This window comes from Nocardia sp. bgisy118 (assembly GCF_057708605.1).
The window spans coordinates 1-57671 of sequence record NZ_JBYISM010000015.1 but is presented as its reverse complement, the minus strand read 5'-3'; the positions used below and the strand labels follow the sequence as shown (position 1 = coordinate 57671).

46 protein-coding genes, 3 tRNA genes and 1 pseudogene (1 of these 50 running past the window's edge) are annotated in these 57671 nt (G+C 66.8%); 24 read left to right on the top strand and 26 right to left on the bottom strand.

The genetic code is table 11. From position 1 onward, the window contains the following. On the top strand, window positions 1–967 hold the 3' portion of the coding sequence (locus AC3EO7_RS19575; protein WP_435591997.1) for an MFS transporter. The gene continues 290 nt to the left of window position 1, outside the view; only the last 967 of its 1257 coding nucleotides appear in the window; its start codon lies off the left edge, out of view; its stop codon occupies window positions 965–967. Window positions 968–1002: 35 nt separating this feature from the next. Here AC3EO7_RS19575 and AC3EO7_RS19570 read toward each other — a convergent pair whose 3' ends face one another. Further along, window positions 1003–1281: a hypothetical protein gene (locus tag AC3EO7_RS19570; RefSeq protein WP_431962549.1), complete on the bottom strand. Its 279-nt coding sequence runs from the start codon at window positions 1279–1281 to the stop codon at window positions 1003–1005. Between the two features lie 437 nt (window positions 1282–1718). On the opposite strand from AC3EO7_RS19570, the gene AC3EO7_RS19565 reads away from it, so the two are divergent. After that, the gene (locus tag AC3EO7_RS19565; RefSeq protein ID WP_431962547.1) at window positions 1719–2249 is read left to right on the top strand and encodes a DUF4254 domain-containing protein; all 531 of its coding nucleotides are present in this window, start codon (window positions 1719–1721) and stop codon (window positions 2247–2249) included. On the opposite strand, the gene AC3EO7_RS19560 is transcribed toward AC3EO7_RS19565, so the two are convergent. The 3 genes from AC3EO7_RS19560 to AC3EO7_RS19550 are packed head-to-tail and all read right to left on the bottom strand — an operon-like array spanning window position 2250 to window position 4786. Continuing rightward, on the bottom strand, window positions 2250–2558 hold the full coding sequence (locus AC3EO7_RS19560; protein ID WP_435591996.1) for a hypothetical protein: 309 nt from the start codon (window positions 2556–2558) through the stop codon (window positions 2250–2252). Further along, complete coding sequence (locus AC3EO7_RS19555) at window positions 2559–3707, bottom strand: fatty acid desaturase family protein (RefSeq protein ID WP_435591995.1); 1149 nt, start codon at window positions 3705–3707, stop codon at window positions 2559–2561. It lies immediately after the preceding gene. 20 nt (window positions 3708–3727) lie between these two features. Then, the gene (locus AC3EO7_RS19550; RefSeq protein WP_435591994.1) at window positions 3728–4786 is read right to left on the bottom strand and encodes a ferredoxin reductase; all 1059 of its coding nucleotides are present in this window, start codon (window positions 4784–4786) and stop codon (window positions 3728–3730) included. A 195-nt stretch (window positions 4787–4981) separates the two neighbouring features. Between AC3EO7_RS19550 and AC3EO7_RS19545 the strand changes: the two genes are divergently transcribed. Further along, window positions 4982–5602: a TetR family transcriptional regulator gene (locus tag AC3EO7_RS19545; protein WP_435591993.1), complete on the top strand. Its 621-nt coding sequence runs from the start codon at window positions 4982–4984 to the stop codon at window positions 5600–5602. Between the two features lie 102 nt (window positions 5603–5704). Further along, window positions 5705–6643, top strand: coding sequence for a hypothetical protein (locus tag AC3EO7_RS19540; RefSeq protein WP_431962537.1), 939 nt, complete (start codon window positions 5705–5707; stop codon window positions 6641–6643). On the opposite strand, the gene AC3EO7_RS19535 is transcribed toward AC3EO7_RS19540, so the two are convergent. Beyond that, entirely contained in the window at window positions 6640–7962 is a 1323-nt protein-coding gene (locus AC3EO7_RS19535) for an MFS transporter (protein WP_431962535.1), read from the bottom strand. The genes AC3EO7_RS19540 and AC3EO7_RS19535 overlap by 4 nt on opposite strands. 121 nt (window positions 7963–8083) lie before the next feature. Here AC3EO7_RS19535 and AC3EO7_RS19530 point away from each other — a divergent pair, with 121 nt between their 5' ends. The 4 genes from AC3EO7_RS19530 (at window position 8084) to lysA (ending at window position 13216) form a co-directional block, all read left to right on the top strand. Beyond that, a complete protein-coding gene (locus tag AC3EO7_RS19530; protein WP_431962533.1) occupies window positions 8084–8641 on the top strand; it encodes a PadR family transcriptional regulator in 558 nt (185 codons plus the stop codon). Between the two features lie 22 nt (window positions 8642–8663). Beyond that, the gene (locus AC3EO7_RS19525) at window positions 8664–10694 is read left to right on the top strand and encodes an FAD-dependent oxidoreductase (RefSeq protein ID WP_435591992.1); all 2031 of its coding nucleotides are present in this window, start codon (window positions 8664–8666) and stop codon (window positions 10692–10694) included. A 22-nt stretch (window positions 10695–10716) separates the two neighbouring features. Continuing rightward, on the top strand, window positions 10717–11520 hold the full coding sequence (cmrA, locus tag AC3EO7_RS19520) for a mycolate reductase (protein WP_435591991.1): 804 nt from the start codon (window positions 10717–10719) through the stop codon (window positions 11518–11520). Window positions 11521–11872: 352 nt separating this feature from the next. Next, complete coding sequence (gene lysA / locus AC3EO7_RS19515) at window positions 11873–13216, top strand: diaminopimelate decarboxylase (protein ID WP_435591990.1); 1344 nt, start codon at window positions 11873–11875, stop codon at window positions 13214–13216. 99 nt (window positions 13217–13315) lie between these two features. Here the strand turns inward: lysA and AC3EO7_RS19510 are convergent, their stop codons facing one another. Further along, window positions 13316–15034: a helicase HerA-like domain-containing protein gene (locus tag AC3EO7_RS19510; RefSeq protein WP_435591989.1), complete on the bottom strand. Its 1719-nt coding sequence runs from the start codon at window positions 15032–15034 to the stop codon at window positions 13316–13318. Window positions 15035–15441: 407 nt separating this feature from the next. Here AC3EO7_RS19510 and orn point away from each other — a divergent pair, with 407 nt between their 5' ends. The 3 genes from orn to AC3EO7_RS19495 all read left to right on the top strand — a co-directional run bounded on the left by orn (window position 15442) and on the right by AC3EO7_RS19495 (window position 16739). Further along, window positions 15442–16092, top strand: a complete 651-nt coding sequence (orn, locus tag AC3EO7_RS19505; protein ID WP_431962523.1) for an oligoribonuclease — start codon at window positions 15442–15444, stop codon at window positions 16090–16092. Window positions 16093–16147: 55 nt separating this feature from the next. After that, window positions 16148–16220: transfer RNA gene (locus AC3EO7_RS19500), tRNA-His, on the top strand. 129 nt (window positions 16221–16349) lie between these two features. Continuing rightward, a complete protein-coding gene (locus AC3EO7_RS19495) occupies window positions 16350–16739 on the top strand; it encodes a hypothetical protein (RefSeq protein ID WP_431962521.1) in 390 nt (129 codons plus the stop codon). Between the two features lie 71 nt (window positions 16740–16810). Here AC3EO7_RS19495 and AC3EO7_RS19490 read toward each other — a convergent pair whose 3' ends face one another. Continuing rightward, window positions 16811–18025, bottom strand: a complete 1215-nt coding sequence (locus AC3EO7_RS19490; RefSeq protein WP_431962519.1) for a L,D-transpeptidase — start codon at window positions 18023–18025, stop codon at window positions 16811–16813. A 315-nt stretch (window positions 18026–18340) separates the two neighbouring features. Between AC3EO7_RS19490 and AC3EO7_RS19485 the strand changes: the two genes are divergently transcribed. The 3 genes from AC3EO7_RS19485 to AC3EO7_RS19475 all read left to right on the top strand — a co-directional run bounded on the left by AC3EO7_RS19485 (window position 18341) and on the right by AC3EO7_RS19475 (window position 20176). Further along, window positions 18341–18413 (top strand) — tRNA-Lys (locus AC3EO7_RS19485). A 708-nt stretch (window positions 18414–19121) separates the two neighbouring features. Further along, window positions 19122–19781 (top strand): transglycosylase SLT domain-containing protein, encoded by a 660-nt coding sequence (locus AC3EO7_RS19480; protein ID WP_431962517.1) that lies wholly within the window; start codon window positions 19122–19124, stop codon window positions 19779–19781. A gap of 80 nt (window positions 19782–19861) precedes the next feature. Then, window positions 19862–20176 carry a hypothetical protein gene (locus AC3EO7_RS19475; RefSeq protein WP_431962515.1) on the top strand — a complete coding sequence of 105 codons (315 nt, stop codon included), beginning with the start codon at window positions 19862–19864 and terminating at the stop codon, window positions 20174–20176. A 3-nt stretch (window positions 20177–20179) separates the two neighbouring features. Here AC3EO7_RS19475 and AC3EO7_RS19470 read toward each other — a convergent pair whose 3' ends face one another. Next, window positions 20180–20644 (bottom strand): MarR family winged helix-turn-helix transcriptional regulator, encoded by a 465-nt coding sequence (locus tag AC3EO7_RS19470; RefSeq protein WP_431962513.1) that lies wholly within the window; start codon window positions 20642–20644, stop codon window positions 20180–20182. Between the two features lie 79 nt (window positions 20645–20723). On the opposite strand from AC3EO7_RS19470, the gene AC3EO7_RS19465 reads away from it, so the two are divergent. Then, window positions 20724–21701 (top strand): pirin family protein, encoded by a 978-nt coding sequence (locus AC3EO7_RS19465; RefSeq protein ID WP_435591988.1) that lies wholly within the window; start codon window positions 20724–20726, stop codon window positions 21699–21701. A 133-nt stretch (window positions 21702–21834) separates the two neighbouring features. Next, entirely contained in the window at window positions 21835–22128 is a 294-nt protein-coding gene (locus tag AC3EO7_RS19460) for an excalibur calcium-binding domain-containing protein (protein WP_357403068.1), read from the top strand. A gap of 67 nt (window positions 22129–22195) precedes the next feature. On the opposite strand, the gene AC3EO7_RS19455 is transcribed toward AC3EO7_RS19460, so the two are convergent. Beyond that, the gene (locus AC3EO7_RS19455; protein ID WP_357403066.1) at window positions 22196–22417 is read right to left on the bottom strand and encodes a DUF3618 domain-containing protein; all 222 of its coding nucleotides are present in this window, start codon (window positions 22415–22417) and stop codon (window positions 22196–22198) included. 140 nt (window positions 22418–22557) lie between these two features. On the opposite strand from AC3EO7_RS19455, the gene bcp reads away from it, so the two are divergent. Next, entirely contained in the window at window positions 22558–23028 is a 471-nt protein-coding gene (bcp, locus tag AC3EO7_RS19450; protein ID WP_435591987.1) for a thioredoxin-dependent thiol peroxidase, read from the top strand. Between the two features lie 216 nt (window positions 23029–23244). Here bcp and AC3EO7_RS19445 read toward each other — a convergent pair whose 3' ends face one another. Next, window positions 23245–23976 carry a TetR/AcrR family transcriptional regulator gene (locus tag AC3EO7_RS19445; RefSeq protein WP_431962506.1) on the bottom strand — a complete coding sequence of 244 codons (732 nt, stop codon included), beginning with the start codon at window positions 23974–23976 and terminating at the stop codon, window positions 23245–23247. A gap of 174 nt (window positions 23977–24150) precedes the next feature. Here AC3EO7_RS19445 and AC3EO7_RS19440 point away from each other — a divergent pair, with 174 nt between their 5' ends. Together AC3EO7_RS19440 and AC3EO7_RS19435 are read left to right on the top strand one after the other, a co-directional pair. After that, the gene (locus AC3EO7_RS19440) at window positions 24151–25122 is read left to right on the top strand and encodes an ATP-binding cassette domain-containing protein (protein WP_435591986.1); all 972 of its coding nucleotides are present in this window, start codon (window positions 24151–24153) and stop codon (window positions 25120–25122) included. A gap of 17 nt (window positions 25123–25139) precedes the next feature. After that, window positions 25140–25928, top strand: a complete 789-nt coding sequence (locus AC3EO7_RS19435; protein ID WP_435592053.1) for an ABC transporter permease — start codon at window positions 25140–25142, stop codon at window positions 25926–25928. Window positions 25929–25989: 61 nt separating this feature from the next. Here AC3EO7_RS19435 and AC3EO7_RS19430 read toward each other — a convergent pair whose 3' ends face one another. Beyond that, window positions 25990–27195 carry a hypothetical protein gene (locus tag AC3EO7_RS19430; protein WP_435591985.1) on the bottom strand — a complete coding sequence of 402 codons (1206 nt, stop codon included), beginning with the start codon at window positions 27193–27195 and terminating at the stop codon, window positions 25990–25992. A 411-nt stretch (window positions 27196–27606) separates the two neighbouring features. On the opposite strand from AC3EO7_RS19430, the gene AC3EO7_RS19425 reads away from it, so the two are divergent. Then, a complete protein-coding gene (locus AC3EO7_RS19425) occupies window positions 27607–28227 on the top strand; it encodes a TetR/AcrR family transcriptional regulator (protein WP_357455373.1) in 621 nt (206 codons plus the stop codon). A gap of 16 nt (window positions 28228–28243) precedes the next feature. Here AC3EO7_RS19425 and acpS read toward each other — a convergent pair whose 3' ends face one another. Together acpS and AC3EO7_RS19415 are read right to left on the bottom strand one after the other, a co-directional pair. Next, window positions 28244–28681: a holo-ACP synthase AcpS gene (gene acpS, locus AC3EO7_RS19420; protein WP_431962500.1), complete on the bottom strand. Its 438-nt coding sequence runs from the start codon at window positions 28679–28681 to the stop codon at window positions 28244–28246. 131 nt (window positions 28682–28812) lie between these two features. Further along, window positions 28813–38169, bottom strand: coding sequence for a fatty acid synthase subunit beta domain-containing protein (locus AC3EO7_RS19415; RefSeq protein ID WP_435591984.1), 9357 nt, complete (start codon window positions 38167–38169; stop codon window positions 28813–28815). Window positions 38170–38557: 388 nt separating this feature from the next. Between AC3EO7_RS19415 and AC3EO7_RS19410 the strand changes: the two genes are divergently transcribed. Continuing rightward, window positions 38558–38639 (top strand) — tRNA-Leu (locus AC3EO7_RS19410). 501 nt (window positions 38640–39140) lie between these two features. On the opposite strand, the gene AC3EO7_RS19405 is transcribed toward AC3EO7_RS19410, so the two are convergent. After that, window positions 39141–39716, bottom strand: a complete 576-nt coding sequence (locus AC3EO7_RS19405) for a dihydrofolate reductase family protein (protein ID WP_435591983.1) — start codon at window positions 39714–39716, stop codon at window positions 39141–39143. 44 nt (window positions 39717–39760) lie between these two features. After that, window positions 39761–40165, bottom strand: a complete 405-nt coding sequence (locus AC3EO7_RS19400; protein ID WP_435591982.1) for a hypothetical protein — start codon at window positions 40163–40165, stop codon at window positions 39761–39763. Window positions 40166–40469: 304 nt separating this feature from the next. Here AC3EO7_RS19400 and AC3EO7_RS19395 point away from each other — a divergent pair, with 304 nt between their 5' ends. Together AC3EO7_RS19395 and AC3EO7_RS19390 are read left to right on the top strand one after the other, a co-directional pair. After that, entirely contained in the window at window positions 40470–40799 is a 330-nt protein-coding gene (locus AC3EO7_RS19395; protein ID WP_435591981.1) for a hypothetical protein, read from the top strand. 105 nt (window positions 40800–40904) lie between these two features. Further along, window positions 40905–42158: an FAD-dependent monooxygenase gene (locus AC3EO7_RS19390; RefSeq protein WP_435591980.1), complete on the top strand. Its 1254-nt coding sequence runs from the start codon at window positions 40905–40907 to the stop codon at window positions 42156–42158. A gap of 102 nt (window positions 42159–42260) precedes the next feature. Here the strand turns inward: AC3EO7_RS19390 and AC3EO7_RS19385 are convergent, their stop codons facing one another. From AC3EO7_RS19385 to AC3EO7_RS19340, 10 genes are all read right to left on the bottom strand, one after another. Then, on the bottom strand, window positions 42261–43724 hold the full coding sequence (locus tag AC3EO7_RS19385) for an MFS transporter (RefSeq protein WP_488186278.1): 1464 nt from the start codon (window positions 43722–43724) through the stop codon (window positions 42261–42263). Window positions 43725–43819: 95 nt separating this feature from the next. Next, on the bottom strand, window positions 43820–44542 hold the full coding sequence (locus tag AC3EO7_RS19380; RefSeq protein WP_431963550.1) for an ABC transporter permease: 723 nt from the start codon (window positions 44540–44542) through the stop codon (window positions 43820–43822). Window positions 44543–44625: 83 nt separating this feature from the next. After that, a complete protein-coding gene (locus AC3EO7_RS19375) occupies window positions 44626–45792 on the bottom strand; it encodes an ABC transporter substrate-binding protein (RefSeq protein WP_435591978.1) in 1167 nt (388 codons plus the stop codon). Next, entirely contained in the window at window positions 45789–46511 is a 723-nt protein-coding gene (locus AC3EO7_RS19370; protein ID WP_435591977.1) for an ABC transporter ATP-binding protein, read from the bottom strand. The genes AC3EO7_RS19375 and AC3EO7_RS19370 overlap by 4 nt, the downstream gene beginning before the upstream one ends. 59 nt (window positions 46512–46570) lie before the next feature. Further along, on the bottom strand, window positions 46571–47203 hold the full coding sequence (locus AC3EO7_RS19365; protein WP_431962482.1) for a methyltransferase domain-containing protein: 633 nt from the start codon (window positions 47201–47203) through the stop codon (window positions 46571–46573). Window positions 47204–47238: 35 nt separating this feature from the next. Further along, on the bottom strand, window positions 47239–48579 hold the full coding sequence (locus AC3EO7_RS19360; RefSeq protein ID WP_435592052.1) for a cytochrome P450: 1341 nt from the start codon (window positions 48577–48579) through the stop codon (window positions 47239–47241). Window positions 48580–48737: 158 nt separating this feature from the next. After that, window positions 48738–49427 carry a class I SAM-dependent methyltransferase gene (locus AC3EO7_RS19355; RefSeq protein ID WP_431962478.1) on the bottom strand — a complete coding sequence of 230 codons (690 nt, stop codon included), beginning with the start codon at window positions 49425–49427 and terminating at the stop codon, window positions 48738–48740. A gap of 65 nt (window positions 49428–49492) precedes the next feature. Then, window positions 49493–52741 (bottom strand): thiamine pyrophosphate-binding protein, encoded by a 3249-nt coding sequence (locus AC3EO7_RS19350; RefSeq protein ID WP_435591976.1) that lies wholly within the window; start codon window positions 52739–52741, stop codon window positions 49493–49495. Continuing rightward, on the bottom strand, window positions 52732–53826 hold the full coding sequence (locus AC3EO7_RS19345) for an aminotransferase class I/II-fold pyridoxal phosphate-dependent enzyme (RefSeq protein WP_431962474.1): 1095 nt from the start codon (window positions 53824–53826) through the stop codon (window positions 52732–52734). The genes AC3EO7_RS19350 and AC3EO7_RS19345 overlap by 10 nt, the downstream gene beginning before the upstream one ends. Beyond that, a complete protein-coding gene (locus AC3EO7_RS19340) occupies window positions 53826–54893 on the bottom strand; it encodes a UbiA family prenyltransferase (RefSeq protein WP_431962472.1) in 1068 nt (355 codons plus the stop codon). Before AC3EO7_RS19340 ends, AC3EO7_RS19345 begins: the two co-directional genes overlap by 1 nt. 690 nt (window positions 54894–55583) lie before the next feature. Here AC3EO7_RS19340 and AC3EO7_RS19335 point away from each other — a divergent pair. Continuing rightward, complete coding sequence (locus tag AC3EO7_RS19335) at window positions 55584–56444, top strand: haloalkane dehalogenase (protein WP_431962470.1); 861 nt, start codon at window positions 55584–55586, stop codon at window positions 56442–56444. A gap of 960 nt (window positions 56445–57404) precedes the next feature. Here AC3EO7_RS19335 and AC3EO7_RS19330 read toward each other — a convergent pair. After that, a pseudogene (locus AC3EO7_RS19330) lies at window positions 57405–57671 on the bottom strand (hypothetical protein); the annotation flags it as partial.

The window sequence follows — 57671 nt, the reverse complement described above, 5'->3', positions numbered from 1 at the left end:
CTTCGCCGACACGCTGCCCGCGCTACTGATCGCCTCGGCCGCAACCGGTTTCGCGGGAGCGCTGTTCAATCCGGCGGTGCGCGCGTACCTCGCCGTCGACTCCGGCGAGCGACGGGTCGAGGCGTTCGCGGTGTTCAACATCTTCTATCAGGCGGGCATCCTGTTCGGCCCGATCCTCGGACTGGCGTTGATGGCCTTCGATTTCCGCGCCACCGCCGCGGGCGCGGCCGCGGTGTTCGGCCTGCTCACCATCGCCCAGCTGCGCGCGCTGCCGCAGCACCGGGCCGAACCGAAAACCGCCTCGGTGCTGGACGATTGGCGAGTGGTGCTGGCCAACCGCCCCTTCCTGCTGTTCTCCGCGGCGATGATCGGCTGCTACGTGCTCTCGTTCCAGGTGTACCTCGCGCTGCCCATGCAGGCCGCCCGCATCGTCGGCAACGGGTCGGCCACTGCCCTCATGACGGCGGTGTTCGTGGTCTCGGGCGTGATCGCCATCGCGGGGCAACTGCGCATCACCCGCTGGTTCTCCGCCCGCTGGGGCCGCTCGCGCAGCCTGGTGTTCGGCATGGCGATCCTGGCGGCGGCGTTCGTCCCGCTGCTGCTGGTCCCCGGCGTCGCACTGGGCGTCCCCGCCGCGGTGGGCGCGCTGCTGCTCACGGCCGCGGTGCTGGGTGTCGGTGCGGCGGCGGTCTTTCCGTTCGAGATGGACACCGTCGTCGCGCTCTGCGGCGACCGCCTGGTCGCCACGCACTACGGCCTGTACAACACCGTCGTCGGCACCGGCATCCTGCTGGGCAATCTGGGCACCGGCACGGTTCTGGACGCGGCCCGCTCGGCGGGACTGAGCTCGCTGGCCTGGGCCGCGCTGATCGCCATCGGCGCGGCCTCCGCCGCGGGACTGTACGGACTCGCCCGCTCCGGCCGGCTGAACGCGCCGACCCCGGCGACTCTCGCGGCCACGACGTAGCGGTTTCGGCTCCCCCGGGAAGTGGAGGTCCGCCCTCAGCTGGGCGCCTCCCCCTGGGCGGAGTACAGGCTGACCTCGCCTTCTTCGCCGAGGAACGCGTTGACCAGCATGATCCGGTTGATCCGCAGCTCCTCGGGATCGGGCGCGCTGGTGGTGATGGAGATCTGCGGGATCACGGCCCAGTTCACCACGTAGCGCTCCGGTGGACCGTCGTCGTCGGACAGCCGTGCGAGCCGGAACACCGAGACCGTCTTGCGGACGATGAGGTTGCGCACGACTTCAGCAATTCGCTCGGGATCTTCCAGCGCGAACATGAAGCCGAATGTGAGCTCCGGCGATGACACATAGGCGGGCACGAACATCGAGGCTAGTCCATCGCACCGGGGCGCGCAGCCGCCGCGCCGCAACGATAACTGGAGATGCGCCAATGGATCAGTTCACTTTGGGCAAAGGTGGATTTCGGGTGACCGCACCGTAACGGACGGTAACGATTTCCAACTGGCGCATGGATTTTTACACCATACTGTTGCGCCGATTCGACTATCGCGCTTTCCTGAAAGTGTCCCGATTCGTCGGGCCGTCTTCCTCATCGCATCGTCGCGGATTTCCCGGTTACTTTGCCGTGCTGGTGGACTGTGTGGGGGGCGTCTCGGGCTCGGGGCTGCGCCGGAGCCGAGGGGTGCCCCTCCCCGAAATCCCCCTCGGCCCTGGCGTATCCACGATCGGATCGTTACAAGCAGGGGCGTGCATCATGCCTACCGAATACGCCGGGAACCGTATCGGAGCCGGCGAGCTGCCACCGCGATCGGCGCTGTTACGCGCGTTTCGCGAACCCGACGACCCGAATCGAAAGAAACACCGAGTCCTCGCCGCGGCACGCGAGCTGGTCGAATGCCATGAGCGCAGGCATCGGGCGCTCGCCGCGGCGCACGCACCGGACGTCACCAACGGCAGGGTCGCGGCGTGCAGTCAGCTGGTGGACGACATCGACGAGCGCCGCGCCGAGCTGGTCGGCCGCATCAACGACTGGGTGGCGACCAACGTCGCGCACCGCTCCGGCGCCTCGCTGCACACCGAGACGCTCGGCGCCGTCATCGACCGTATGGCGGCGAAATGGACTGCGGCGCAACTAGCTTTGGGCAAGACCGGCCCGGCGACGCAGCCACCGCAGGTGGACGGGGAAGCCCACCTGCTGTGGACGCGGCTCGCCGAGCTGGCCGATGGCTATCAGGACCTGATCACCGATGTCACCGAGCACCGGCGCAGGCTGCCGGTGTGGTGATCAGCGACGGTCGTCGAGGTCGGTCTCGACGACCTCGGCCTCGACGAAGGCGGAGCCCGCGGCAGGCGGCTCGGGCTGGGTCTCGTCGGGGACCTCGTCCGGCAGCGTCTCCCGATGGGCGGCGGCATCCTTGCGAGCCGCCGCTGCCGCCTCGTTCATCTCGATCGCGTCGGTGATCCACTCACCGATCTCCCGAGTGACCTCCTGGACGGTTCCGGTGATGATCGTCGCAATATTTCCGACATGCTTGGCACCGGAGGCCGTCAATTCCTGAATCAAATCCTTGTTGCTTTCGAATTTCCCGATCATTCACACGCCCACTTCGGTCGCCTTCCGCTGACGCATCACGATAACACCGGGAGATGACGGGTTCTTCGTGAAGCGCGGCGGCAGCGCGAGCTCGAGAATCTTCAGCCACACATCGCCGATCTGCTTGCTCAACGGCCCGGTGTGGTACGGCAATCCATACTTCTCGCACAGCGCCCGCACTTCCGGCGCGATCTCCGGATAACGGTTGGCGGGGATGTCGGGGAACAGGTGGTGTTCGATCTGATGCGACAGGTTACCGCTCATGATGTGGAACAGCTTGCCGCCGGAGATGTTCGCCGAACCCAGCATCTGCCGGACGTACCACTCGCCGCGGGTCTCCTCGGCGGTCTCCTCCTCGGTGAACGTCTGTACGCCGGAAGGGAAGTGGCCGCAGAAGATGATCGAGTAGGCCCAGACGTTGCGCACCAGGTTGGCGGCGGCGTTCCCAGCCAGCGTGCTGAGGAACAGCGGACCGGTCAGCGCGGGGAACGCCACGTAGTCCTTCAGCGCCTGCTTGCCCGCCTTGCGCCACCAGCCCTTGACCAGCGGCTTGAGGTCGGACCACTTGCGCTTGCCCTGAATGATGTTCTCGGCCTCGGCGTCGTGCAGCATCACACCCCACTCGAAGAACACCATCAGCAGGAACGCCCACAGCGGGTTGCCCAGGTAGTAAGGGTTCCATTTCTGGCCCTCGTCGATGCGCAGGATGCCGTAACCGATGTCGCGGTCCATGCCGTGGATGTTGGTGTAGGTGTGGTGCATGTAGTTGTGCGAGTGCTTCCACTGGTCCGCCGGGCAGACCGTATCCCACTCGAACTCACGGGAATTCAGGCCGGGCTCACGCATCCAGTCGTACTGGCCGTGCATGACGTTGTGGCCGATCTCCATGTTGTCCAGGATCTTCGACACGCTCAGCGCCGCCACCGCGGCCAGCCACACCGGTGGCAGGAAGCCCAGGTACATCAGTCCGCGGCCGGCGATCTCGAAACCGCGCTGTGCCTTGATGATCGAGTAGATGTATGCACGGTCGCGGTCGCCGAGATCGGCGACGACGCGGTCGCGCAGTTCGTCGAGCGCCTTGCCGAGTTCCTCGACCTGATCCGGCGTCAGGATCAGCGGTCCGTTCTCGGTTTCGGTCAATATGGTCATCGTCGGTCCCCTTCGTCTGGCTAGATTTCGATGTCGACGTCACCCACCGCGGCGCTGACGCACAGCTGGATGGGCTGATCGGGATCGCCGTCGGTCTCGCCGGTGCGCAGGTTGCGGGTGCAGCCGGAGCGGCGAACGGCGGTGCAGGAGAAGCAGATACCCATGCGGCAGCCGTACTCCGGGGTCAGGCCCGCGGCCTCGGCCTGTTCCAGCAGGCTGGCTCCGGTGTTCTCGGCGCTCACCCCGCTGGCCGAGAAGGTGGTCGCGCCGTACGCCTCGTCCGCGTCGACGGGGACGACCGAGAGCGTGAACTCCTCGGAGTGCAGCCGGTCGGCCAGTTCCTCGGCCTCGTATACCTTGCGCACCGCATCCATCAGCGGCGGCGGGCCGCACACGTAGGTCTGCGCGTCGGCGAACCACGGCGCGACGCGCTCGAGCTCGTCGTAGTCGAACGGGCCGCCGCCCTGTTCCGGATAGCGCATCTCGATGCGGAAATGCGGGTTCCGCTCCGCTATGGTTTCCAGCTCGGCCCGGTGCGGCACCGCCTCCGGTGAACGGGCGTAGTGCAGGAAGGTCAGCTCGCCGGGATAACCCTCGTCGGCGAGGGTTCGCATCATCGACAGCACCGGCGTGATGCCGCTGCCGCCGCTGATCAGCAGCACCCGGTCGGGACGGACCTCGGGCAACCGGAAGACACCGGCCGCGGGACTCAGGTCCACCACCATGCCCGGCACGGCCTTGTCGTGCAGGTACTGCGAGACCAGGCCGCCCGGATGCGCCTTGACGGTGAGCTGAATGTGCCGGTCGCGTCTGCGCTCCGGATTCACCGGCGAATAGCACCTGGTGTGCCGTACGCCGTCGATCACCACGCCGATCTGGACGTACTGGCCCGCGGCGTGGCCGCGCCAATGCCGGGTCGGGCGCAGCGTGAGCGTCACCGAGCCGGGCACCGAGCGGCGAACGTGGGTGATCTCGGCCCGCATCTGCCGGACGGTCAGCGTGGGGCGCACGAGTTCCAGGTACCGGTCGAGCGGATGGGGCGTGGTCAGGGTCTGCACCAGGTCGATGAGATCCACCATTCGGTTCTCCGTGCCTCTGCTTGTCGGTCGATCAGGGCTGTGGCGTGCCGACTGTCACTCGGTCAAATTTCAGTGCACGCCTGTACACTCATCCAGTGTGACGGATAGGCAGGGCCCAGTGTCAACCGGCAATTCGTGTGACACGAACAACACCTACTGGATGAGTGAATGGTGAACGGATGTATGCTCACCGTGATGAGCGAGCAGGCAGCGACCCGAATCGAGCGCAAGGAGCGCACGCGGCAGGCCTTGGTCGACGGCACCCTCGAACTCGCCGCCGACCGTGGTTTCGCCGCGCTGAGCCTGCGTGAGATCGCGCGCTCGGCCGGGATCGTGCCGACCGCCTTCTACCGCCATTTCGCCTCGCTCGACGACCTCGGCGCCACCCTCGTCGACCAGGGCGTGACCGCGCTGCGGCTGGCGCTGCGCGAGGTGAGGCGCAACCCCGAGGCCAGCGTGGCCGACACGGTGCGGTTCGTCTTCGATCAGGTGGCGGCCAAACGCGCGCTGTTCGGCTTCCTCACCCGCGAGCGCCACGGCGGCTCGGCGGCGTTGCGCAAGGCCATCGCGCTGGAACTCCAGCTGATCGTGCGCGAGCTGGTCGCCGATCTGTCCCGGGTCCGCGCGCTGGACGACTGGAGCCCGCGCGATCTGGAGATCGCCGCCGACCTGCTGGTCGGCACCGTCGCCGACGGGATCGCCGCCTACGTCGCGGCCACCGAGCGCGATCAGCGGACCATCATCGACCACACGGTCCAGAAGATCCGCCTGATCGCCCTCGGCATGGACAACTGGTGGCCGCCCAAGGATCGGTGAGCGGCGACCGTCCGATTCCCACGGGGCGGACTTCCGCATTCGCCGCGGTCGTGCGCGAGCCGACGAGGGACTTCGCCCGGTCGCGCCAGTAGGGTGCCGAACATGGGTTACGACACCAGCTTTCACGCCTTGGATATGCGACTCGTCGAGGAGCGGATCCTGCCGTACCTGGCCGGGCTAGGCGGCGACGGCGATCTGGACGACCTGATCGCCACCGCGGTCGAGCAGGCCCGCGTGCGTTTCCGGGCCAAGGCGTGGGCGCTCGGCGCGCTGAAGGTCGCCGACGACGAGTTCGACGACTCGCTCTACGTGTGGGGCAGGCCGTACCTGATCACGGCCGAGACGCCCGCCGAGGTCGCGGAAACCGCTGTGCGGTACCGGGATTGCACCGTCGGCACGGTGGACGAGCTGGCGCGCGCCCAGCTCGGCCTGCTCGATCCCGCGCTGGCCGCCCGCACCGAACCCGACATGAGCGGCACGCTGCCCGGCGCCGACGATCTGGCCATCGACATCGCGTGGAAGATTCGCCTGCTGCGCCAGGCCGCCCTCGCGCTGCGCTCCGGACAGCCGACGGTCGACGACCCGCACAGCGCCGAAACACACGACGCCGCCGACCTCTTGCGCAACAACCTCCAGTTCTGCCTGGTCGAATTCACCGCGCGACTGCTGCCCGGCTGGATGGACCGCGGCGTCGTCTGGCCGACCGCGCTGGCCGAGGAAGCCGGAATCGGCTGGCCCACCGGCTTCGGCGGCAACGGTCCGCTGCTCGGCGACGTGCCGACCCTGTTCCCCGAGATCGCCTGGCGCACCGAGGACACCATCACCGCGAACTACTCGGTGGGCGGATTCGTCGGCCCGGGTGACGCGTCCGCGACGCGCGACTGGCTCGCCGCCAACGCCGAGGCGCTGTCCGGCGGCGACGACCGGACGCGCCTGTCGCTGCGCAAGTGCGACGAGGCGCTGGCACTGGCGGATCTGATCGGCGGCGGCTTCGCCGAGGCCACCGAGATCTACAGCGGCATGGAAGGCCGGATCAACTAGCGCGCCTCGGGCGCGCGCACCGGGAGCAGCACCGCCAACCCCGCGGCGAGGACGACGGCCAGTCCGACCATCCCGGCGCGGTCGGCATCGAACACCCAGACGAACAAGCCGAAAAGCGAGGGGGCGAGGAAGGATACGGCCCGGCCGGTCGTGGTGTAGAGGCCGAACAGCTGTCCTTCCCGCCCCGGCGGGGCCACCCTGACGAGGAACGACCGGGCCGAGGCCTGGGCGGGCCCGACGAAAATCGTCAGCAGCAGTCCGAACACCCAGAACATGAGTGGGCCCGACACCACGAGCAGCGCCAGCCCGCAGACCAGCATGGCGGCCAGCGACGCCACGATCACCGCCTTCGGCCCCACCCTGTCGTCGAATCGGCCCGCGACGATCGCCCCGAGCGCGGCGACCACATTCGCGGCGACGCCGAACAGCAGCACATCGGAATCATCGATGCCGTAGACGCGCACCGCGAGCACCGCACCGAAGGTGAACACACCTGCCAGTCCGTCCCGGAAGATCGCGCTGGCCAACAGGAACCAGACGGTGTGCCGGTCCGTCTCCCACAGCTCGCGCAGATCTCGCCACAGCACCCGATAGGAACCGAAGAACCCCGCGCTCGCCGCGCCGGGATCGGCGGCGGTGCGCGGCAGTTCCGGCACCGCGAACAGCACCGGCAGCGCGAATCCGGCGAACCACACCGCGGCGAGCACGGCGACGAGCCGGATGTTGAGCCCGTCGTCGGTCGGTATGCCGAACAGTCCCCGGTTGTCCCCCTTCCCGGAGATGAAGCCGAAGTAGCAGATCAGCAGCAGGAAGATGCCGCCGAAATAGCCCATCGCCCAGCCGAATCCGGAGACCCGGCCGACCGTCTCCGGCGTGGAGACCTGGCGCAGCATCGCGTTGTACGGCACGTTGGCCAGTTCGAAGGCGGCCGAGCCGAAGGCGAGTAGCGTCAGCCCGAGCCACAGATCGTGGTAGTCGTCGTGCACGAAGAACATCCCGGCCATGGCAAGGACGGTCAGTGCGCTCAACACGCCAAGGGAGCGTTTACGTTTCGCGGCCGCGTCGAACCACTGCCCGCTGATCGGCGCCGTGAGCGCGACGACCAGTCCGGCGATCCCGAGCGACCAGCCGAGCCAGGCGCTGGCCGAGATGCCGCCGGGCAGATCGTCGCCCACCGTATCGGTGAGATACACCGAGAACACGAACGTGAGGATCACGGCGTGGAACGCCGAGGAGCCCCAATCCCACAACCCCCATGCCGCTATCTGCCCGCGCCCGGCGGCGTCCCCGATCGTGCCGCGCGCGTCCACCTCGGTCATGCGCGCAGCGTAACCCGACCGGCCGGACGAAGTCCGGCGAAAGCCGACGCGTGCCGATCGAAGGCGACGCGTCCTATGCACCCAGTTGCATAGTACCGGCTGTACCGAGTACCGTGACCGCATGGCTCTCGAGCACGCGTTGCTGGTATCGCTGACCGAGCGGGCCGGTTCGGGCTACGAGCTGGCGCGCCGGTTCGACAAGTCCATCGGCTTCTTCTGGAGCGCGACCCACCAGCAGATCTACCGCGTGCTCAAGCGCATGGAGGAATCCGGTTGGCTGGACGGCGAATCGGTGGCGCAAGAGGGCAAGCCGGACAAGAAGGTCTACTCGGTGAACGAGGCGGGCCGCGCCGAGCTGGCCCGCTGGATCGCCGAGCCCTCCAACACCGACCTGCCCCGCAGCGAACTCGGGGTCAAGATCCGCGGCGCGGCCTACGGCGACCTGGACGCGCTGTGCGCGGAGGTCGTCCGGCACCGCGACCAGCACGCCCAGCGGCTCGAGGTCTACCGGCTCATCGAGAAGAAGGACTTCGCCGCGCCGGATCAGCTCTCCGGCACGGCGCTGCACCAGTACCTGGTCCTGCGCGGCGGCATCCGCGTCGAGTCCGGGTTCGTCGAATGGTGCGACGAAGTACTGCAAGCACTGCGACCGGATGCGTCAGCCCCGCATCCGGCCTGATGGAGAAAGGCGAGACTCGGCAATGAGCTCCTTCCCCCACCTTTTCGAGCCGCTGGACCTCGGCTTCACCACCCTGCGCAACCGCGTGGTCATGGGGTCGATGCACACCGGCCTGGAAGACCGCGCCTGGGACACCAACAAGCTGGCCGCCTACTTCGCCGAGCGCGCCCGCGGCGGTGTCGGGCTGATCATCACCGGCGGCTACGCGCCCAACCGCACCGGCTGGCTGCTGCCTTTCGGCGCCAAGTTGACCAACAGGACCGAGGCCTACCGGCACCGCAGGATCACCAAGGCGGTGCACGACGAGGGCGGCAAGATCGCCCTCCAGATCCTGCACGCGGGCCGGTACTCCTACTGGCCTGCCAGCGTCTCCGCGTCCTCGATCAAGGCGCCCATCAACCCTTTCCGGCCCCGTGCCCTCTCCGCCCGCGGCATCGAACAGACCATCTCGGACTACGCGCGCTGCGCGAAGCTGGCCCAGTTCGCCGGGTACGACGGCTGCGAGATCATGGGCGGTGAGGGCTATTTCATCAACCAGTTCCTCGCGCCGCGCACCAACAAGCGCACCGACAAGTGGGGTGGCTCGGCCGAGAACCGGCGCAGGCTGCCGCTCGAGATCGTGCGCCGGGTCCGCGCCGCGGTCGGGCCGAACTTCATCATCGTGTTCCGGCTGTCCATGGCCGAGCTGGTGGAGAAGGGCCAGACCTTCGACGAGATCGTCGCGCTCGCCAAGGAATTGGAGCAGGCGGGCGCCACGATCATCAACACCGATATCGGCTGGCACGAGGCGCGGGTGCCGACCATCGTCACCTCGGTCCCCAGGGCGGCGTTCGTCGAGTTCACCGCGAAGATCACCGAGCAGGTCGGTATCCCGGTCTGCGCCTCCAACCGCATCAACATGCCGGAGATCGCCGAGGAGATCCTGACCCGCGGTGACGCGCAACTGGTTTCGCTGGCGCGCCCGTTCCTCACCGATCCGGAATGGGTGAACAAGGCCGAGCAGAACCGCGTCGACGAGATCAACACCTGCATCGCCTGCAACCAGGCCTGCCTCGACCACGCGTTCCAGCACAAGACGGTGTCCTGCCTGCTCAACCCGCGCGCGGGCCACGAGACCGAGCTGAAGCTGCTGCCGACGCGGCGCGCCAAGCGCATCGCGGTCGTCGGCGCGGGCCCGGCCGGGCTCTCCGCGGCGGTGAGCCTCGCCGAACGCGGCCACCGCGTAGACCTTTTCGAGTCCGACGACAAGATCGGCGGCCAGTTCGACATCGCTCGCCGGATTCCTGGCAAGGAGGAATTCGACGAATCCATCCGGTACTACCGCCGGATGATCGAGCTGCGCCGGGTGAATCTGCACCTGAACAAGCGCGTCACCGCCGACGAGCTCATCGCGGGCCGCTACGACGAGGTGGTGCTGGCCACCGGCGTGCGGCCACGCATTCCCAACATCCCCGGCATCGACCACCCGATGGTGCTCTCCTACGCCGAACTGGTGCGCGAGGAGAAGCCGGTGGGCAAGCGCGTCGCGGTGATCGGCGCGGGCGGCATCGGCTACGACGTGAGCGAGTTCCTCACCGTAGAGGGCCATCCCGCGCTCAAACTGGACGAGTGGAAAGAGGAGTGGGGCGTCGACGCCGACGACGAGCAGGCGCCGGGCCAGCTCACCACCCCCAGGCCCTCCCCCGCGGCCCGCGATGTCGTTCTGCTGCAACGCAAGACGTCGTCGTTCGGCAAGGACCTCGGCAAGACCTCAGGCTGGGTGCACCGCGCCGCGCTGAAGGCCAAGGGTGTCGAGCAGATCGGCGGTGTCAACTACGAGCGCATCGACGACAGCGGCCTGCACATCAGCTTCGGCGAGAAACGCGAACGCCCGCAATTGATTCCGGTGGACAACGTGGTGGTCTGCGCGGGTCAGGAGTCGGTGCGCGAGCTGGCCGAGCCGCTGCGGGCGGCGGGCATCACCCCGCACCTGATCGGCGGCGCTGAGCTGGCCGCCGAACTCGACGCCAAGCGCGCGATCGATCAGGGCACCCGGCTGGCCGCCCGCCTCTGAGCCCCTCGCTAGCATCGCTCAGGTGAGCCTGCCCTCCCCCACCTCCGAGAACCGTGCCGTCGTCACCGGAGCCTCCTCCGGCATCGGCGCCGCGCTGGCCGCCGAACTGGCCGGACGCGGCTATTCGCTGATCCTGGTCGCCCGCCGCGGCGACCTGCTCGACGAGCTCGCGCAGCGCCTCACCCTGGCGCACGGCATCACCGCCGAGGTGCGCGCTGTCGACCTGTCCGACCGCGCGCAGCGAGGCCCGCTGGTCGAGGAGTTGTCGGCGCGCAACATCTCGATCCTGTGCAACAACGCGGGAATCGCGACGTTCGGGCCGGTCGCGGAACTGGACATGGCATACGAGCGCGCCCAGATGGAGCTCAACGCCGTCACCGTGCACGATCTCACCCTGGCGGTGCTGCCGGGCATGATCGCGCGCGGCGCGGGCGGCATCCTGATCAGCGGCTCGGCCGCGGGTAACATGCCGATCCCGAACAACGCGACCTACGCCGCCAGCAAGGCGTTCGCCAACACTTTCTGCGAATCGCTGCGCGGGGAGCTGAAGGATTCGGGCGTACACGTCACGCTGCTGGCACCCGGCCCGGTCCGCACCGAACTGCCCGACCCGTCCGAGGCCTCGATCGTGGACCGCATGGTGCCGGACTTCATGTGGGTCTCCTCGGAGTACACCGCGAAGGTCTCCATCGACGCCCTCGCCCGCAACAAGATGCGCGTCGTCCCCGGCCTCATCTCCAAGGGCATGAGCGTCGCGGGCCAATACGGCCCCCGCGCCCTCACCGCCCCCATCGCAGGCGCCTTCTACCGGAAACTCGGCGGCTGACCCGCCCCACACACCGTGCCGACGCCTCACAAGCGCACCACCTGTGCGAGGCGTACGAAGCTTCTGTGCGGCCATGAATCACCGGACCCGCACGTCATCGACCCGGGAGCACCAACGCCTGGCGGCCTCGGTACATCACAGAGTGTTCTGACGCCGCACAGCACTGCTGGCTGTGTGAGGCGTACCAAGAGTGTGTGTGAGCTGGGTTGACGCGAGTGTCAGGGGGCCGTCAGGAACGGTGGGGTGGGCGTCAAGGAGGTGTAAGGGGCGCGTCCGGAGGGTGCGGGGAGGGGTAGTCCTGGCATCGGCCCCGCAGTGAGGAGAAAGCGGGGGCGCACCCCAGGAGAACACTGTGACGCTGCTCGAAATCTTCCCGTCGCTGCGGTCGGGGATGCCTTCGCGGCTTGATTCGGCGGTGTGGCCACGGGACACGCACTACGACAGCGAGGGCCGGATCACGGTCGGCGGTGTGGCACTGGCCGACATCGCCGACCAATACGGGACGGCCACATACGTGCTGGACGAACAGGAGGTCAGGTCGCGTTGCCGCGCGTACCGGCGGGCGTTCCCCGAGGCGGAGATCATCTACGCGGGCAAGGCGCTGATGATCCGCGCGGTCGCCGAGTGGGTGACCCAGGAGGGCCTCTCGGTGGACGTGTGCTCGGCGGGCGAGCTGGCCATCGCGCTGTCCGCCGGGGTGGATCCGGAGCGAATCATCCTGCACGGCAACGGTAAATCCTCGGACGAACTGCGCACCGCGGTGCGCTGCGGCGTCGGCCGGATCGTGGTCGACTCGCTCACCGAGATCACCCTGCTCTCCGCACTCGCCACGACGCGCCAGCGGGTGCTGGTGCGCCTGTCGCCCGGCATCGATGTGCACGGGCATCCCGCGGTGAAGACCGGCGTCACCGACCAGAAGTTCGGCTTCCCGCTGGGCAGCGAACTGGCCGACGAGGCGGTCGAGCGCATTCTGCGCAGATCGAACCTGGAGCTGGTCGGCTTCCACTGCCACCTCGGCTCGCAGATCTACAACCCCGACCACTACGGCGAGGCGATCCGCAGGATGATCGGCGAAATGGCGCGGGTGCGCCACGATCACGGACGCATCCTCACCGAGCTCGACCTAGGCGGCGGGCATGCCGTCGCCTATCGCGGCGGCGACGCCGAGATGAACCTGCACGAACTGGGCGAGATCCTCGAGGACGCCCTCGACGCGGGCTGCGCCCGGCATCACTTCCCGCGGCCCCGGCTCGCGCTGGAACCCGGTCGCGCGATCGTGGCGCGCGCCGGCGTGACGCTCTACCGGGTGCTTTCGGTCAAGCACATCGAGGGCGGGCACACCTACGTCACCGTCGACGGCGGCATGAGCGACAACCCGCGGGTCGCGCTGTACGGCGCCCGCTACGGCGTGGTGCTCGCCAACCGCCACCCGTGCGGGCCGCACATGGCCGCGACCATCGCGGGCCGCCACTGCGAGGCGGGCGACGTCCTCGCCGTGGACGTCCGGCTCCCCGCCGACCTACGCCCCGGCGAGATCCTCGCGGTCCCGTGCACCGGCGCCTACCACCACAGCCTGGCCAACACCTACAACAGCATCGGCCGTCCACCCGTGGTCGCCGTCCGCGACGGCCGCGCCAGGACCCTCGTCCGCCGCGAAACGGTCGAAGATCTCATGGCCCGCGAGGTGGGCGTCTGACGGCAACGCCCACCGACCGGCGACTGCCCACACCGCACGAGGACCGCGGCACCGCGCGATGGCCTCGGCAGCTGGAAACGCGCCGCTGTTCGAGTGGGCTCAGCGGCGACGGCGGGTGCCGAAGAGGCTGCGGCTGATCTCGCGGCCCGCCGCGGTCGCGGCCGAGCGCAGGAAGCTTTTCACCGCAGGGTTTTTCATGATGCGTTCCGCGGCCGACTCCTCGTCTTGGCGCGGAGACCGGCCGGGCGCGGGGGCGGCTTCCGGTTGCTCCGGTTGGGCCGCGGCCAGCTTGGCGGTCAGCAGTTCGTAGGCCGATTCGCGGTCGATGGTCCGGCCGTACTTCGTGGCGAGCGCGCTGGACAGGGCCCCGGACTTGATGGCATCGGCGCCGATGGTGTCCATCAGCGAACGCGGGGGCTGAATTCTGGTCCACGCCACCGGGGTCGGCGCGCCCTGCTCGGAGAGCACCGTCACCACGGCCTCGCCGGTGCCGAGCGAGGTCAACGCCTTCTCCAGGTCGTAGACCGAGGTCTTCGGATAGGTGCGGACGGTCTTGGACAGCGCTTTCTGGTCGTCGGGGGTGAAGGCGCGCAGCGCGTGCTGGATGCGCGCGCCCAGCTGGGACAGCACGGGATTCGGTATGTCGGTGGGCAATTGGGTGCAGAAGAACACCCCGACGCCCTTGGAACGGATCAGTTTGACCGTCTGCTCGACCTGGTCGAGGAACGCCTTCGAAGCGTTGTCGAACAGCAGGTGCGCCTCGTCGAAGATGAACACCAGCCTGGGCTTGTCGACATCGCCGACCTCGGGCAGCGTCTGGAACAGATCGGCGAGCACCCACATCAGGAAGGTGGAGAACATCACCGGCCGGGCCGCCTGCGCGCCGAGCTCGAACAGCGTGATCACGCCCTGCCCGCCCGCGAGCCGGAGCAGGTCGGCCGGATCGAGCTCCGGTTCGCCGAAGAAGGTGTCGCCGCCGTCGGCCTCGAGGTTGACCAGCGCGCGCAGGATGACGCCCGCCGTCTGCGCCGACACACCCCCGATGCCTTTCAGGTCCTCCTTGCCATCGGGGCTGGTGAGATGGGTGATGACGGCGCGCAGGTCCTTCAGGTCGAGCAACGCGAGCCCCTGCTGGTCGGCCCAGTGGAAGATCAGGCCGAGGGTCGATTCCTGCGTCTCGTTGAGATCGAGCACCTTGCTCAGCAGCACCGGACCGAACGAGGTGATGGTGGCCCGGATCGGCACCCCGATCCCGCCGGTGCCGAGCGAGACGAATTCGGTCGGGAAGCCGCTGGGCGCCCAGTCCGGCGCGCCGGTTTCCCGCGCCCGCGCGCTGATCTTGTCGTTGGACTCCCCCGGCCTGCTCAAACCGGACAGGTCGCCCTTGATGTCGGCGAGCACCACCGGAACGCCCGCGCGCGAGAGCTGTTCGGCGATGCCTTGCAATGTCTTGGTCTTTCCGGTGCCGGTGGCGCCCGCGACCAAGCCGTGCCGATTCATCATACGCATCGGAATGCGTACTCGCGCAGCGGAATCCACGGCTCCGTCGACGACGACGGCGCCCAGTTCCAAAGCAGCGCCCTCGACGGCGTATCCCGCGGCGATCTCCTGCGCGGTCGCGTTCTGGGTGGCGTCCGGGGAGGTCTCGCCGACCGGCTTCGGGGCATCGGCATCCGGCGCCTTCCCCGCGGCCGCCTCTTGCTGCTCGGCCAGCTCACGTTCGGCGGCTTCCGCGGCCGCTGCCGCCTCGGCCGCCACCCGGGCCGCTTCGTCGGCGGCCTTGCGCGCCGCTGCTGCCTTCTCCTGGGGAGTGGTCATCGCACGTCCTCCATCTGTCGCACCGGAACGCCACTGGGCCGGCCGGACGTAGCTCGCCGGAAGCCCGCGTGGCCGGAGCGCGGAGGTGCGCCCACCGGGCACAGCAGGACATCGCCCGTCGAGAGCCCGCGCACGGCCGGAGCGAAGGCGAAGGTACGCCTGACCGATCTCTGCGGAAACTGTATCCCCGCCGACGGCGTTCCGAGGTCGCGCAGCACTTTTGTGTCGGCGCACCGCACTGTGGTCTGGGCACGCACGGCACAGCGGTCCGGGCACGCACGGCACGGTTGTTTCGGCGTGCGTGGCGCGGTGGTGTCGGCGCGCGTGGCGCGGTGGTGTCGGCGCGCGGAAGGCGAACGCGCTTGTTCGCGGAGGCTGGGCGCGACGATGGCAGTAAGGTTGCCGGAGTGTCCGACAAACTTGTGGTGTGGATGGATTGCGAGATGACCGGCCTGCGCCTGGACAGCGACAAGCTGATCGAGGTGGCCGCTCTCGTGACCGACAGCGACCTCAACATTCTCGGTGACGGCGTCGACATCGTCATCCACGCCGATGACGAGGCGCTGGCCGCCATGCCCCCGGTGGTCGCCGACATGCACGAGCGCTCCGGGCTGACCGAAGAGGTGCGCCGCTCCACGGTCACCCTCGCCGAGGCCGAGCAGCAAGTGCTCGACTACATCCGCGCGTACGCTCCCGTCGCGGGAACCGTTCCGCTGGCAGGCAATTCGATCGCCACCGACCGCGGTTTCATCGCCCGCGACATGCCCGCGCTGGACAGCCACCTGCACTACCGGATGATCGATGTGAGCTCCATCAAGGAGCTGTGCCGCCGCTGGTACCCGCGCATCTACTTCGGCCAGCCGGAGAAGGGCCTCACCCACCGCGCCCTCGCCGATATCAAGGAATCCATCCGCGAACTCGAGTACTACCGGCGCACCGCGTTCGTTACGCCGCCCGGCCCGTCCACCACGGAGATCGCCGCGGTGGCCGCCCAGCTCAGCGGCGGGGCCAAGCCCGCGGCCGCGGCGCCGCGAAACGGCATGTTGGAAGCCGATTAGGGAATCGCGGGTACGGCACGCTAGTATCTAGCGCGCCGGTATTTCACCGGCGATGGTGAGTGTAGTTCAGTTGGTAGAGCACCAGGTTGTGATCCTGGATGTCGCGGGTTCGAGTCCCGTCACTCACCCCGAGCGAAATGCGCGAGTCCTAAGGGCTCGCGCATTTCGCGTTTTCAAGCGGAACGCACGTCGCCCCTGAGCAACTCACCGGAGCGCACAGCACTGGAATGCGTTCTGAAACACAGATGGTTCCAAATGTGTCCCGGATCTCCCCGCGCGGTCGTAAACTGCGGCACCAGGGTGTGCCGCGGTGGCATCACCCGGTCGAGGAGAAAGAAAAGCACTACGTGAAGCGTTCCGCCGTTCTCGCAGCCCTCGTCGGCGCCACCTTGCTCGGCGGGTCCGGAGGCACCGCCTCGGCGGCGCGCGAGGCGACTCCGATCGACCTGCCCGCCGACTCCGGTTCCGCGGGCATCACCAGCGGATCCTCGTCCAGCACCGGATCGTCGGGCGGCGCGACCACCACCGGCTCGGGCTCCCAGCTGGAGCGGATCATCTTCGGCGGCCCGCTGCTCTGCGCGGCCATCGGTAGCGCGATGAACGCCAACCTCACCTGCGCGGGCACCCCCGGGCCCAACATCCCCTAGCCCACGCACGAAAAAGGCCCCCGGCGCTCAACCGGGGGCCTTTTCGCTGCCATGGCGGACTCGCCGACGCGCTAGCCGACGTCCGCGTTGCCCGCCTTCCACTCCGACCACGGGATGTTCCAGTCGCCGAGGCCGTCGGTACCGGACAGCGTGCCGCCCACGGTGTTCTTCACGATCGTGATGTCACCGCGCTTGGCGAAGTTGAACACCCACTGCGCGTTCGCGGGGCTCAGATTCAGGCAGCCGTGGCTGGTGTTCGAGTAGCCCTGCGCGCCCACCGACCACGGAGCCGAGTGGAAGAAGATGCCGCTGTAGGAGATTCGGGTCGCGAAGTCGACCGGCGTGCGGTAGCCGTCCGAGGAGTTCACCGCGACACCGTAGGTCGAGGAGTCCATGATGATCTTCTCGTGCCTGTCGGCGACGATGTAGACGCCGTTGTCGGTGGGCGTGCTGTCCTTGCCCATCGAGGTCGGCATGGTGCGGACCACTTGTCCGTTCTGCTCGACGACCACCTGGTGCGTGTTGTCGTCCGCGGTGAAGATCACAGCATCGCCGACGACGAAGTGCGAGGTGATGTTGTCCTGGCCGTACAGCCCGTTGCCGAGGTTCTTGCCGTAGACGTTCACCTGGATGTCGACCTTGGTGCCCGGCGCCCAGAAATGCTCTGGCCGCCAACGGACTTCGCGGTTGTTCACCCAGTAGAACGCGCCTTCCACCGGCGGGTTGGCGGTGATCTTGATCGCATCCTGGACCGCCTTGCGGTCCGGAATGTTCTCGTCGAACTGGATCGCCACCGGCTGGCCGATGCCGACGACTTCACCCTCCCCCGGGATCAGGTACGGCTTGGTCTGGTTGTTCGGCGAACTGGTGGTGAAGCTCAGCGTGGTGGTGTTGGCGCCGCCGAGACCGATCGCGTCGGCGGTGAGCCGGTAGGTCTTGCCGTAGCCGAGCACCTCGGCGGTCTCCCAGGTCCGGCCGTCGGCGGCCAGGTTGCCGGCGACCGGAGAACCCTGCTGATTGACCAACGTCACAGTGGTGAACTTGCCGTCATCGACCTTGAAGGTCAGCGGCATGCCGGGCGATACACCTTTGTCACCGTCCTTGACGGGGGCGAGCAGCTTCGGCTTGATCAATTCGGTGATCGGGTTACGGTCGATGGCGACGGCGGCGTCTGCGGTGCCGGACGAGGACGAGCATCCTGTCGATCCCAGTGCGATCACGGCGAGCGCTACCAAAGGTGCGCTGAGTATTCGTATCGAACGCCGCCGACCTCGACAAATGCTCATAATCAACCCCGTTTCAAGTCCCGGCGCGTGGTCCAGACATGCGCCGATGGCTTCGGATCCAACCGACTACAGAAGCTCAACCCACCGCGCCGGCGGGATCGGTCGAGACCACGTCCTGCCATTCTGCCAGTCCGTCGAAGACCGATCCAACGCGAACACCATCGCGACCGGGCCGAGTTCCACCGGATAGATCAGGTTTGAAGGGCCCGGTGTTAACATCTGTCGCCGACCACGCGAAACAGCCCCTCACCAGGCGATTTCACTCTTTCGGGTCCGGCCTGTTAATGTTTGTCCCGCACCGGAACACCGGGGCAGGCGCCATTAGCTCAATTGGCAGAGCAGCTGACTCTTAATCAGCGGGTTCGGGGTTCGAGTCCCTGATGGCGCACAGTACAGACCGTGCCAGGTCCCAGCTACGTTTGGGCAAGGGCACGGTCTTTTCTTGTCCGAACAGTGTCCAAACGTTGTTCGGCGAGCGGTCCCGCGAAGGTAACGACGCCGTGATCTGGGCAGTTACCCGGACCCGAAATCGGCCTGAATCGGGCCTGGAACAGGCAAATAGACCCACGTCACTACATCAATTTTGTGACCTCGGGCACAACGCGTTTAAGAGCAAACTCCCTGCATACATCGCGTTTAGGTAACGACGACCTGTCGGTTCCAAGATCGACAGCTTCTATCATTCAGCTCTCGTTCACCTTCCGTTCACCTTCCGTGACCATTCTGCAATCAGGTCGCAAAGAGACCTGAGGTTTGGTTAGACCGAGGTGTTGTTTACACGCATTCGGAAAACGGCCGCACGGACCCGATCAAGGTTCACTCCGGCCCCCGGGTGCGAAGCCGCAACAGATCCCGATCGCCAACCTTCCGCATATCGCTCCACGCGCTGTGGAGTTCCGCGCGACGCCGCGGCCCGGGCCCGATCCGTCCGGTACCCGCATACAGCTCGTCGCGTTCCGAGGACCGGAGTGTCCTCCACAACCAAATCCACAACAGCACATCGAACTTTCTCGGCGAACACCATGAGCGTCCGCCGCCGGATCCGCGCTGCCTGAGTGCGGCCGGACCCCCCTGTCCCCTAACAAGGAACTCAGAAATGCCTCACAGCCGCCTTTCCACCCTGCGCCGCAGCACCACCCTCCGCGAGGGCCTGACCTTCGCCGTGGCAGCGGCCGGCATCGTGGCCGTCGCCGCTTCGTCGGCGGTGTCGGTGGCCGATGACAGCGTTCCGGCCCGCGTCGCCATGGTCGCCGAGGAGCAGCCCGCCGCCGCTCCCGCCCCGGTCCCCGCCCCCATGCCCGAGGCCGTCCCGGCTCCGGCCCTGGCCCCGGCTCCCGTGCCGGAAGTCGTGCCGCTGCCCGCTCCGGCGCCGATGCCCGAGCCCGCGCCCGCGCCCGCTCCGGCGCCGATGCCCGCCCCGGCCCCGCCGGTGTACGAGAACAACCTGGACGGCTGGATCCGCCAGGCCCTCGACATCATGCACGCCAACAACATCCCCGGCAGCTACGAGGGCATCCACCGCAACATCATCCGCGAGTCCAGTGGCAACCCCCAGGCCATCAACCTGTGGGACTCCAACGCCGCCATGGGCATCCCGTCCAAGGGTCTGCTCCAGGTCATCGACCCGACCTTCGCGGCCTACCACGTCGAAGGCACCCCGTTCGACGTCTGGGATCCGGTGGCCAACATCGTCGCCGCCTGCAACTACGCCGCGCACCGCTACGGCAGCATGGACAACGTGAACAGCGCGTACTGATCCGGCTCCAGCACCACGAACGAACGCCCCGCCTCCGGTCACCACGACCGGGTGCGGGGCGTTCGTCGTAGGATGCTCGCGTGGCCGATTACGCGCACTCCGACGCGTCGGTCAGCCGCAGGGCCGAGAAGGCCCGCCGCTTGGCCGTTTATTTATGGGACCGCGATGTCAGCGGGTCCGAACTGCTCGACATGCCCGCGGCGACCCGCCGCAAACTGGCCCGCGCCGCCGAGTCGAACCCGCCGAGCACCGACGAGACCTGGCTGGCCGTCGCCCGCCTGCTCGACGAGAAGAACGCATGGGCCGCTCGCAACCCGAACCATCCCGCCGCACACCGCGCGCACGTGGACGAGAAGCTGCTGTGGGTGAAGCCCCCGATCACGCCGTGGTCGTAGCGATCAGATCGAAAGATCGGTGACGCGCTGCGCGGTGGCGCTGACCTTGTCCGACAGCGACCGGAGCGCGCCCGCCTCCGCGTCGGTCAGCGGATCGATGAAGACACGACGGACCAGATCCACGTGGTTGGGCGCGGCGTGCTCGAGTGCGGTGCGACCCGCCGCCGTCAGCTCGACGACGATCCCGCGCGCGTCCTCCTCCGATGGACGCCGCTCGACCAACCCCCGCGCCGCCATCCTGGCCAGGTGCTTGGACAGCCTGCTCTTCTCCCAGCACACCTCCGCCGCGAGCTCCTTGGCGCGCAGGCGTCCGTCCGGCGCGGCGGAGAGCGGGACGAGCAGCTCGTAGTCGGCGAGCGAGAGTCCGTCGCGGGCCAGCCCGGCCATGATCGCCGCGTCCATCCGCTGGCGCAGCCGGATGTAGGCCTGCCAGGTCTCCTGCTCGTCGTCGCTCAGCCATCGCACCACGGGAATGATCCTAATCCCCCTTTGGTTGACATGGACACCAACAGGCCGAGACCGGCCAGCCGCACAGGAGGTGCTCCCCATGCCCGCCATCGCCGCCGACAACATCCTGGTGCTACCGCGCCTGCCCCGCCCCGACGAGACCATGCGCGAACGACCGGTCCGGCAGATCGTCACCGCGCACAAGCAGCGCGAAGGCGCGGGATTCGAGGTCACCCGGCCGTTCCCGAGCATCGACCTGCGGACCGCCGACCCCTTCATCCTGCTCGATCAGATGGGCCCGGTGACCTACGAACCGCACGAGGCCAAGGGCGCTCCCTGGCATCCGCACCGCGGCTTCGAGACCGTCACCTACATGCTCGACGGCACCATGGTCCACCACGACTCCCACGGCGGCGGCGGTGTCATCAGCGAGGGCGACACCCAGTGGATGACCGCGGGCTCCGGCATCCTGCACGACGAGGTGCCGCCCGAAGAGCTGGTGGTCACCGGCGGGCTGTTCCACGGCGTGCAACTCTGGGTGAACCTGCCGCGCGCCATGAAGTTCGCCGCACCGCGCTATCAGGATCTGCGCGGCAGCGAACTGACCCTGGTCAGTTCGCACGACGGCGGCGCACTGGTGCGGCTGATCGCGGGCGAGGTCGGCGGATTCGCCGGTCCCGGTTCGACTTACACGCCGATCGCCTACGCGCACGCGTCGATCAGCCCGGGCGGCCGTGTGGAAACACCCTGGCCGCAGCACTTCTCGGCGATGGCGTACGTGCTCGCAGGCAGCGGGACGGTCGGTGCCGAGCGCAGGCCGATCGAGGCGGGCCAACTCGCGGTGTTCGGGACAGGCGATTCGATTTCCGTCGAGGCGGATTCGAAGCAGCACGAGCGCCCCGGCGATCTCGAAGTGCTGCTGCTCGGCGGGCAACCGATCCGCGAACCCGTTGTTCAGTACGGCCCCTTTGTTATGAACAGCCGAGCGGAGATCATTCAGGCCATAGAGGACTTCCAGTCCGGACGGATGGGCAACATTCCGGCAGAACACCTGTCGGTCACCCCTCCGACACACTGAGCCAGGCCGCCCTATAGCCCCTAATGGCCCTAATTCGGGTGTCGCGCGGTTGACAACTGGGCGGCCCATCGCAACAGTGGGTGCGGCGTCGCTCGTCAAGGCGCCACATCCACCGCAGAACACAGAGGAATACATGAACGTTCGCCGGCTTACCGTCAGCGCCGCCGTCGCTGGACTGACCATCCTCGCGGCGCCCGCCGCCTTGGCCGCCCCGACCGGTTCCAGCGGAACCGGCTCCTCCGCCATCGATACCGGTTCCGCCGCGACCGGTTCGGCGGGAGTGTCGCAGACCGGCTCGGCCGGTGGCGCCTTCGCCAACTGCGACGACGCCCGCGCGGCGGGTCGCGCACCGATCTTCCGCGGCGAGCCGGGCTTCGGCCCGCACCTGGATCCCGACGGCGACGGATTCGCCTGCCCGACGGTCTGATACCGCCGATAGACGAAGAACACCCGGTGTGGCAGTGCCGCACCGGGTGTTTTCGTTTGCCGGAAACTCAGCGGAAGAGCTTCACCAGCACCAGGCCGACGATCACCGCACCGGCGCCGATCAAGCTGTACTTGACCTTGGGTTCGTTCAGCTTGGCGACGACCAGGCTCTTGGTGTCGTCCGCGATCCGCTGCGGGTCGGCGCGCACGGCGATCTCGTCGAGAGTGCTCGCCAGCCGAGTGCGGGCCGCCTCGATCTCCCGCTCGATCCGCTCGGTGTCCTTCGCCACGTATGTCCTCCTGTCGATGGGCGTGCCGCCGGGCGCGAACCGGGCCGGGGACGACGTTCCCACCGGCCGTTCGCGAGTCACCAGGGCTCGCGGACGAGTGTATCCGCCCGCTCGACGGCGGTTCGGTTACCGTGCAGGACGTGACCAACCAACGACTCTCCCCCGGCGATACCGCCCCCGCGTTCACGCTGCCCGACGCCGACGGCAAGGAGGTCTCGCTCGCCGATTACCGCGGCCGCAAGGTGATCGTCTACTTCTACCCCGCCGCGAGCACGCCCGGCTGCACCAAGCAGGCCTGCGATTTCCGCGACAACCTCGCCGAACTGAACGACGCGGGCATCGACGTCCTCGGCGTCTCTCCGGACAAGCCCGCCAAGCTGGCCAAGTTCCGCGACGCGGAAGGGCTGACCTTCCCGCTGCTGTCCGATCCGCAACGCGCGGTGCTCACCGCGTGGGGCGCCTTCGGCGAGAAGACGATGTACGGCAAGACCGTCACCGGTGTCATCCGCTCCACCTTCCTGGTGGACGAGCAGGGCAAGATCGAGGTCGCGCAGTACAACGTGCGCGCCACCGGTCACGTCGCCAAGCTGCGCCGCGACCTGTCGGTGTGAGCGAATCATGTGTCGGCGCGCATCGCGCATGCCGGAGCCGAGCGCCGGCGAGGCTCGGGCATGAGCGAGCGAATCATGTGCCAGCGCGCATCGCGCATGCCGGAGCCGAGCGCCAGCGAGGCGCAGGCATGAGCGAGCGAAGCGAGCGAATCATGTGCCAGCGCGCATCGCGCATGCCGGAGCCGAGCGCCAGCGAGGCGCAGGCATGAGCGGACCTCATCGCTCGAAGGAGCCGATGAGGGTCTCGTAGCCGTCCAGCATGCGCGCCAGGCCGAACTCGAAATCGGCTTTCTCCCAGTCGATGTCGTCCTGCTCGAAGGCGCGGTGGGTGAGGGCGGACACTATCGCGGGAAATCGCTGCGGATCGAGCACTCGGTGCAGCGCCGCGGTGAAGTCCTCCTCACCGTCGGTCCCGCCCGCGATGTTCCTGGCGGCCCAGCGCCTGCCGATGACGTAGAGCGACAGGTTCATCACCAATTGCAGCCGCACGGGCTCGGGCACCGGGGTGTCGGCGAGCGTGGCGAGTCCCGCCTCGAGCCAGGCCATGTTGTTCGGGCCCATCGGCGGCGTCTTGAGCGGGATGTCCAGCCACCACGGGTGCCGTCCGACCACGTCGAACTCGCTGCGCGCCCAGAACTCCAGCCCTGTCCGCCACGGTGTGCCGGGCGGGATGCGCGGCGGGGCGCCCACCACTCGATCCAGCAGCAATTCGACCAGGGTGTTCTTGCTGTCGACGTACCGGTAGAGCGACATGGCGGTGAATCCGAGCTGCTTGGCGACCCGATTCATCGACAGCGCCGCGTAGCCCTCCGCGTCGGCCACCTCGATCGCGGCCTCCAGGATCTGGTCCAGCGTCAGCCCACGCTTCGGACCGCGCCCACCCGGCTGATCGAGCCGCCACAACAGTTCCACGGACTTCGGTAGCGCCGCGTCGTCCGACGTCGTCATCTGCGCTTCAGCCTCCTTCGCTCGCCTCGACTCTAGGCGTACCTCCGCCTTCGCTCCGGCCATGCGTGGGTCTATCGACGGACTCCGCATCGCACGGCATCCCTCTTGCGCCCAAGAACTGTTTACTCTATAAACTACGTTTATTCGATAAACAGTTTTCGGATCGGAGATCCCATGTCCCCCGAACCACTCCCCGCCCTCGCGGTGCGCCGGCTCGGCAAGTCCTTCGGCGCGCACACCGTGCTCACCGACATCGATCTGAAAGTCGCCGCGGGAACGGTCTTCTCGCTGCTCGGGCCGAACGGGGCTGGCAAGACCACCCTGGTGCGCATCCTCGCCACGCTGAGCAAGCCGGACCGCGGCGAGGTCCGCGTCTTCGGGCACGACCTGGCGGGCGAACCCGACGCCATCCGCAGGCTGATCGGCGTCACCGGCCAGTACGCGGCGGTCGACGGCGTGCTCACCGGTACCGAGAACCTGCGGCTCACCGGCAAGCTGCTGCACCTGGGCGCGGCCGAGACACGCCGCCGCACCGCCGCCCTGCTCGAACGGTTCGACCTGGTCGACGCCGCCGATCGGCCGGTCGGCTCCTACTCCGGCGGCATGCGCAGGCGCCTGGATCTCGCCATGAGCCTGATGGGCGAGCCGCGCATCGTCTTCCTCGACGAACCGACCACCGGCCTCGACCCGCGCAGCCGCCGCGATTTGTGGTCCGCTATCAGGGAACTCGCCGCCGACGGCGCGACCATCTTCCTCACCACGCAGTACCTCGAGGAGGCCGACCAGCTCGCGGATCACATCGCCGTGCTCGACGATGGACGCATCGTCGCCGAAGGCACGCCCGAGGAACTCAAACGCCTCGCCCCCGGCGGCCACATCCTGCTCCGCTTCGCCGACCGGCACCTGCTGGCGTCCGCCGCCCGCGCCGTCGACGAGCACTCGCCGGCCACGATCGGCCAGGTGGATCCGGAGCAGCTGACCCTCCAGGTTCCTTCCGACGGCAGCGCAGCCGAGGTCAAACGCCTGCTCGACCGCTTCGCCGACTTGGACATCGCCGTCGAGCGACTGACCGTGCACACCCCCGACCTCGACGACGTCTTCTTCGCGTTGACCGGCCACCAGAGCCGCACCGAATCGGCCGCATGAGAAACGAGACCACGCCCATGATCACCCCCTCCCCAGCCCTGCGCGTGCTGCGCACCGTCCAGGACTCCGGGACCATGCTGGACCGGAACCTGCGGCACACGCTGCGCAGCCCCGACACCATGATCATGACGATCGCGCTGCCGGTCATGATCCTGCTGATGTTCGTCTACGTCTTCGGCGGCGCCATGGACGTCGGACCCGGCGCCTACATCGACTACGTGGTGCCCGGAATCATCCTGCTGTGCGCGGGTTTCGGCGCCGCCACCACCGCCGTCAGCATCTCCACCGACGTGGCCGAGGGCATCGTCGACCGGTTCCGCACCATGGCCATCGCGCGGTCGGCGGTGCTCACCGGGCACGTGGCAGAGAGCCTGATCCGCAACCTGATCACCACGGGTCTGGTCATCGTGGTCGCGGTCGCACTGGGTTTCCGCCCCACCGCCGACCCGCTGCGCTGGCTCGCCGCGCTCGGAGTGATCGCCATGTTCGTGCTCGCGCTCTCCTGGCCGGCGGCGGCCATCGGCCTGCTCGCGCGAAACCCCGAGGCGGCCAACGGTTTCACCTTCTTCTTCATGTTCCTGCCCTATGTGAGCAGCGCGTTCGTGCCGACCGGCTCGATGCCGAGCTGGCTGCACCTGTTCGCCGAGAACCAGCCGGTGACGCCGGTCATCGAGACCTTGCGCGGCCTGTTGATGGGCACCCCCATCGGCGACAGTGCCCTGCTCGCGGTGCTGTGGTGTGCGGGCATCGCCGCGGTCGGCTATCTGGCGGCGGGCGCACTCTTCCGGCGGCGCACCCGCGGCTGATCACGAACGACAAGGCCCGGCGCCACTGCGGCGCCGGGCCTTTCGGGCTTCTCGTCCTTCGTCAGGCCTGCGTCACCTGCTGCGACGCCCACTGCGCGAGCAGGCGCATGTGGTTGTCCCACCACTGGTAGAACTCCGCGGTGAAGGGCGCGGGCGGGGGCGCCTCGCCGGGGAACAGCATGGCGTCGTTGGGCGCTCCGACCCTGGTGGTGGACGGTATGCCGGTGCCGGGAAGGACCGGAGCGGCCGCGGGCTCGGACTCCTGCGCTGCTTCGTACTCCTCCAGGGTCAGCGGACCGATGCGACCGCCCCAGTACTGCGTCACTTGCTGCGACGCAGCCGTCACGTCGAAGGCCTGCGGGGCCGATTCCGGGTCGGGATCCTGGCGCGCGCCGTCGGGGTGGAACTGTCCCGGCTGCACCGAGGAACCGATGATCATCCCGCTGGACGACCCGGTGTCGAAGACCACGTGCGCGTCGGCGGTGGTCCGCGCGTCGGCCACGACCGACCGCGTGGAGTTGTTCAGCGTGTACACACCGCCGGCGACCAGACCGGCGGCCACCACGCTGGCCGCGACGAACACCGCGGGCGTGCTCCGGCGGCCGCGCGGCTCCTCGACGGTGTCCACCAGTTCCGGCACGTCGTCCATGGCGAACATCGCGGCGCCGAGGGCCGCGGCAGACGAGGCGATCCGGCAGGGCAGCACGGGTGCGCCGAATCGGTCCGCGGCCGCGCGCACGGCGGGCGCGTGCGCGGCGGAACCGATCAGCACCACCGCGTCCGGCCGGACGGCGGCCGCTTCGAACTGGTCCCACGCCGCGGTCACCGCGACGCCGAGCGACTCCTCGCTCGCGGGGCCGGTCTGGGCTATCGCCGCCAGCACCCGATCGCGACCGCGATCGACCAGCGTGAACGCCTGGTGACCCGGGACCACCTCGCAGACCAGCAGATCGTCGAACTCACCGAGCCAGGTCATCGCCCCTGCCGCGCTCAGGTGCGCGGATTTCGCCGAGAGCAGCGACGCCGTGCGCCACGGACCGGATGCCAGCTGGGTCACGACGGCCCGGCGCTCGGCGGCGTCACGGTACGCGACCGCGGTGCCCGCGATCTCCCATTCCGGTCCGATCTCCGCGGCGACTTCGTCCATCGCGGTCTCGACCGCTGCCGCCACATGCGCCTTGGTGTCGCCGTACGTCTTCGCCACCAGGTGGACCAGCACGCGGTCGAGCAACTTCTCGCCGGTGTCGGCGAGCGCTACCGCGTGCACAGCGCCACGTTCGGTGGAAACGCCGAGAGTTACCACAGATCGAGCTACCACAGATACGCCCTCCCAGTGACTTTCCGGAATGGATCGCCCGACCGGCGGACGCGTCCGGACCGAGTCCGTCCCCAGCCCGCGCACGGCCGTAGCGAAGGCGGAGGTGCGCCGAGGTGGGCGAACACCCTTGGCAAAACGTGCCTGCGGATGCACGCACGCTCGGTTAGTGTTCGCTGCCACAACCGCTACGGATGGGTGGTGAAATGTGACAGACCTGGACACGCAGACCAAGTGCGCGTGTCGCGTGCGTGTCGGTACCGCTAGCCTGGATACGTGGAAGTAAACACGGAGGCCAGGTCGAAGCCGTCGAAGCGACACCTGGACCCCGCGTTGGAATTGCAAGACGACCCGCAAGAGCTGATGCCGCGCAAGCGGCCGACTCAGGAACGCAGTAAGCGCAAGTTCGACGCGCTGCTCCAGGCCTCCCGCGAACTGCTGGTCGAGGTCGGTTTCGAATCGTTCACCTGTGAAGAAGTCGCGGCGCGGGCCGAGGTCCCGATCGGCACGCTGTACCAGTTCTTCGCCAACAAGTATGTGATCGTCTGCGAGCTGAATCGCCAAGATCTGGTTGCCGTTTCCCAGGAACTGGCCGATTTCCACGGCGAGGTGCCCTCGCTGGACTGGCTGCGGCACATGAACCAGTTCGTCGACCACCTGGCCAACCTGTGGATGACCGACCCGTCCCGGCGCGAGGTGTGGCTGGCCATGCAGTCGACGCCGTCCACCCGGGCCACCGGCGCGATCCACGAGAAGCAGTTCGCCGAGGTCGTCTCGCAGATGCTGCGTCCGCTCACCCCGCGCACGCCGCGGGTGCGGCGCACCATGATGGCCGAGGTCCTGGTGCACGTCGTGTACTCGATGCTCAACTTCTCGGTGCAGGACGAGCAGTCGCACGCGGAGGCCGTCGCCGAGCTCAAGCGGCTCATGGTCGCGTATCTGCTTGTCGCGGAGAAGGAATCCCGCACCGCCAGCGAGCGCTGAGCGCGGTGGGCCCGGCTCACCCGGAAGTCTCGCGCCCCTCGATCAGATCGGCGAGCTCGCCCGGATCCTCCAGCACGACCATCGCCGCCGCCGTGTCGCCGTCATGGGTCAACGACAGATGCACCCTTGCCCTCGGCAGGAATTCGGCCGCCAGACCGTGCAATTTGATGCTCGGCCTGCCCCAGGCGTCGTTGACCACCTCGATCAGCGGGTACGGGTTGTCGCCGATCTGCGGGCGCCGTGCGAAGCGCGACGACGCCCACGCCTTGAGCACCGCCTCCTTCGCCGCCCAGCGCGCGGCGAAACTGCGCGCGGGGTCGGTGCCCTTGCTCTGGCAGTAGCGCCGCTCTCCCGCGGTGAAACTCTCCCTGAGCATGGTGGTTCCGGATTTTTCGAGCTGTTCGGCGAACTCGGAGATGGTCACCAAGTCCAGGCCGATCCCCAGAATGGTCAATGCGTCGCAGCTCCTCAACCCTCATGGAGCGCGGCCGCTCGCGCGACCGCACTCCGTTCACCGGACCCGGCGAACCGGCCGGGTCCCGGCCGCCCGCACCGGACGGCCTGAGTGAAGGGTAGTGGCCGAAGTCACTCAGCCAAAGATCCGTCACCCTCGAGTTGTCCGACGATGACCGCGCCCGTGCCGCAACCGAATCCGTCGGCGCGGTAGGCGCCGTCCGCGCCGAGGCGGGCCTGCGGCGAGAGCAGCATGTCCGCCTCCAGCTGACGAATCCGCTTGGCGGGCGTGCCTTCTCCGCCGAGCCGTCGGTCCGCGGGCCGCTCGTACAGCGGCGCACCGCCGCACATGGCCTCGACCATCCGCTGCCGTCCGGCCAGCTGCCGCTGCTCGGCTCGGCGCTGGTACTCGTCGCGCCGCACCGGCTCGATCGCCTGGAGGAACGCCTGCGGGTGCACCACCGCGAGCAGACCGGAGACGTGCCCGAAGCCGAGCGAGGTCACCAGACCGGCCTTGAGCGGGAACCGCTCGCCGAAGCGCAGCGCCTCACGCGGCCACACCAGGTGCGGGTAGGCCTGCATCTTCTCGTCGACGCAGTCCAGGCTCCGGTTCGGCGGCACCACACCGGTTTCCAGCATCTGGCACAGGCCGATCAGCTGGAACGCGGCAGCACCGCCCTTGGCGTGTCCGGTCAGGCTCTTCTGCGAGACGACGAACAGCGGCGCGCCGTCCGAACGACCGATCGCCGTGGCCAGCCGCTCGTGCAGCTCGGACTCGTTCGGGTCGTTGGCCGCAGTGGAGGTGTCGTGCTTGGACACCACCGCGATCTCGTCCGGCGTGACGCCGAGCTTGCGCAGCTCCGCGGCGAACCGGGACTCGCGTCCGCCGCGACCCGCGCCGAGCGCGCCGAGGCCGGGCGCCGGGATCGAGGTGTGCACGCCGTCGGCGAAGGACTGCGCGTAGGCCACCACGCCGAGCACCGGAAGGCCCATCTCCAGCGCCACGTCACCGCGGGCCAGCAGCACGGTGCCGCCGCCCTGCGATTCCACGAAGCCGCCGCGGCGGCGGTCGTTGGCGCGGGAGAAGTACCGATCGCTGATGCCCTTGGCGCTCATGGCCGCCGAGTCCGCGGTCGCCGACATGTCACCGAAGCCGACGATGCCCTCGATGCCCAGATCGTCGAAGCCGCCCGCCACGACCACCTCGGCCTTGCCGAGCCGGATCTTGTCGACGCCCTCCTCGACGGACACCGCCGCCGTGGCGCAGGCCGCCACCGGATGCACCATCGCGCCGTAGCTGCCCACGTAGGACTGCACCACGTGCGCGAGGGCCACGTTCGGCAGCGCCTCCTGCAGGATGTCGTTGGGCCGCGATTCGCCGAGCAGGTTGTCCACGTAGAGCGAGCGCATCGACGACATGCCGCCCATGCCGGTGCCCTGGGTGTTGGCCACCAGCGAGGGGTGCACCCAGCTCATCAGCTCGGCGGGGCTGAAGCCGGAGCCCACGAACGCGTCCACCGTGCAGACGATGTTCCACAGCGCGACCCGGTCCACCGAGGCGGACATATCGGCGGAGATGCCCCAGATGGTGGGATCCCAGCCGGTGGGGATCTGGCCGCCGACGGTGCGCGACAGCTTGGCCTTGCGCGGCACCCGAATCTCGGTGCCCGCCTTGCGGGTCACCGTCCAGTCGCCGGAGTCCGGCACCGGCGCGATGACGGTGTGCTCCGGGTCGGCCGTGTGGAAGGCGCGGGCCTCGGCCTCGCCGCCGACCGTGAACGACAGATCCTGGTCGAGGAAGACCGAGGTCATCAGCGGCGCGGTGTTGTCGAGCATGGCGCCGTCGTCCTCGTAGCGGCGGATGCCGCAGCGGGCGACCACGGTGTCGTGGTAGCGCTCGGCCAGCTCGGACTCCGGGACGTAGTCGCCGGATTCTGCGTCGTACCACCCCGGCTTGGGGTCGTTCTCCCAGGTGACGAGCCCGGTGGTCCAGGCGAGTTCGAGCACGCCCGCGGCGGAGAGCTCGTCGGAGACCTCCATCTCGAAGCGGGTGCGCGAGGAACCGTACGGGCCGAGCTCGGCCGCGCCGACGATGACCACCATGTCGGCGAGATCGGCGGTGACCTCGCCCCATTCCGGCACCGGCAGCGCCGAGGTCATGGCCGGCGGCGCGGGCAGCGCCGGAATGGTCGCGGCCGCGGCGGTTTCCGCGGTCTCGTCCGCTTCCCGCTCGGCCGCCTCCTTGGCCAGCGCGGGCAGATCCAGCTTGGCCCTTGCCAACCCGCCGGTCAGGTCGATCTGCTGCGGACCGGTGGCGGTCACCTGGCGGGCTCGCGAGGTGCACCACTTGAGCAGCTCGTCGGCCATCTCGGTGGTGGACCAGGTCTGCACGCCCGCCTTCTCGACGGCCTCCACCATCGGGTCGTTGTGGCCCATCAGACCGGTGCCACGCACCCAGCCGATCAGCGCGTGCACCAGGGTGACCCGCGTCGACCAGGACTTCTCGGCCCGCCACTTGGCGACCACCGCGTCGAGCGCGGCCTTCGACTCGCCGTAGGCGCCGTCGCCGCCGAACATGCCGCGGTTCGGCGAACCGGGCAGCACCACATGCAGCTTCGCGTCCACGTCGTGGTCGGCGCCGAGCTTGGACAGCCCGCCGATGAGGCGCTCCACCGACCAGAGCAGCACGCGCATCTCCATTTCGGCGCGCGCGCCCGCGTCGGCGAGGTCGCCCGCGACCCGCGGCGCCGCGAACGGCAGCAGCAGGGTCGGAGTCATGGCGTCCTTGGTCTTGACCTTCGCGCCGCCGACGGTGTCGACCTGCTCGCTGCCGACCCAGTCGATCAGCGCGTCGACGTCCTGGTAGGAGGCCATGTTGGCGGGCACGACCCACAGGGCGGCGCCGTGCCTGGCGTTCTCGCGGTAGAGCTTCTTGTAGAAGGCCATCCGTTCGTCGCTCAGGCTCGAGGTCGTGACGATGACGGTCGCGCCGCCGCCGAGCAGGCGTCCGGTCGCCGCCGCGGCGATGGACCCCTTGCTCGCGCCGGTGATCACCGCGATGTCGTCCGACCACAGACCCGGCTCTTCGCCGCCACGCGCGGCCTCGGCGATGCGCTCGTACAGCCCGGCGAGCACCGAGCGTGCCTCGTGCTTGGCCTGCTCTCGCCACCATTCGGCCTGCGCGGCAACCGCTTCGCCCGCGCCGAGGAAGCCGTCGACCGGTCCGTCGGCCGAGGCGATGTCGTCCAGCAGCCACAGCCGCGCGAGGTCCTCGCGCGCGGTCGCCCAGCGGTCGTCGATCAGCACCGCTTTGCGTCCGTCGAACGCGGGCGCGACCAAACGCGGCCAGTCCGAACCCAATTCGGCCGACACCAGGTCGACCAGCGTGTCCTCGGTGGCCTCCGGCGCGGACACCTGCTCGGCGAGGCCGAGCTGCTCGAGGATCACCCGGGCCGCCGAGGCGAGCACGCCGCCGCGGCCGGTGATCTGCTCGGTGAACTCGCCGAGCGCCGCCGCGTCGACCGTGGCGCCGCCGCCACCGCCTGCCGCGGGCAGCGACACCGCGACACCGCGCCGGGCGGCGACCGCCTGCACGGCCGCGTCGATGGCGGCGTCGACCGAGGCTCCGTCGCTCAGCGCGCCGGCGACCAGTCCGCCGAGATCGCCGCCGCGCACGCTGGCCCCTTCACGGGTGCCGAGCGAGACCTCGGCGGTGACATGGCTGGCCCAGCCGTCACCGAGTTCCCACACCTTCTTGACGCGCTCGGCGATCGCGGCAGGTCGCTTGCCGGACGGGCCGAACACCTTGCGCAGGTGGTCGTTGATCGAGTCGGAGAGCACCGAGCCGAACGGCTTGTAGGTGCGCGCCAGCCGCTCCACGGTGGCCGACAGCGCGCCCATGTCGGCGTCGGCCGCGCCGTCGATGGCGCCGAGCGAGAGCTCCGAGCCGAGGTCGACGAGCAGCTGGTTGCGCCGCGAGGAGACGCCGTCGCAGAGGCCCTCGATGGTGTCGACCGGCCCGATCTGGTCCAGCCGCAGCTTGGTCCACAGGGCGATGAGCACCCGGGTGGCGTCGGCGGCGGTGAACACGATGTCGTCGGGGCGAGGTCCGCCGGAGCTCGCGACCGGGGCGGGCGCGGCCACCGCGGCGGGCGCGGCGGCGGCCGGAGCCGCGGTCTCGGCCGGAGTCTCGTCGGGTTCGTCGACCGGCGCGGGATCGGTGTCGGTCGCGTAGACGACCCCGGCCTCGCGCTCGATGTTGAGCACCTCGACGGTGGCGGTGCCGAAGCTCGGCAGCTTCAGGGTCTGACTGGCCAGGTTCGCCACGGTCGGCGTCGCGCCGAGACCGATCTCGACGAACCGCTCGACACCGAGTCCGCCGTGCGCGGCATCGGTGAACAGCAGGTCCTGGGTCTCGATCCAGCGCACCGGGCTGGCGAACTGCCACGCGAGCAACTCGATCAGCACCACCCGGCACAGCTCGGCAGGCCGGGCCGCCCAGCTGTCGAAGTCGGCGAGCACCGCGACCAGCGGTTCCGACGGCACCAGATCCGCGATCTCCTGGACGAACGCGCGCTCCAGCGTGAACGGCCTCGGCACCAGGTTCGGGATGTAGCGGCCGAGGAGCACCTCCGGGTGCAGGTCCTCGGGCAGCAGCTGCGCGAGCTTCTGCCGGAACTCCGGCACGCCCTTGCGCAGCACGGTGGAGTGGAAGGGCACGTCGATGCCAGGCACCAGGATGAAGGCCCGCTTGCCGCCGAATTCGGCGCGGCGGCGGTCGATCTCGACCTCCAGCGCCTCCAGGCCCGCGACCGTGCCCGCGATCGCGTACTGCGAGCCGCGCAGGTTCAGGTTGACGACCTCGAGGAATTCGCCGGTCTGCTCGGACACGTCGCCGACGAACCCGATCACGTCCTCGTCGGCCAGACCGATCTGCGAGGGCCGGATGGCGGCCATCCGGTAGTCGCTGCGGCCCTGGGCATCCCGCGGCACCAGCTCGTGCATCGCCGAACCGCGCTGGAACACCACCTCGAGCACCGCCTCCAGCGGCAGCACGCCCGCCACGGCGGCGAGCGCGTTGTACTCGCCGACCGAGTGGCCCGCGAGCATGGCGCCCTCGACGAACGCACCCGCCTCGCGCAGCTCGGCGACCTGGGCGACGCCGAGAGTCGCCATCGCGACCTGGGTGAACTGCGTCAGGTGCAGCACGCCGTCCGGGTGCCGGTGCTCGACGCCGCGCGCCTTGAGGTAGGTCGGGTTGTCACGCACCACGGCCAGAATGGAGAAGCCGAGCGCCTCGCGGGTGTGCTTGTCGGCGCGCTCCCAGATCTCCTTGGCCGCTTTGGACCGCGACCGGGCGTCCAGACCCATCCCCTTGCGCTGGATGCCCTGCCCCGGGAAGGCGTACACGGTCTTCGGCGCCTTCGTGCGGCCGGTCGCGGTCATCACGAGATCGCCGCCCGTGCGGCAGGAGACCTCGACGATCTCGCTGCCCGCGTCGAGGGCGATCCGCTCGACTCGCACATCGATCTCCGCGCCGGGACGCACCATGCCGAGGAAGCGGGTGGTCCACGCGGTGAGCGTGCGTGCGGGAATCGAGCTTTCGGGATCCACGGCGGACACCGCGTGCTGCGCGGCGGCCGACAGCCACATGCCGTGCACGATCGGGCTGCCCAGCCCGGCGAGCTTGGCGGCGTTGTCGCTGGTGTGGATCGGGTTGTGGTCGCCGGACACCGTCGCGAAGGCGTGCATGGCACGCGGCGCGACGAGAGTGACGTCACGGCGACGGCGGCGCGGCGTGTCGGCAGCCTGCGCGGCCGTGCCTCCGGCCCGCGGGGGATCGGCGAGTTCGCCCGCGCCGTTGCGGCCGCGGATGGCGAACCGCTCGCTGAGCCGGGCCAACGGCACCACGTCGAGGCCCTTGTCCCGCATCTCGCCGACGGTGACCTCCACCTCGACCACGCGGCCCATGTCGGTGTCGAGCACCGACTTCGACTCCGCGCGGACCACAAGAATGCTCGTGGTGGAAGGCAGTTCGCGCAGCAGCTCGATCTGGTGGTCGAGATGCACCAGGTCGAGCATGCCCTCGATGACCGAACGCGCGTCGCCGGTGCGGGTCGCGCCGAGCACCGCGAACACCGTGGGCCAGCAGGCGCCGACCAGCACGTCGGGCACGGTGCGGCCCAGCGTGCTCAGCGAAGCGGGCAGACCGGAGCCGGTGACGCCTGCGTGGTCGGCGATGAGATCCGGGGTCCAGGCCAGGTTGACGTGCGCCACCCCGCCCTTGACCTCCGGCAGCGACTGGCCCGCGGCGACCGCGAGCAGCTCCGCCATGGCGGCCTCGGCGTCGTCCTCGGTGATCACCGGCGCGCCGCCGTTGTAGGTGGAGACGGGGACGGTGATCCGGATGCGCACCGCGTCGCTGCGCAGCAGCGGGACGGTCAGCTCGACGTAGGAATCGTCGCCCTCGGGACCGGTGGTCTCGACCAGGGTGGCTCCGGTGCGCGGGTGCACCGCGCCCCTGCCGTCCACGGTCCATTCGGCGACGTCGCCGAGCCGGTGCACCGGGTTCACGGTGGTGCGGCCCGACCACTGCACGTCGGGGGCGGCCAGCACCGCGTCGATCGGACCGTTCGTCACGCCCGCGGCGCGGCGCGCGTCGACCGGGGTCGGCACCACGCCCGCACGCACCAGCGAGTAGGCGGTGTCCTGTTCGAAGCGGTCGAGCAGCTCACCGACCGGCTCGTCCACCCGGGTGATGCCCGCGACCGCCACGGTGCCGGGGATGATGCACACCTGATCGGCCGAGTAGCGCGGGTCGTGCGCCTGCCACAGGGAATCCGAGCGCCACCAGCGCCGCACGTCGGCGTCGACGACCGGCACGAAGTTGACCGGCTTGCCGGGGATCTTGCACAGCGCGACGAAGAACGGCACGTCGGCCGGGTGCAGCAGGGTCTGCGCGGCGGCCGGGTACTGCTGCTTCAGTGCGCACAGCGCGTCGACCGGACGCTCGAACGCCGTGTCGTCGGCGAACAGCGTCGGGATCTCGCCGCGATCGGCCGGATGCAACCGGGATTCGGTGCGCCGCACCATCTCCGCGAAGCGGTCCCGCCAGGTGATGTCGAGCCACACCGAGCGGGTGGCGTCGAGGATGGCGTCGCCGAGATCGCTGCCGCAGTCGAAATCCTTGCGGCGGTCCAAGCCGACGGCCAGCTCGACGTAGCGCTCCAGCCAGTCCAGGTAGGTCATGGTGCCGAGATCGCCGAAGTACGGCTTGGCGGTGCCGTTCAGCGCCGCGATGATCTCGTCGCGCCGGGCGGCGACCGCGTCGGCGTCGCCCGCGACCTCGTCGAGCAGGCGGCCGGTGCGCGAGGCGGCGTTGTCGATCTCGTGGATGTCGGCGCCCAATTGGCTACGGCCCGACGCCATTCCGCCGGACGCGGTGCCCGCGCCGACCCAGTCGGGGGTGCCGGGGGTGTCGACGAGCAGCTGCTTCACCTCGGGCGCGGTGGTGGCCTCCAGGGTCGCCATCGCCGCGGTGCCGACCAGCACTCCGTCCAGCGGCATCACCGGGTAGCCGTGCGCGGCCGACCACACGCCGGTGAGGTATTCGGTGGCGCGCTCGGGGGTTCCGATGCCGCCGCCGACGCAGACCACCACGTTGGCGCGGTTGCGCAGTTCGGCGTAGGTCTCCAGCAGCAGGTCGTCCAGGTCTTCCCAGGAGTGGTGACCGCCCGCCTTGCCGCCCTCGATGTGCATGATCACCGGGTAGTCGGGGACCTCGTCGGCGATCCGCAGCACCGCGCGGATCTGCGCGACGGTGCCCGGCTTGAACGCGACATGCGAGATGCCGACCTCGGTGAGCTCTTGGATGAGCGCGACGGCCTCGTCGAGCTCGGGGATACCCGCGGTGACGATCACGCCGTCGAACGGGGCGCCCGCGCTGCGGGCCCGCTGCACCAGGCGCTTGCCGCCCAGCTGCAGCTTCCACAGGTACGGATCGAGGAACAGCGAGTTGAACTGCACCGCGCGACCCGGCTGCAGCAGCTGCTTCAGCTCGGCGACCCGGTCGGCGAAGATCTGCTCGGTCACCTGGCCGCCGCCCGCGAGCTCGGCCCAGTGGCCCGCGTTCGCCGCGGCCGCGACGATCTTGGCGTCCACGGTGGTCGGCGTCATGCCCGCGAGCAGGATCGGCGAGCGACCGGTCAGCTTGGTGAACGAGGTCTCCACCACGATCCGGCCGTTCGGCAGCCGCACCGGACGCGGCGCGTAGTCCGACCACGGCCGCGCCCGCTCGGGCGCGGCGCCGGGGGTCAGCAGGCTGCGCTGGCCGGGACGGGTCGCGGCGGCGACGATGCCGACGCCGCTGCCCTTCAGCGATCCGCCGGTGACCCGGCTGAGCAGATCACCGGGGCCGAGATCCAGAATCCACTGCGCGCCCGCGGCGATCACGTCGTCCACCGACTGCACCCAGTCCACCGGATCGACGAGGATGGCCTTCGCGAGCGAACCGGCCAGCTCCTCGTCCAGCCCGCACTGCGCGGCCCAGCCGGACACCATCTCGACCGTGTCGGCGAGCGCGGGGTGGTGGAACGCGACGTCGACCGACACGTCCTCGAAGACGGGCGCGAACACCGCACCGCCGCGCACCTTCGCGTCGCGCGCGCGGGTCTGCTCGTCGGAGATCTGCGCGCAGCGCTGCCGCACCCGCTCCAGCTGCGTCGGGATGCCCGAGAGCACCGCCCTACGCCGCCCGTTGAGGATCGCGACCACGGCCGCGGCATCCGGACTCACACCCTCGGCAACCTCCGCGACCACCGCGCGCAACTGCTCGGGATCGACATTCGATACCGCCACCATCGGCGAGCGCTCGCCCACCGGCATCAGGCCGCGCCGCCGCGCGACGAGATTGCCCGCCGCGCCGACCAACTGCGCGATCGCCAGCAGCTCGGCGTCCTGCGTGCCGCCCGACCGCACCGCGGCGGCGGCCAGCAGGCCCTGCGAATGCCCGACCACGGCGACCGGCTCGTGCTCGGCCGGATCGAGGCCCTGCAACCGCAGCGCCCGCAGCGCCGCCAGCTGGGTCAGCAGCACGCCAGGCATCGACACCGCGGCGGACCGCAGCACCTGATCCGACGGCGCGGCCGAGGTCTCGCCTTGATCGGTGTCGACCAGCTCGTCCTCGAGCATCCACGCGACCGGGTCGAATCCGACCGGCCGCACCACGAGCAGTTGTGCCGCAACGGGCTCCAGCAGCGCGGCCGCCTCGTTGACCAACGCGGTCAGCTCCGGCTCCAGCGCGCTGTCGCGCCCGATCTCTTCCAGTTCGCCCAGCCACTGCGCGCCCTGCCCCCCGAAGGCCAGCGCGTACGGCGTCCCGTTCAGCAAACGATCGAGCAGGGGCGATCGCACGCCGGCTGCCTGCCCGGCCGTCCTGACCACCTTGGCGCTCGCTCCGGTCCCGGTCTCGGTGCTCTCGTTGATCGTCAAGACGATTCGACTTCCTTCTCCTGGCGACATGCCCGATGTCGACACGCCGCTTCCTCCGGTGCGCGGGTCGTCTTCGACCTCTAGGCCTGATACGGGCGAGGATGGCACAAAATCATGAGGAAATCCTCACGTTTGGTCCGCCGAGAGGTCCGTACGCCCGAGTATTTCCGTACGTCCGTACCAGAATGACGAAAAACATGACCCGTCCTCATGTTTGAACGCGCTGGTCTACCGGGTTACCAACACGTATGAAACATGAGTGCCCCTCATGTTGACCGTTATTGAATCGTTATAATCCCTGGTGGGGTTACCGGCCAGTACGACACTCCTCACAGAAGCTTCGCGATCCCGGTCAAGCCCGGTAGAGTTTGGACGGTCGTACCATCAAGCGCGAGTGGCGAAATTGGCAGACGCGCCAGATTTAGGTTCTGGTGTCCACGGACGTAGGGGTTCAAGTCCCCTCTCGCGCACAAATTCACGTCATTGATGTCACTTTTCGGTATCCGTGCGTTCGAGTGCGCTCGCGCACACAGAGGCGACCTGCGATTACTCGCCCTGACCTGCGGAAACATCTGGCAGATCTGCCAAAATCCGCGTTATCAATGACACACTCGGAGTTTGCCGGCCGGGGTGATCGGCGATGATCGCACCCGTCGTTCCGCCGCAATCCCCGCTTCAGGAACTCAGCCACGGTCCCATGCCCACGGGCCCCACCATGCGCGTCGCCGACGACACCATCGTCTACGGCACGTGCACCGTCGGCGACGCGGGACCGATCCGGTGCGGTGGCCTCGCTGCCGAAACAGTTGTCAACCGCGGCGATCGTGGCCGCGGTCGAGCGCGTCGCCGAGGGCGCACGAGTGTTTCCCAAGGAAACGGCGCACACGGCGACGCGACTATCGAAACGCGAGCTCTACATCCCTCGGCACCTCGCATGAGGACCGCGGAGGCGTGATCGCGCTCGATCCCGCTCAGCGCAAGACGTCGTAGACGAGCTTGGCCACTCCATTGGAGTAGGTCGCGGACTCCTTCAGGCGCAGTTGCCGCTTGTCCCGGTCCGCCCGGCTGAACAGACTCTTGCCCTCCCCCAGCAGCACCGGGAAGACGAGCAGGTTGTACCGATCGATCAGATCGGCGTCCGCCAGACGCCGTGCCAGCTCGGCGCTGCCGTGAATGAAGACGGCGCCGCCATCGCCCCGCTTCAGTTCGGCGATATCGTCGATCGACCGCAGGATCGTGATCGGACCCCATCCCTCGATCACGGCGTCGTCTTCGAGGCTGGTCGAGACCACGTACTTGGGAAGTTCCTTGTACGCGGCGTGATCCGCGGAGTCGCGCCAGATCGGGGCGAACGCCTCGTAGCTGCGACGGCCGAACATCAGTGCCGTCGTGTCGGCGAGTTCTTCACCCTTGAGCGAGTAGGCCTCGGGCACGAACTCGGTGTCCATCACCCAACCGCCGCTGCGGTGCCCCTCCTCCTTACCTCCCGGCGAGTCCACGACACCGTCGAGTGACATGAAGCCCGTGTAGACCAGTTCACGCGTCAAAATTCCTCCTGAGATCTGAAAACTGTGCCGCTGCCCCGCATCCGTCAGGCGGCGTCGAGGGCCGCGGTGATCTTGCGGGCCATCGCAGCAACGGCGGGGCTGGGCTCGCTCTTGCGGGACCCGGCGGCGGCTTCGACGGCGACCAGGACGGTGCCGCGGAAGTTGTCGGCCTCGGCCGGATGTTGCTTGCCGAGCAGGCTCATCGCTGCGGTCAGGGCAGGCAGCACCTGGTCGGCGAGTTCGGCGACGGACTTGCCGTGCAGGTGGATGTCTTTGGACTTGGCGGCGAGCGCATGCCCGACCAGCCCGGTCGCCGAGGTCAGGGCGATGGAGCCGTGCGCGATGCCCTTGTGCGGCGCACCGGAGGCGGCCATCAGCGACACGGCGCCGTAGGCGGCGGTGCGCAGGGTGCTGTTGTCCTGGTCGGTCAAGGTGATGGTGGTGGACATGTCGTGTACTCCTCGAAATCGGTTGTGGCACCGACTGGAACGGTGTCGGCGCCGGTCGTTGTGTTCGATGTACACACCCTCGCCGGGCCGACTGACACCGACCTGACACAGACCTGACACCCCCACTGACACCGCGCCTCGATATGCGCGGCCCCCTCCGCCACGGAGCACGCGGGGCATCCTCGGATTGAGCAACAGTGGGGAAGGTGGCGGGCATTATAGATTGGTCGACGCGGCGACTTCTAGAGTTCGGCGAAACCGCGTAGACTTCGAGCAGGTCGGGACAGCATTTCGGAGTCCTATCATGATCAACAGAAAGAATTCACACACGAAGTTCGCCCGGTTGGCGGCGGCCGCCGGTATAGCCGCAGTTGCCGCGATTCCGGTCGTCGCAGCCGCGACGCAAGCGCCTACCGCGCACGCAACGACGCCCACGTCTGCAACCCAACTCGTCGACAGCCCCGGTTGGGGTCACGGCCCTGGCTGGGGTGGTTGGGGCTGGGGCTGGGGTGGCTGGGGTCGGGGCGGCTGGGGCTGGGGCGGTTGGGGTTGGGGCGGCTGGGGCGGCTGGGGTTGGGGCGGCTGGGGTTGGGGCGGCTGGGGCGGCTGGGGCGGCTGGGGCTGGGGCCGCTAGCGCCGGTGACTGAGCCCGGACACGCACAGCGTGCCGGGCTCAACTGCATCGAGTACCGATCGTGTGAAGCCAGGTTCGACCAACCGGGCTGGAGCTGGTGACGAGATGAAGATCGTGTGTATCGGTGGCGGGCCTGCCGGGTTGTACTTCGCTATTTCGATGAAGCGGCGCGACCCGGCCCATGACATCACCGTGATCGACCGCGATCCCCCCGGGTCCACCTATGGCTGGGGCGTCGTGTACTGGGACGACCTGCTCGACATTCTGTATCGGAATGACCCCGACAGCGCCCAAGCGGTGCGTGCCGGGTCGGTCCTATGGCGTGAACAGGCGATCCATGTGCGCGACGACCAGACCGCACATTTCGGGGGCTACGGGTTCAGCATGGGGCGCGCGGCATTGCTCGACGTACTTTCCCGACGGGCGAGCGACCTGGGCGTAAATGTCCAGCACGAGCGAGAGGTCCACGATCTGTCCGGCTTCGACGACACCGATCTCATCGTCGCCTCCGACGGCGCGAACAGCCGGGTACGGCAGCTGGGTAATCATCGATTCGGCACGTCCGTCACACTCGGCGAGAATCGATATATCTGGCTCGGTACGGACAAGGTGTTCAGCCGATTCACCTTCGCCTTCGAACACACCCCGGCCGGTTGGATCTGGTTCCATGCCTACCCGTCGGTTGCCGAAAAGATCAGCACCTGCATCGTCGAGTGCCAACCGCAGACTTGGCATGGACTGGGATTCGATTCCCTGGACAACCTGGAGAACGTGCGTGTTCTGGAGAACATGTTCACGCGCCATCTCGACGGTCACTCGTTGATCAGCAAGACACGAGGCGAATTCGCAAGGTGGAGCCGCTTTCCCGAGGTGACCAACAAGACCTGGTATCACGACAACGTGGTACTGCTCGGCGATGCAGCGCACACCACGCACTTCACCATCGGCTCGGGCACCCGGTTGGCCATCATCGACGCCGTCGTGCTCGCACAGAACCTGTACGAGCATCCCGAACTCGCCGACGCGCTGAAGAACTACGATGCGCAGCGGCGCACTGCACTGCGCCCGATACAGGCCGCCGCCCGTGCCAGCATGGTCTGGTTCGAACACGCCGACCGGTATCTCGACCGCAGCGCCGTGCAGTTCGCCTATGCGATGGCGGCTCGGCACGGGCTACAAATGCCGTGGCAATATCAGCTACACCTGCTCACACAGGTACCCACCGTGCGAAAGATCCGGCGTGCTATCGACTCCGGACAGCGGTGGCGGCGGGCGGCCCGACGGGGGGAACTCGCGATGGCACTGCCTTCGCTACGTCGCCCACCCGAACCGATCCCGACCGATCAGTCGACGCCCTGATCCCCGCACAGGTCGGGCACCGTGTTCGCCACCGCCACACTCACACCCCGCCCGATGAGCCGGCACCGAATACGGTTCGCCCTATCCCGGCGCGCCCAGCACCTAGACCGGCATCGCCGCCTGCCTGTCCGACTCGGTCACCAAATCCAACCTCCGGACCCGAATCGTGACCGCTATCACGATCGCAGATATCACGAAAAACCCTGCACCCCAATAGAATCCGATGTCGAAACTGTGGATCGCCGCGTGTGCAGGCAGATCAGGGGACGGCGGGTGGCTGAGCACGTATCGCTCCGAGACCTGCACCGCGATCGTAGTGAGCAGCGCGGTTCCGATCGAGGCGCCGATCTGCTGCACCGCGTTCAATAGACCACTGGCCACACCGGCGTCGTGATCGTCGATCCCGTACAGCGCGGTGGCTTGCATAGCCACGAAGATTTGCGCCATGCCGAGCGCTATGACGATCTCGCCCGGCAGGACAGCAGCCCAGTAGGTGTCACCGACCCGCAACTGCGCCAGATAGATCAAGCCACCCGCCCCGAGCAGCGCACCGGCCAGCATCAGCACCCGCGGTCCGACCTGAGGCAACAAGCGACTGGCTACACCCGCGGAAACGACGATGCCGATTGGAAAGGGCAGGAAGGCGATTCCGGCCTTCAACGGCGAATAGCCCAGCGTCTCCTGGAAGTAGTAACTGAGGAACAGAAACACCGCATACATCGCGATCGGGATCAGCAAAGCGACCAGAAACGAGCCACCCCGATTGATCTCGCCCGGAATCCGCAGGGGCAGTAGTGGATTGGCGACCCGCGCCTCGATGGCCACGAAGGCCAGCAGCAGGCAGACACCGGTCACCAGCAGCGTGACCGTGCTGGCCGCACCCCATCCCGCCTGCGCCGCACGATTGAACCCATAAACGACGCTCGCCAGTCCCGCGGTCACGAAGACCACACCGGGCAGGTCATAGCCGCCCACCCGCCGGACCGGCACGTCCCGGACCACGACCGCAAGGGCCGCCGCCGCGGTGGCGAGCACGATCGGAGTGTTCACCAGCAAGCACCAGCGCCAGGACACGAACTGCGTCAACGCTCCGCCGCCGATGAGTCCGATCGCGAACCCCGCTCCGGACACGCCCCCGAAGACGGCGAAAGCGCGAGCCCGCTCGTGCGCCTGGGTGAATGTCACCGACACCAGCGACAGCGCCGATGGAGCCAGCAACGCCGCGAACATGCCCTGCAACGCCCGGCCGGCGAACAGCATGCCACCACTGACCGCCGCACCGGCCACCAGCGAGGCCACCGCGAATCCGACCAAACCGATCAGGAGGATCCGCCGCCGCCCGACATAGTCTGCCAAGCGTCCGCCCAGTAGCAGCAAGCCACCGAACATCAGCGTGTAGGCCGTGAACACCCATTGCTTGTCGGCATCTCTGATGCCGAGGTCGGCCTGCGCATAGGGCAGCGCGATCGTCACGATCGTCGCGTCCAGGACGACGATCAATTGTGTAATCGACAGTACCGACAGCGCCCACCAGCGACGATCGGACGCCACACGGACTTCGGACATGAACCTCACCCTTCGACTTGGGAAGTGGTCGCAGAACGCGCAGGAAGACACCCGCGCGATCGAATGAACTCTTGGCTACCGCCGATCTGCTTTCATCACACCGCGCGGTTATTGAGGGTTCGCCCCGGAAGGCGGCTCGCCACGAAATCCACGGCGGATCCGAGCACACCGATGACAAGGATGATGGCCACGACCTGGTCGTACGCCAACTGATCGCGGGCGTTGAGGATCTGATAGCCCAGCCCCGACCTCACGCCGAGCATCTCCGCGGGAACCAGAACAATCCAGGCGGTACCGAGACCCAGTCGCAGGCCGGTCCGAATATGATCACGTACGGCCGGAATTATCACGACCCTCAGTTGCTCGGCGCGGGTCGCGTGGAAAGACCGCGCCACGTCCAGGAATCCGCGGTCGATGGCGTGAACCCCGGATACGGTGTTGAGCATGACGGGCCACACAGCGGCTGCTGCGATGAGGAAATAGACCGGCTGATTACCGATCCCGAACAGCGCTATCGCAATCGGCGTCCATGACAAAGGAGAGATCATTCGCAAAAATTGCACGACCGGCGTCGTCGCCTGTTCGATCCGAGTGCTCAGACCGATCAGCAGACCCATGGGAACACCGATAACCATCGCGATGGCCAGGCCGATGAGCAACCGCCACAGGCTTATCGCCGCATCGGATACCAGCACCCCACGCTGATGCAGATCAGCGATTGCGGGGAGCACATGTTGCGGCGCGGTCTGACGCAGGAGCGAGTGCTCCGGCGACAGGACCGTCGTCGCCATCCACCAGAGGCAAACCGTCAGAACCATCGCCACCGCGGCGGGCCAGATCTTGGCGGCTGCTGACCGGGTTGCGTTGTGGGGGGCGGGTTTTGATCGAACGGAAGTCGAAGTCACAGCAGTTGCACCTGTTCGGTTCTCTCGAGGTCGGCGGGCAGCCCGAAAGCTTGTGTGCCACCGTGTGCACCAATCGACTTCAGTACGAAGGTGTCGTCAACCAGCTCGTTGTGCACACTGGCCGGATCTATGTTGTCCAGAAAGCCGCGATCCCCGTCCACCACCGTGTCATGCATTGCTTCGACAAGCCGTCGGGTGAAGCTGGGATACGGGTACGGCTGGAATCCCACCAGTTGCGGCGCCCACTCAGGGCGTCGCAACTGATACGGTGGCGCCGGATAAGCGAGCGCGGTGCGAACCGCAGGCAGCGGCTGCGGAAGATAGCTGCCGGACGTCAGGGCACCCGCAGCTCGATTCCGGTCCATATTGATGTGCAATTGTGCGGAAACCACCGCGTCGGTGACCTCCTGCACTGCGGACGGCCGCTCTGCGATCACGTCGTCCCTGGTAACCAGGACACAACACGCATGTTCGCGCCACACGTCGCCCAAGAAGACATGGATTCGCCCGATCTTCTTGATCTGCGCGATGGCGTTGAACGGATCCGCCACTACGTACCCCGAAATCGAACGGTTCGCCAGGGCGGGAACCATATCCGACGGGCTCATGACAACCAGTTCGACGGTGCGTTTGGACCGCGACGCACTACGTCGAACAACCGGTGTGATGTCGTGCGCTCGCAGGAGCTGCTGGAGGACGATGTTGTGAATCGACCACCAGAACGGGATGGCGACCTGAGTCCCGGCCAGCTGTTCCAGATCAGTGATGTCCGGAGCGACGGTGAGTGCCGAACCGTTGGTGTGATTCCAGCCCAGCACTCGCACCCCCGCGCCCAGTGCGCGCTGGAGTTGCAGGGCCATCGGCATCAACAAATGCGCGACGTCGATCTGACGAGATACGAACGCCTCCGCCAGCCCGGCCCAGCTTCGGAACAGCACAGGCTTGCCGCTACTGACCGTCCCGGCTGGGTACAGGCCCGCCGAATGCGCGATCAACAATGGTGCCGCGTCGGTGATCGGCAGGTAGCCGATGCGAAGGGCACTCTCCCGCCGCTGCCCAGCGGTTGCCGCGCTGTGGGCGAGGTCGGCCGAGCCGAAGAGACCAGCGGCGACGGTGAGTCCCGTCGCCCCTGCCAACAGGTGTCGTCTCGAAAACGCTGTCACGGAACTACGACCTCGTCCGGGTGGTACTGCTGGAGAATGTCCTCGCGAAGCGAGCACGTATCACTGCCATTCCGTACGTCCCGCCATTCACGACGAATCCTTCCCTGGTCGAGCAGGACGATCCGATCCGACAGCGCGATTGCTTCGTCGACGTCATGCGTGACAAGCACAACCGTTGCCTCGATATCGGCAACGAGCTCTGCCAGCCACTGCTGCAAGTCGATCCGAGTGGCCGGGTCCAAAGCACTGAACGGCTCGTCGAGCAAGAGGAGCCGTGGCCGTGTCGCAGCCGCGCGCAGCACAGCTACGCGCTGCGCCTGGCCGCCCGACAGCTCGCTCGGGTATCGCTCGGCAAGGCGATCCAACCCGAAACGCCGCAACAAGGTCGCGGGGTACTGGTGGTCGAATTCGTGACGGTGCGCGGTGAATCGCCTTGCCAGCGAGATGTTCTCGATCACCGTGAGCCATGGCAGCAGCAAAGATTGCTGGAACACCACGCCGGTGCGCGGGCGGGCACCATCCGCACTCCAACTGATCGTTCCGGCAGTCAGATGCTCCAACCCCGCCAAGACCCGCAGGAGCGTCGACTTGCCGCTGCCGCTCGGGCCGAGCACAGCAAGAAACTCACCGCGATCGATCGAGATGTCCACGTTGTCCAGCACGAGACTGTCGCCGAACTTCTTGCTACCCCAATCGACTGCCAGTTCACACGCACTCATGTCGACCACCTCCCAACACGCAAAATAAATTCAGGCACGAACCGTGAACGGGCCCGCCGCTATTTCGCGCCTTTTACGCCGGTCAGCCGCGTATACATTCCGCCGTGCAGGCTGTCGACGACTACGCCGCTCAGTTGATCGCGAAATACCTGTTCGAACGGTGCAAGTTCCCTGAAATGAGAGCCGACAATGCCCGACTTCACAAAGTTGTACGAATTGATGGCCTGACGCCAGCGCCCAGATGTCCGCGGCAGCGCATCGATGATGCGCACCATGGTGCCGGGCTCGAGGTTCACGAGCAGTTCTTCCAACTTCTTCGAAGGATTCGGCACGCAGCTCATCGCAATGCAACTGACAACCACATCGACGTCTCGGCGCATGGCCAGCGTCGCGATGTCATCGGTCACGAGTGAGACATTGTTCCATTTGTTCGCCGAAACACGCTGCTCGGCCTTGGCGAGAATGGACGCATTGTTGTCCACGCCAATGACATGACCGGTGGGGCCGACTGCGTTGAGCAGCGCGGGGAAGGCAAGGCCCGTACCGCATCCGAGATCGGCCACGGTCTTGCCGGACAAGTCCAGTCCGTCGACCAGCCCCGGGTGCAATTTGTCGATTCCGCCAAGCGACAGTACCCATGCAGTTCTGTCGTAAATGGGCGCCGCAATATCATACCGCTCTGCGAATTTCATTCAACACTCTCTCAGGTTGTCGTCGGTCGAAACAGCTATCGTGGAGTCACTCGAACTTTGAAACCGCCCTTGATCATCGGCGCCAGGCCGGGATCCTCGCGAAGCGACCAATTCGCGGGAACTTCGATCTTGTACCGGCTGAAGATCAAGGCCACGAGGTACGGCGCAATCAGGTACCCCAGTTGAGCGCCGGTGCATCGGTGCGGACCTGCACCCCACGCGAGATAGTGCAACAGTCGAGGCTGATCCACTCGTTTGCTCTTGTCGTAGAACCGATTCGGATCGAATTTGTCAGGATCGGTCCACCAGCGTGGATCACGGTGGATCGTCGAGATCGGAATCCCAAGCATAGTGTTCGGTGCAATGTCGAACCCTTGGAAGTTCGCTCCTTTGGATGTGAATCGGAGAAGGAGCGGAAGCCCTTGCATTCGGATCGATTCTTCGAAGCAGGATTTCACCCAATGCAGGCTGCGAACCGACTCGATGGTCGGCTGTGAAATATCGACACTGCCGCACTCGTCCACCACGCGATCCGTCGCTTCGTTGTCGAGGAGGGTGCGAACGACCGTTTGGGTGATGGCGCCGGCAGTAGTGCCGTACGATGCACTGGTCATAGTGGCTACGTCGAAACAAAGGTCCCAGAAAGTCATGGGGGTCTTCAGCTTCTTGTACCCCAGCACCATGCCGTCCAAGACATCGCCATAGGTTCCCAAAGACGGCGAGTTCTGTCGCTCGACAACGCGATTCTTGACGATCATCGCCGCGGAGTACACCGCCCACGGCCGGATTTTGTACGGACCCCACGGGCGTACCAGATTAGGCGGATCAGCGATCTTCAGAGTCGATCCGAGGAACTTGGTGAAGGTCGCGAGACCATTGTGCAACTCATCGATCTCCTGGGCAGTAAAAGGCTCCGTGAACGTCTGCTTCAGCACTCCTCGCAAAAGTGTCTGAAAGATCGCTTCCTGCATATCGGTCACGCCGTCGGAGTCGGTCGCCGCGGCAATGTTCGACTCGAGGCTATCGAGGTAGGCTTCGACATTGGCAGCGAACGTATTCTTCAGGCCGTCTCGCGTGACCAGCGGACTGACGATCCGGCGTCTTTCCCGGAAGATCTCACCCTCGATGAACGACAGCCCGTTCTGCCGCTTCTGCAGCATAGGATGATAGTTTCCGAACTTGCTGTAGTCGCCAGAGGTGTCCCCCATTGCCACGTGGGCATCTTCTGGGTTACCCAGTACGACCAGGTCTCGGAGCGGGAGCTTGATTCGGCAGACATCGCCGTACTGCCGGACCGCATCGCGCAAGAACTTGTTGCGATCTTTCGAATACTCAGGGTATGAACCCATGAAACGATGTCCTGGCGGTCCGGGCACGTGCCGATTCGAGAAACGGCGGCTGGTTATGCCGGTCTCGGAGTGAACCTTCGGCGCCGCCGCGTGCGGGCATTTATCGGATGTCAAGAGTCTTTCCCATCTGAATTCAGGATATCTCGGCAATAATCAATGTCAGGCTGTTTCCGCGAAGGTTTCGCTCATGCCGGGAACGCCGTCGCCTTGCGGAACACGTACGCACGAACCATTCCACTGAGGTATCGCGCTCGGGCCTCCAACATCAGGCCAGCGCTTTCGCAGCGCGCTATCGAATGTTCCGCGCCGCGGTCCATCTCCACCTCCGTGGTCATGTGAGCGACGGGATCCAAACCGAACAATCCCGCGATATTACGAACAATCCACAGGCGGAACTTCAGAACTTGACGCAACAGGCCACCGTCCGGCATTGCGAGTTCGATCAGCAGGAAATGCCCACCGTTGCGGAGAACCCGTGCCGTCTCTGCCAGCGCGGCCGATGGATCGTCCATGTCATCGAGCGCGAAACACATAACGACAGCGTCGAAACTCGACGGCTCGAATGCCAAAGACTCCGCGCTTCCACACAAGAGGTCCCATTCACTCTCCGGCCGCTCTTGCCGGAGGCGCACGAGCTTGCGTTCCGCGACCTCCAGCATCTGTTCATTGAGGTCGACAGCGCAGTAGGAGATCGGCATGCGATATACGGCGGCCAATGCGGAGCCGATCTCGCCCGTACCCGCAGCGACATCGAGCACCCTGGCACCGGGTTCGAGCCTCAGCATGCGAACCGCTCTGCGGCGGAGCCTCTTGTCGCCACCCAATGTGAGAATCGAATTGACCAGGTCATAGCGGGGAGCTATTTTCGTGAACATTGCCTGAGGCGTAGCAGGACGTGTCCCGACCATTCAAATCCCTCCTCTCTCTGTGCCTCGACACTTCATTCGCGGCGCCCTATACGGCGAACAGTTCGACCAGCTGCGTCGGCGCCAACCGCCTTCACCATCGACCAGGCACCGGATCTCGCGGCCTTACCGTCACGCAGCCAGCCCGACAGAAGTCCCACTACCTGACGAACATGTATGCGCCCCGCCAGGGCGGGAGCCTCCACCGCAGGGATGCGCGCGTCGATGAGCATCGGACCGTCGTTGCGAAGCGCAGATCGAAATGCGATCCCGAATTCCTTGGATGTCCGCGCCGTCACCGCGGGCAGCCCGCAATGCCGCGCAAAGCTTGCGAAGTCGAACGCCGCGAATTCCGACGACCTATCCGGCCACCCCATTATCCAACTCTCGAATTTGATGGCGGCGAGCGCACCGTTGTTGAATACCACTATCACCGTCGTCGATTCGACCTTTGCCGCATTTCGAAGCTCGGCCAACGTAATGCCGATCCCGCCATCTCCCACGATCGCCACGGAGATGTCCTTCGGATTACGCACGGCGGCGTCCACTGCCGCAGGCACGGCGAATCCCATGGTAGCGAACGATGCGGTCCACAGATATCTGGATGCCGACCTGACATAGCGGTACGCCCACAATGTATTGATACCGACATCCACGCTCAAGGTAGATGCCCTACCGGCTCGCGCGAGCTCGTGATCGATGATCTGCGCGGCCGTCGCCGCCCGCAATTGCCGCGCACTTTCCCGCGGCCCTTTTCGCCGGGGCGTGCCGGTACGGGCAATGCTGCTTACAGCGACGTCGTCATTGAAACATCCAACCAGCGCCTCCAGCGTCTCCCGCGCGTCACCGAGCAAGCCGATCGAGTCCGGCGGGAGCCGAAGGAATGTCAGCGGGTCGGCGTTGATGGAAATCACTGGACTGTTTCCGACCATCCCGAACGCCGAACCTCGCCATGACACACCGACCAATAGGACCAACTGGCTCTGACGGACATTGTGCATTGCTTCGTCATGGCCAGATGTCCCCACCAGGCCGTCGCAGTGGTCCCCTACGACATCCGCGGCCAATGCACCCATCGTGCAGTAGAGAGGACTTCCCGCGCGCGACGCCAACTCGATGAGTTCACGTCGTGCGCCCGATGCACCACGGCCGACGATAATCGAGACATTCTCCGCTTTTTTGAGAAGTTCCGCGGCCCGCACTATCTCTTCGTGTGCGGCCATCGCACTACCGGGAAGTCCGATCAACGAAGTCGGAATACTGAGCGCGCTCGAGCTTTCCACCAGCGCTGCACTATTGCCGGCGGCAATCGCGGAGCTGGACACGTGAATGTGCGTCACCCCCGTACCCCCGCCGGCGACAGTCGCCAACGCGTCTCGAAGGCGCGCCGCATCCTTGCCTGTGCCGTCCAGCACAACCGATATCGCCGCGATCTCACTCAGCACGTCCACCGGGTCCATGAGCCAACGGTCGAGTTCGAAGGAGATCAGCAGCACCGACGCGTTGTCGAACGATGCGTCGTACAGCCCATTCAGCTGCGCGAGCAGTTCAGCGGGAGAAGTCACCAGAGCACAGGCTGGACTCCCCGAAGCCTTGAATGCCGCGGTCGCCCGCATGGCAGCCGCCTGGGTATCAGCGACGACACGCAAGTCGAGGTCAGCACAGTCGCTCGTCAATCCCAGCCGCTCGCAGCTGTTTCTCGATAGGTACCCCGAGTCGATCCCCTGGCGCGCTATCGCATCGAGCAGATCACTCGCGAAGTCGACGACATCGGCGCGGGGCGTTCGGTCGAGCGGTGCCGATTCCACGTCCAACGCCGAGGTCAGAATCACAGCCGGCCCACGCTCCCGACCAGCCTCGTGCAGCCTCGAATTCAGTTCACTTGCGTCTCCCGCCCAGAACGCCGGGAGGCCGAAGGCCCGGGCCAGATCGCGCACCGTTGCACCAGATTCCGCTCGGCAGACAACGGTTATCGGCACCGCGTATCGTACGGCGGTGGACAGCTCCGAGACGTATTGGTCCAGAGACTCGAGTTCGGTCAGCACGTAGCACCGATCGCTGGTCGCCAATGCGAGACCGATCGACATCGGGAGAGCCGAACCTTCAGCCTCCAGATTCCACGCACTGTGGATATTCGCGTGTTCGCTCAGGAATCTGCGTGACAGTCGCTGTATCGATCCGGGGTCGACAGCGACCGATGCACCAGCCAGCCGTTGCGCGAGTACCGCCCACCCACCGGGCGCATCCTGGTTTCGCGGCGTTCCAGACGAATGCTCCGATGTTTTTTCAGATGGTGCGCCGGTGCGGCTCCACACGGCGGAGGTCAGGGACTGCAGAATCGATGAAATATCGCCGGCAATTCCAACCCTCTGGCATCCGGCATCGAATCCGGACGTAGCGACATCGGTGATTTCTATCAGGGTATTCGCCGATGGGAAGTATCGCGCTACTCCGGCGGTTGGACGTCCAATCAGAAGAACAGTGTCTTCGGCTGCCGATGTGGCGGCGTCCTTCACCGGCGATACCAGTGCCTCCGGGATTCCCGACTCGGGCAACGCCTCGAGTGGAGCATCCAGCGCGTCCGCGAGAAGGCGAGCGCAATCAGTGACTTCCCTGCTGCCCGCGCCCAACACGATCGCTGTCGGCTTCGCGCAGAGATAGTCCGCGAGGTCGGCGATGCGCTTCTTGTCGGCCTCCGCGGCAATCCGACGGTCCAACCGATACGGGCTTACCTGTGCTATCTCACCGACCGGCGCGTTCAACACGTCCGACGGAATGGCAACATGCGCGGACGTCTGCTCGAGTCGTACCGCGAGAACCATCTGCTCGAAGACACTGATCTGGTCGGCCGACATGATGTCCGACGATCGCCATGTACCGTCTCTGAACAGCCGCGCCGAATCGATCTCCTGGAACGACTTCGTACCGATACCTGCTCGTGCGACCTGTCCGGATATTGCCAGCACAGGCAGGCGGTCGTACAGCCCGTCATAAACGCCGGGCAACAAATGAGTCGCACCGGGGCCTGCCGTACCGAAGCACACGCCGACAGTGCCCGACCCCCGTGCGTAACCGACGGCCATCCAGGACGCCGCACTTTCATGGCGAACCGCGATCAGTCCGATCTCCGAGCGCCGCCCGATCGCATCGACAAGGCAATTGACTGATTCTGCGGGCATCCCGAAGATATAGCGCACATCGTTTCGGATCAAACGATCCACAAGGACATCTGCGAACCGTGGACGCCCCAACAAGTCGGCCCCAAGGTGCGAATTCATCTGCATGAACTTGCCTCCACTTGTCTGTATCCATCTGCAAGTATGTCGACGACATCAGCCAGGTATTCCATTGCAGGTACGGTGATCCGGACGCCGATGTCCGGATATTCACGAACCACAATCCCCGACTCGGCGAAATACTCGGCCAGCGGAGTCGGGCGATGCATCGGCACCCAGATGAAGTTGCCGTACGAATCGGGGACATCAATTCCACGCGCGCGAACTGATTCGGTGAACAGCGATCGGCAACGAACGACCGCATCCACCTGGCCGGCGAGCTCATCGCTCACCTCGAGCGACGCAATGGCCGCCGCTACCGCCAACCGATTCACACCGAAAGGCATCGCAAGAGTTCGACAGGCGCCGATCAGGTCGCTATGGCCGACGGCATACCCTACGCGGAGGCCCGCCAGGCCATAGGCCTTCGAGAAGGTCCGCATGACGACCAGATTGGGATGCCGGCGAGTCATGCGCACAATTGCCGAAGCATCGTTGGTTCGATCGAACTCGATATACGCCTCGTCCACCACGACGACCGTGTGTCGGGGAACTGCCGAAAGGACCATCTCGACCTCGGCAGGACTGACATGCTCGCCCGTAGGGTTGTGCGGCGCACAAATCAGGATCGCGGCCGCGTCCTCCCCCGCCGCTGCCACCATCGACTCCAGCGGCTGCCACCGATTCTCCGTGCCCGGCACCGGCACTGCCGTGCCGCCGGCACCGACCACGACTCTCTCGTACGCGTCGAAAGCCGGAACTGCGAAAACGACTCGGCCGCCATCGCCGGCAACCCGTTGCACAAGGTATCCCAGCACGCCGACGCTGCCCGGTCCGACGACGACTTGATCTGGTCCACAGCCGGCGAACTCGGCGATAGCCCGCCGCAGCGATCCGTACGACGCAGAAGGGTAGTCTGCTGCACGCTCCACTTCGGCCTCTATTGCTTTGCGAACGCTCGGCAATGGAGCAAAAGGCAATGCATTGTTCGAAAGATCTATCGCGGCGGCCGAGGAATCGCTGTCTTCGCCCGAGCGGTACTCATTCAACAAGACTGCTTCACGCACCACCGTCAACCTTTCCACCGCCTCCATCACACAATGTCCTCTTTTTTGCGCGTGTCGAGTTTCATCGCATCCATGAGAAAGATGATCATCAGTGACCCCGACACGATGCTGATCGATGAAACGGACGGATCTACCAGCAAGATCCAAGTCGACAGGTACCCCGTCGACACCACCATGTCGAAACGAAGCATGTTGTTCGCCGAGCGGCTGTCATCACGAAGGATCATTCGCGCGCACTGAATGCATACGACCGGGAACCACGCGAGGGCGATCAGATACTTCTCCGCGAACTGACCACTCGCCACCAGGAACAGTGGCCCCAAGTAGACAGTTGCCGTCGCTACCGATGCCACTATCGCTGCTCGCTGTCGTGTTCCGCTGATTGTCGCCGAGGTCGACAGACCGGCATTTCGATCGCCGTCGTAGTCGGGCAGGTTCTTCACCAGCCCTTTGGCCGCGAACCATACAAACAAATACGCAGCCATGATGATGAATTGCCAATTCCCGAGCACCGCCGGTCCGTGCTTCGCTATGGCCGGAGCCATCAGGAATGGAAATGCAACATCCAAGGCGAAGAGGCCGATCGACAACACCGGCCTCGCCTTCACGCGGAATGGCGGCAACGAATATTGGTGCGCGATGATGATGCAGATCGCTGTCATCCCGATAAAACTGACGCTCACGAGAGCCGCCAATGCCAGCATGACACCACACACCGCATAGGCACTCCGCAGCAGCCGCCGCCGACCGTAAAGACCGAGAAGGTACAACCGTGCCGGTATGTTCTGGTTGTCTTCTGCGATGTCCGAGTAGGCGTTGAACAGGTTTGCTACCGCGCTGTACAGGAACGTGATGGCGAAGCCAATCAAAACGTCCAGGTCGATCGGCAACCCAAGCATCTTGCAGGACAGATAGAACGCCAACATTCCCGGTAAGCATGTGCGCGGCCGCGCGAACGAAAGAAACAGCTCGAGTCGTCCCAGAATGCTTGTCGTGCATCCTTCGGACGAATTCACCCAGTCGATTCTCGCCTCTGCCGACTTGTCCAGAAACTCGTCAAGTGTCGGTTTCGAAATTGTTCCAGTCACGATCACAGCTCACTCGTCATGCGCAGTTACAATGTTGCCCGCTCCGGACCTCAGTCCTGCAGTAATTCCATATCCCCGTTTGTAATATTCGCATTTCCGTTGGCGCCCACCAGGCAGCGCTCGTCCCATCGACAGTTTTGCTCATAAGAGCAGGATGTAAACCGACGGCTCGCCTAGCTGATTCACGCTGTTGTGGCCGTGCTTTTCGGGTTCGTTACTCGATGACCCGCAGTCCGCGGGCGATTGTCAAGATTCCTTCGTGCTCGGTAATAGGCGTCACGCCTCCCCACGCGCAACGACCGCATTCGACTCCGAATCGAGAAGGAAGTCCGTCGTGTCTTCGAAGTCCTGGCCCGAGTGAGCATACAATGAAATTCGGGACAGGCAAGGGTTCGTGTCGTCCACTGCGGCCGACAGACCGCTTGCGCACACAGCTTCGTCCGGTCATGGTAATTGATGCCTACGAGTCCAGAATTGAGAGAAAGGCTCTCCGAACTGCGGTAATTCGACTCATCTATGGTCGAGTATCGATGATCGAGGAGCGCCCTTCGGGTGGGGAAAGATCGAGGAGCCTGTCCAACCGCGAATTTCCATCGGTTGCACAGGCTCCGGTCCGCCCCAAACCTGTTGCGATTCACGTGATTCCGTGTGGGCGGGGTATATCAGACGTCGTCTTGTATCGCAGAGAGGGTTCCAATGCTGATCGACTTCGTTCCCGACAGGAGTCTGTACCCCTTCGAGTCCCGATGGTTCGACTCGTCCGCCGGCCGGGTTCACTACATCGACGAGGGGTCCGGACCGACGATCCTGTTCTGCCATGGCGTTCCGACGTGGAGTTTCCTCTACCGCCACATCGTGAAGGAACTGCGTGGCCGGTACCGCTGTATCGCCGTCGACTATCTGGGTTTCGGATTGTCCGAACGACCTGCGGATTTCGGCTACACGGTTGCCGAGCACACCTCGGTCCTCGGCGAGCTGATCGATCATCTGCAGCTCGACGGCTTCGTCCTGATGGGACATGATTGGGGCGGACCCATCGGCCTGGGCGCGGTCACCGCGCGCGCAGACCGGGTGCGAGGGATCGTGCTGGGCAATACCTTGTTCTGGCCACTCGAAGCGAGGGCGAATCGGGTTTTCAGTATGGTCATGCGCACCCGTCCGATGCAGCGGCGGGTGCTCGAGCAGAACTTCCTCGTCGAGCGCGTCCTGCTCTCGGAGCTGGGGCGCAAGCTCAGCGCGGCCGAGGTCGATCACTATCGCATGGTGCAGCCCACCACGGAAGCCCGGCGGGGACTCGGCGTGATCGCCAGACAAATTCGTGACGCGACCCCGCTGCTGGACCAACTTTCCCGAGACGTGCCCGCCATACTCGGTGACAAGCCGACCCTGTTGGTGTGGGGAATGCGAGACATGGTGTACCGCCCGAACGCCCATATCCCGCGCATGCGCACTACCTTCACCGATGTCGAAGTAGTCGAGCTCCCGCGCGCCCGTCAGTTCATTCAGGAACACGCACCGGACGCGATCGCGGAGGCGATCGCCAAGCGGTTCCCGTGAATCCAGTGGACCACAACACCACGACTCGAATCTGACCCTGCTGAACCCGCTTCGCCCTCAGGAGGCTCTCGAATCAGCGGGTCGGTAAATTGCTGCCGCCGTCGCCGACGGGCTTGGGTCTGGACAGCAACGCCTTGGGCTCGGGATAGCACCGCACCCGAGTGAGAGCGATGCGCGCAGGGCAGCGTTGCCGATTTCCGTTGCGGGACAGGCAATGTCGTGCCGGTCTGTCGCCGAAAGCGGTGCTGTCCATCTCTTCGGTCAGCTGGCCGATCTCGACGGTAGGGCGACGGCATTGCTCTCAAGGTCTTCGCGGTGGTCGGTCAGTAGCCAGATCTCGCGCTCGACACCGTTGAACCGCGCCGCGGGCGCATCGGACGCGCAATGCGGCGCGAGCGATGGCGAGTGCGTCGATGGGGTCGGACCTACCGCAGGCGCGCGCTGAATTCCGCGCGTGTGCCATCAGCTTCGGCGGAACACACGACGCGCTCACCGAGCCTGGTGTTCTGCGGATACCCGTATTCGACGAACCAGTCCCGGATCACGGCAAGGATGCGCTGACGGTGATCGGGTCACGTTCGAGACGCCAGATCGTGTTGCGGCAGCGGTCCTCGACTGCCCCAGTCATTCGGGATCTGATTGCGCCCGAACCTATTTCAGCAGCGACAGGGGATCTTGCCGGTCGTTCCGACGCTTCAGGTCGGGAGTTTGCGCGTCCGAGTTCGCCGGCGACGGCGGTGTGAGTGCGCTTGTGCGCGCCGATCTAGCCATCCTTGTTGCGTGTCAGCCCTTTTCGCTTGTGGCTGGCCTGACGATCGAGAACGACTGGACGGCAGGGCGTGGGCACAGCAGCGGGGTGAACGGCTGGCGCGACGCACGACAGTAACGTTCCTGCTAGGTGCCCACTCCAACACGGGGTGCGGTCGGAGTGGGCACGCGTCGACTCCTGGCAGGACCCGCTTAGTTTTTGCGGCCTGGGGCCTTGGCACCCGGCTTGAAGCCCATGCCGCCGGGTTTCGCAGACGGCGGTTGGACCGTGCCGCTGCTCCCGCTCTTGCCGTTGGTCTCGGCCGGTGCCGATTCGGGCCGAGCCGAGTCGGTCTCGGCCGCCGGAACGGCGACGGCAGGCTCAGCTGGTTCCGAGCCCGGGACCGGCGTCCCGGCGCTTGGAGCCTTGGGGCCGGGGCGTTTGAAGCCGGACTTCATGGCCAGGCCCTTGGCGGCGAT

Bases quoted from the DNA above. Each gene is read 5' to 3' on its own strand.
- AC3EO7_RS19440 (WP_435591986.1), top strand. From the start codon at position 24,151: ATGTCCCCCGAACCACTCCCCGCCCTCGCGGTGCGCCGGCTCGGCAAG.
- AC3EO7_RS19540 (WP_431962537.1), top strand. From the start codon at position 5,705: ATGGGTTACGACACCAGCTTTCACGCCTTGGATATGCGACTCGTCGAG.
- AC3EO7_RS19525 (WP_435591992.1), top strand. From the start codon at position 8,664: ATGAGCTCCTTCCCCCACCTTTTCGAGCCGCTGGACCTCGGCTTCACC.
- AC3EO7_RS19365 (WP_431962482.1), bottom strand. From the start codon at position 47,203: ATGAAATTCGCAGAGCGGTATGATATTGCGGCGCCCATTTACGACAGA.
- AC3EO7_RS19560 (WP_435591996.1), bottom strand. From the start codon at position 2,558: ATGATCGGGAAATTCGAAAGCAACAAGGATTTGATTCAGGAATTGACG.
- AC3EO7_RS19380 (WP_431963550.1), bottom strand. From the start codon at position 44,542: ATGGTTCTGACGGTTTGCCTCTGGTGGATGGCGACGACGGTCCTGTCG.
- AC3EO7_RS19465 (WP_435591988.1), top strand. From the start codon at position 20,724: ATGCCCGCCATCGCCGCCGACAACATCCTGGTGCTACCGCGCCTGCCC.
- AC3EO7_RS19435 (WP_435592053.1), top strand. From the start codon at position 25,140: ATGATCACCCCCTCCCCAGCCCTGCGCGTGCTGCGCACCGTCCAGGAC.
- AC3EO7_RS19400 (WP_435591982.1), bottom strand. From the start codon at position 40,165: ATGTCCACCACCATCACCTTGACCGACCAGGACAACAGCACCCTGCGC.
- AC3EO7_RS19480 (WP_431962517.1), top strand. From the start codon at position 19,122: ATGCCTCACAGCCGCCTTTCCACCCTGCGCCGCAGCACCACCCTCCGC.
- AC3EO7_RS19445 (WP_431962506.1), bottom strand. From the start codon at position 23,976: ATGACGACGTCGGACGACGCGGCGCTACCGAAGTCCGTGGAACTGTTG.
- AC3EO7_RS19385 (WP_488186278.1), bottom strand. From the start codon at position 43,724: ATGTCCGAAGTCCGTGTGGCGTCCGATCGTCGCTGGTGGGCGCTGTCG.
- AC3EO7_RS19460 (WP_357403068.1), top strand. From the start codon at position 21,835: ATGAACGTTCGCCGGCTTACCGTCAGCGCCGCCGTCGCTGGACTGACC.
- AC3EO7_RS19335 (WP_431962470.1), top strand. From the start codon at position 55,584: ATGCTGATCGACTTCGTTCCCGACAGGAGTCTGTACCCCTTCGAGTCC.
- AC3EO7_RS19425 (WP_357455373.1), top strand. From the start codon at position 27,607: ATGCCGCGCAAGCGGCCGACTCAGGAACGCAGTAAGCGCAAGTTCGAC.
- AC3EO7_RS19565 (WP_431962547.1), top strand. From the start codon at position 1,719: ATGCCTACCGAATACGCCGGGAACCGTATCGGAGCCGGCGAGCTGCCA.
- AC3EO7_RS19345 (WP_431962474.1), bottom strand. From the start codon at position 53,826: ATGGAGGCGGTGGAAAGGTTGACGGTGGTGCGTGAAGCAGTCTTGTTG.
- AC3EO7_RS19550 (WP_435591994.1), bottom strand. From the start codon at position 4,786: ATGGTGGATCTCATCGACCTGGTGCAGACCCTGACCACGCCCCATCCG.
- AC3EO7_RS19545 (WP_435591993.1), top strand. From the start codon at position 4,982: ATGAGCGAGCAGGCAGCGACCCGAATCGAGCGCAAGGAGCGCACGCGG.
- AC3EO7_RS19355 (WP_431962478.1), bottom strand. From the start codon at position 49,427: ATGTTCACGAAAATAGCTCCCCGCTATGACCTGGTCAATTCGATTCTC.
- AC3EO7_RS19510 (WP_435591989.1), bottom strand. From the start codon at position 15,034: ATGACCACTCCCCAGGAGAAGGCAGCAGCGGCGCGCAAGGCCGCCGAC.
- AC3EO7_RS19395 (WP_435591981.1), top strand. From the start codon at position 40,470: ATGATCAACAGAAAGAATTCACACACGAAGTTCGCCCGGTTGGCGGCG.
- AC3EO7_RS19530 (WP_431962533.1), top strand. From the start codon at position 8,084: ATGGCTCTCGAGCACGCGTTGCTGGTATCGCTGACCGAGCGGGCCGGT.
- AC3EO7_RS19350 (WP_435591976.1), bottom strand. From the start codon at position 52,741: ATGCAGATGAATTCGCACCTTGGGGCCGACTTGTTGGGGCGTCCACGG.
- AC3EO7_RS19555 (WP_435591995.1), bottom strand. From the start codon at position 3,707: ATGACCATATTGACCGAAACCGAGAACGGACCGCTGATCCTGACGCCG.
- AC3EO7_RS19370 (WP_435591977.1), bottom strand. From the start codon at position 46,511: ATGAGTGCGTGTGAACTGGCAGTCGATTGGGGTAGCAAGAAGTTCGGC.
- AC3EO7_RS19535 (WP_431962535.1), bottom strand. From the start codon at position 7,962: ATGACCGAGGTGGACGCGCGCGGCACGATCGGGGACGCCGCCGGGCGC.
- AC3EO7_RS19570 (WP_431962549.1), bottom strand. From the start codon at position 1,281: ATGTTCGCGCTGGAAGATCCCGAGCGAATTGCTGAAGTCGTGCGCAAC.
- AC3EO7_RS19490 (WP_431962519.1), bottom strand. From the start codon at position 18,025: ATGAGCATTTGTCGAGGTCGGCGGCGTTCGATACGAATACTCAGCGCA.
- AC3EO7_RS19390 (WP_435591980.1), top strand. From the start codon at position 40,905: ATGAAGATCGTGTGTATCGGTGGCGGGCCTGCCGGGTTGTACTTCGCT.